Here is a 57671-nt window from a genome sequence, read left to right as displayed (position 1 = left end):
GGTCCTCGCCCTCTGGGTTGATCCATACGCCTGGCGCCGGGTTGACGCCAGGATTCCCCTCGTAGGCGTTTTGCAGTTGTTTGCGTGCTTCTACGATCGCCGCCGCTTCAGCCCGGGGAGTGCCACGAGCTACAAGCAGGGCTTGTTCCATGGCGTCGCTTTGCCGTTGTTTCAGTTCATACGCTTCGTGGTCATCTTTGTAGGACATACGGTCATTCCTGTTGCATTGCTTGTTCAGTGATGGGGTTTACCGGGGCGCTTGGTGGCTGACCTCGGATGCCCGGTACGTTAATCGGCGGCCGGGCTCCGGTTTGCGCAATTCAACCAGGGGATGACGGGAAAATGTTGTAGCGCCGCGAACAACCTCTCAGGATGGGCGCAGAACAACGGAGGGTGGGTGCGGTTTGATTAACAGGGTTCCCAAGTTTCATGAAGTCATCGAGCTGTTTTACGAACGTGGTTTGTTCAAAAGGTCGAAGGACCCGTTGCCACAGCGGGGTCAGAGCCTGGAGCAGCGCGAGAAGCGTCAACAGGCAATGCTCGAAACAGTGACCAGGCGGATGGTGGGCGGGGCCGATGATCCACTGCTGACCCCGGTACTGGGCAATTTGCGCGAGATTCACAAGCACCTGGGGTTTGTGGCCTTGTTTCCTGACAAGGACGTATGCGCTACGCATATGTACTTCTGGATGATCGTCTGGCCGCAGCTTGAGCTGATGTTCGAGGACGCGCTGGAGAACGAGCAGGGTTCGATCCCTTTGCGTTATCTGGCGCGTTGCCACCAGCGCGATGGAGACCGGCTGTTCGGTGACCCGGTGGCGACCAGGGAGGCCATTCTGGGGAGCCTGGAGGCGTCTTTGATGCAGGTTATGGAGGAGTCGGGGATCAGGCAGGAAACGGCGCATGCGGCTGGCTCGCAGTTCCTGCGCCAGTTGGGGCGCCTGATTCGTCATGATTCGTTTCCCGGCAGAACTTCGGTCGACGGGCCCTTGAAGGAACTGGAGCTGACATTGGGCCGATCGCTGGAGAAAGCCAAGGCCGTCATCCAGCACCTGGAGCAGTTGCTCGAAGGTGCCAAGGTGCTGCACGCCGCAGGGCGGTGGTCGCAGCCTGAGCCCAGGCCGGTCTTGCCGGATGAATTGCAGGAAATACACCGCAACCTTTATCAGCAGGCCAGGGGCGCTGCTGCGTTTGGTGCACGCTCGTCGAGCCCGCTGTTCGACAGGCTGGAGAGCATTTTCAAAGAGCAGATCAGGCATGTGGAGCCCGGTGATTTTCTATCGCAGAAAGCACAGCAAGTGGGGCGCTCGGAGGCGACTCGCCATCTGATCAGGCATAACGTTCGGCAGTTCCATGCCTATGTTTTGCTGGAGCAGATCAAGTGCGACCTGGATGTCGGGCGCCGGATGTCGCGTGTTAATACCAGTGTCCTGGAGTTGGTTGCGAAGTCTGATTTGGACCGGGAGCATTGGCTGGCGTTCTTTCAGGACATGCCGTTGTCATTGTTCCTGCTCAACGCGATCTTTTCCTCTTCCTTGACCCTGGTTCGGCAGCAGTTCGGCGAAAAAAAATTCCTGGAGGCGGCATCGACGCTTGAACGTTTGGTCGAGGCAGCAGTCACCGAAGGGCAGCAGCGTGAACAGCGGCTTGCCGATGCCGCTCGTGAGCAGATCAATGTGCTCCAGGCATTGTTGAATACCTATCACGCCCAGCATCACCTGGGGTGGCTGGCGACGGAGCTCCTCACCTTTGTCTATGCCTTTAAATACAAGTACGACCCAGGGGGGCAGCCCCATGCCACGGATAAGCTGGAAGCGATTCTCGATGACTGTGTCGATAAGCGGGGTATTCGTCACCTAGTGGACTATGAAACCCTTTTCGGTCATTACCAGCGCGAACTCATGCTGGAGGGTACGGGTGTGGCGCTCATCATGATCCACCAATACAACCGCTACGTAGTCGCCCACTGTGAGTACCCGCTTGAGTACTTGTGCAATCCGCTGCAACGCTTGAGTGAGATTCTGCAACGGGCCTTGAGTGCCGCTAGCGCTGAAGGGGAGATCACGTCAGCGACCCTCAAGCGCTGCATCAATGCTGAGTTCGGGACCGGCAAAGACAAGTCGATCATGCGTATCGGCGGCCTGCGTCCCTACGAGTGTCTGCGTGATGTGGGCTTTTATCTGTCGGCACTGCACCTGGAGAGGCAACGAGCCTTGAACCCGGGGCTGTTCCTCTACCTGGCATTGCCTGATGCCTTGCAGCATCAGGTGCTACAGCTGCTTTCACCTGCACGCTACGCCGAGGATCTGCGGCGCCAGCACAGTCAGTCGCCCGAGCTGTAGGGCAATGGTTTCTGAGGCCTGTGCCGCTCTGCGCTTGAGTGCCTCGCCAGCGTCGCACTCATGCCCTTACACTCGATGGCCATTTCCACTTCAAGGAAGACCGGCCATGCCTAACGCCAATCCCACTATCGTTATCGAGCGTTGCACCGAAGCCCATATCGAGGGTCTGACGGCGCTGTACAGCGAACCCAGCGTGGCGGCCCAGACCCTGCAACTGCCTTACCAGTCCCGCGAGTTGTGGCGTAAGCGCGTGGGGCTGGGGCAGGACAATGAAGGGCTGGTGGCCCTGGTGGCCCTGCACCAGGGCGCGGTGATCGGCAGTTGCAGCCTGCAGCAGGTGGCGCGGGTGCGCCGCGCCCATTGCGCGGACGTGGCCATGGGGGTGTCCCCTGCCTGGCAGCGCCAGGGCGTCGGCAGCCGTCTGCTGGCGGCGGTGCTGGAGGTGGCGGATAACTGGATGAACCTGCGCCGGGTCGAACTCACGGTGTATGCCGACAACCAGGCGGCCATCGGCCTGTACCAGAAGTTCGGCTTTGAAACCGAAGGCCAGCTGCGGGACTACGCCATCCGTGGCGGGCAATACGTCGACGTGCTGAGCATGGCCCGTCTGCGTCGTTGAGGCCGGGTTTGTGTAGCCGCTGCCGCAGGCTGCGAACGGCTTGGGCGGCATTCCGACGCAGGAGACGCAGGGATCTTGAGTCCGCTCCAGGTTTGGCAGGCGATCGCCAAGCAAGGCCCTGCGGGCCTTTTCGCAGCCTCGCCAGGGCTCGGCAGCGGCTACAGGTCAGTGCCGAGCCATTTTGTAGCCGCTGCCGCAGGCTGCGAACGGCTTGGGCGGCATTCCGACGCAGGAGACGCAGGGATCTTGAGTCCGCCCGAGGCTCGGCAGGTGATCGCCAAGCAAGGCCCTGCGGGCCTTTTCGCAGCCTCGCCAGGGCTCGGCAGCGGCTACAGGCCAGTGCCGAACCATTTTGTAGCCGCTGCCGCAGGCTGCGATCGGCTCCGCAGGAGACGCAAAGATCTTGAGTCCGCCCCAGGTTCGGCAGGCGATCGCCAAGCAAGGCCCAGCGGGCCTTGAGGTTCACTCCAGCAAAGCAAAATCCACCGCCGCCCGGGCATGTAATTCGGTGGTGTCGAGCAGGGGCAGGGGGCTGTGCTCTGGCTTGAGCAGCAGGCCGATTTCCGTGCAGCCGAGGATGATGGCCTGGGCGCCGCGGGCCCTGAGTGATTCGATCACCTGCTGGTACACCCGGCGCGACGCGTCGCTGATGACCCCCACGCACAATTCCTCATAGATGATCCGGTGCACCGCCTGGCGCTCCTGCGCATCGGGCACCAGCACATTCAGTCCTTGTTGGCTCAGGCGGCTCTTGAGGAACTCCTGCTCCATGGTGAAGGCGGTGCCCAGCAGCCCGACGTTCAGGGTGCCGGCCGCGAGAGCGGCCTGGGCCGTGGGGTCGGCGATATGCAGGAAGGGCACGGCAGTGGCCGCCTGAATCTGCTCGGCCACTTTGTGCATGGTGTTGGTACAGAGCACCAGGCACTCGGCGCCGCCGTCCTGCAATCGCTGGGCGGCGTCTATCAGAATCCGCGCCGCTTCATCCCAGCGCCCGGCGTGCTGGGCCTGTTCGACAGGCCCGAAGTCGACGCTGTACATTAGCAACCGCGCCGAGCGCAGCGGCCCCAATTGATCGCGAACCTGCTGATTGATCAGGCGGTAGTATTCAGCGCTGGACTCCCAGCTCATGCCGCCGATCAGGCCGATGGTGCGCATGGGCAACTCCTCTGTGGTGTGGGTGAGTGAGCTTCAGTTTCGTCTCGCCCGAGCTGGCGATCTATCAGGAAATTTCACATGCCCGAGGTCCTCGAACACCGTCTGCTGGGCGGTCGGCTGCTTCTGCAACTGTTGCCCGCAGCCGCCTACAGCGCGCGCGATCCGGCGCAGTGGCAGACCCTGGGTGTGACCCTGGAACGCCAGCGCGGGGTGCATGCCATCGACTCCGATCGGCGCGAGGATTTCGACACCTGGCCCGGCACCCTGGCCTTGACGCCCAAGGGCGTTGAGGTGTTCTCCGAATCTGCCCGTGGCGGCGAATACCTGCTGGCGCGCTGGCAGGAGCAGACGCCGCTGATCCCCGGCGAGCGCCGCCTGCAGCGTCCGGGGCATGCCGAGGCCCTGGCCCTGGGGCGTGAGGCCCGGCGCCTGCTGTTGGCGCCTGTCATCGATGAGTTGGCCCTGGAGCACTGTGCCCTGGCCTTTGTCGGCCTGTCCCAGTCCCGCCAGCGCCCCACCGCAGCGTTACCACGCCTGAGCCAGGTGCTGGAGCAGATGGCCGACCAGTACGCCCAGCCCTTGTCCCTGGCGCAATTGGCACTCACTTACGGTCACAACGAACTGCGCCTGCTGCGGGACTTTCGCCGCGCCGTCGGCCTGACGCCCCATGCCTGGATCACCGAGGTGCGGCTGCAGGCAGCCCGGCGCTTGCTGGAGCGCACGGACCTGCCGCTGGCGGCGATTGCCCACGACAGCGGCTTTGCCCACCAATCGCACCTGGGCAGCGCCTTGCGCAAAAGCCTCGGCCTGACCCCGCGCCAGTACCGGCTGCGTTTTCACTCCTGTCTCCCTGTACCTGTCCGGTATCCCAGCCGCGAGCAGTAAACGGCCCGCAGCGACATGCCGGGGCAAGGCCGGTGCCAGCGGCTAGAGGAATGGGCTGGCCCTGGGGTAAACACCCCAACGCCCGGGACCGGCATCTGCCATGATCAATACCGGCGACCTGCAGTTCCCAAAGGTCGATGCCAGGGACACACCGCAATGGACGATATCCAGCAACTGGGCGAGATGCTCCGCCACTACGCCGCCAGCGAAGCCCACAAGAAGCAGCTGTTCGACAGCCAGTCGGTGGTTTGGGCCCGGCGTATTCATGAGCTGTTCGGGCAGATTGAACAGTGGCTGGCACCGGTGCTGCTGCCGGATCTGCTGGAGCTGCACCGCGAGCCTTATGTGGCCTTCAGTCCGGCATTGCCGTTAGAAAGCTCCAGCTTCTACAGCGAGAAGCTGACCATCGTCATCGCTGGCAAACCAGTGGAGTTCGTCCCGGATGTGATGGGGCCCAATGGGCAGATTTCCCTGGCGGTGATCGGCCTGACGGCGGCGCGCCTGGGCAGTGTTTCGCTGGTGGGCGAGGCCAGCGGCGCCTGGCAATGGCGCAAGACCAACGGCCTCAAGGACCCCGACACCTTCGTTTTCGACGGCAACTTCCTGGCGGCCCAATTGCAGAGCCTGATCCCCCGCGAGCGCGCCTGATGCAGGCGCTGGCTCGCCGGCGAAAGCGAGCGCCGGCCATGTGCAGGTCTTGCGGGCCCCTTCGCCGGCAAGCCGGCTCCTACGGGGCAACACGCAGCACTGGCAACTGTAGGCGCTGGCTTGCCAGCGAAAGCGGCCTCCGGCCATGTACAAGTCTTGCGGGCCTCTTTGCCGGCAAGCCGGCTCCTACGGAGTGCGTTACATGTCCAGGTTGATCCATCCCGGCTTGGGCTCTTCCGGCGCCACGGCGTTGATCTTCTTGCCAGTGGCCAATTCCACGCGATGCGCCACGTCGGGGTCGTCGGCAAAGGGAATCAGGCTGGCGTCATCCAGGCTCTTGGCGCTCTGGTGGCGCAGGCAGTACTCGATGCTGAGGTAGAGAAACGCCACCCCCAGCAGATTGAACAGAATATCCATCGCTCATCCGGCTCCCTAAAAAAGCCGCCGGTCACTGGGACCGGCGGGCAATGCCTGGCTCAGGCGATCTGCGCGTCGCCCAGGGCCAGATCTTCATCGGCCACGCGTACGGTGCGCCAGGTGTTGTAGGCCATCAGCAGCATGCCGCTGAGGAAGAACACACCCCCGGCAAAACGCACCACGAACCCCGGATGGCTGGCCACCAGGGCCTCGACGAAGGAGTAGGTGAGGGTGCCGTCTTCGTTGACCGCACGCCACATCAGGCCCTGGGTGATGCCGTTGACCCACATTGAAGCGATGTAGAGCACGGTGCCGATGGTGGCCAGCCAGAAGTGCAGGTTGATCAGCGGCACGCTGTACATCTGCTCGCGGCCGAAGACCTTGGGCACCATGTGGTAGATCGCACCGAAGGTGATCATTGCCACCCAGCCCAGGGCCCCGGCGTGCACATGGCCGATGGTCCAGTCGGTGTAGTGGGACAGGGCGTTGACGGTCTTGATCGCCATCATCGGGCCTTCGAAGGTCGACATGCCGTAGAACGCCAGGGACAGCACCAGAAAGCGCAGGATCGGGTCGGTGCGCAACTTATGCCAGGCGCCCGAGAGGGTCATCATGCCGTTGATCATGCCGCCCCAGCTCGGGGCCAGGAGGATCAGCGACATGGCCATGCCCAGGGACTGGGCCCAGTCCGGCAGGGCGGTGTAGTGCAAGTGGTGCGGGCCGGCCCAGATGTACAGGGTGATCAGCGCCCAGAAGTGCACGATGGACAGGCGATAGGAATACACCGGGCGTCCCACTTGCTTGGGCACGAAGTAGTACATCATCCCGAGAAAGCCGGTGGTCAGGAAGAAGCCCACGGCGTTGTGCCCGTACCACCACTGGACCATGGCGTCGGTGGCGCCGGAATACACCGGGTAGGACTTGAACCAGTCCACCGGGATCGACAGGTGGTTGACCACATGAAGCATGGCGATCACCAGGATGAAGGCGCCGAAGAACCAGTTGCCGACATAGATGTGCTGGCTCTTGCGCCTTACCACGGTGGTGAAGAAGACGATGGCATAGGCCACCCAGACCACCGCCATCCACACCGCGCCGGCGAATTCGATCTCGGCGTATTCCTTGGTGGTGGTGTAGCCCAGGGGCAGGGTGATCAGCATGATCACGATCACCGACTGCCAGCCCCAGAAAGTGAAGGCGGCCAGGGTGTCGGAGTACAGCCGTACCTGGCAGGTACGCTGTACGGCGTAGTAGCTGGCGGCGAACTGGGCGCTGCCGGCAAAGCCGAAGATCACCAGGCTGGTGTGCAGCGGCCGCAGGCGGCCGAAGGTGCTCCAGGGCAGATCGAGGTTCATCTCCGGCCACACCAGTTGCGAGGCGATCCACACCCCCATGGCCATGCCGATCACGCCCCATACCACGGTTGCGACGACGAATTGGCGAACCACCTTGTAGTTGTAAGCCTGTCCGATTGTTGCTGAGTTCATGGTCAATGCTTCCACGTTTGCAAAGTCTTGCCAGGCCACCCGGTCTGGCACGGGGTGCACTGTAGGAATCAGCGGGGAAACAAAACAGGCTCAGAAAAACTGCATTAATACGGATCAGATTTATCTCATGTCCACGGCGCTGTGGTGGCCGCTGATATGGTTTTTTAGTTTTTACCTGAATCTGTAACGTTCTGCGCCGTACGCGCATAGTCGCCCCCTCACAATACGCGCCGTTTCGAGCACGACCAGCACCGATGAGGATGAGGTAGGCACATGTATCAGTACGACGACTATGACCGGGCCCTGGTCTTTGAGCGGGTGGCGCAGTTTCGTGATCAGGTCGAGCGCTTCATGGGCGGCCAACTGAGTGAGGAGGAGTTCCTGCCCCTGCGCCTGCAGAACGGCCTGTATATGCAGAAGCATGCCTACATGCTGCGGGTGGCGATTCCCTACGGCACCCTGAGTGCCCGGCAGATGCGTACCCTGGCCAGCATCGCCCGGGATTTCGACCGCGGCTACGGTCACTTCACCACCCGGCAGAACCTGCAGTTCAACTGGATCGAGCTGGCCCAGGTGCCGGACATCCTGCAGCGCCTGGCCGAGGTGGAGATGCACGCCATCCAGACCTCCGGCAACTGCGTGCGCAACATCACCACCGAGGCCTTTGCCGGGGTCGCCGCCGATGAGTACCTGGACCCGCGCCCCCTGGCGGAGATCCTGCGCCAGTGGTCCACCATCAACCCGGAATTCCTGTTCCTGCCGCGCAAGTTCAAGATCGCCATCTGCTCGGCCAGGCAGGACCGCGCGGCGATCATGATGCATGACATCGGCCTGTATCTTTATCGTGCCCGCAGCGGCGAAATGCTTTTGCGCGTGATCGTCGGCGGGGGCCTGGGGCGCACGCCGATCCTTGGCCTGCAGATTCGCGACGGGCTGCCCTGGCAGCACCTGCTGTCCTACGTCGAGGCGGTGCTGCGGGTCTACAACCGCTATGGCCGGCGTGACAACAAGTACAAGGCGCGGATCAAGATCCTGGTCAAGGCCCTGGGCATCGAGGCCTTCGCCAAGGAAGTGGAGGAGGAGTGGCAGCACCTCAAGGATGGTCCGGCGCAGCTCACCGACGAAGAGTACCAGCGGGTCGCCAGCGCCTTCGTGCCGCCGATCTACGAGCGCCTGGCGGACACCGATCTGGATTACGGCAGCCACCTGGCCGAGTCGCCGGCCTTCGCCCGCTGGGTGGCGCGCAATGTGCACCCGCACAAGGTGCCGGGTTACACCTGCGTGGTGCTGTCCACCAAACCGGGGCCAAGCTCGCCGCCGGGGGACGTCACCGGTCAGCAGATGGAGGCGGTGGCCGACTGGTCCGAGCGTTTCGGCTTCGGCGAGATCCGTATTGCCCATGAACAGAACATCGTCTTGCCGGATGTGCCCAAGTCGCAGCTGTTCGAGCTTTGGCAGTGTGCCTCTGAGCATGGCCTGGGCACCGCCAACGCGGGCTTGCTGACCGATATCATCGCCTGCCCGGGCGGCGACTTCTGCGCCCTGGCCAACGCCCGGTCGCTGCCGATTACCCTGGCCATCCAGCAGCGCTTCGAGGACCTGGACTACCTCCATGACCTGGGGGACATCAGCCTGAACATCTCCGGCTGCATGAACGCCTGCGGCCACCACCACATCGGCAATATCGGCATCCTCGGGGTCGACAAGAACGGCAGCGAGTGGTTCCAGGTCACCCTGGGCGGCGCCAAGGGCCGTGACAGCGCCCTGGGCAAGGTGATCGGGCCGTCCTTCAGCGCCGAGGAAATCCCCGAAGTGATCGAGCGCATCATCGCCACCTTCGTGCGCTACCGCGAAAGCGACGAACCCTTCGTCGAGACCCTGCAGCGCATCGGCCTGGAGCCGTTCAAGGAGCGGGTCTATCCCAAGGCCCTGGAGGCGCTGGCATGAACAATCTGCTGCGGCTGTGCGAGGGCGAAGCCCAATTGGTCGAGGACGATGCCTGGAGCCTGGTGCGCGGGGTTGACGATACGCTGCCCGACGGGCCGCTGATCCTGCCCCTGGCCCTGTGGCTGATGCGTCGCATCGAGCATCACCCGGCCCGGGACGGCGTATGGATCGGCCCGGATGACGAAGTGGAAAGCCTCAAGCCCTGGCTCAAGCTGATCCCGCTGATTGCCGTGGACTTCCCGAGCTTTCGTGATGGCCGGGGCTACAGCCAGGCCTACCTGCTGCGTACCCGCCTGGGCTGGATGGGCGAGTTGCGGGCCATTGGCGACGTGCTGCGCGATCAACTGAGCCATATGCGTCAGTGCGGCTTCGACAGCTTTGCCGTGCGCGAAGACAAATGCGCCCTGGACGCCCTCAAGGGACTGGTGGGCATGAGCGTGCTCTATGGCCGCTCAGTGATCGAACCCCGGCCGCTGTTCCGCCGTCGGTAACCGCCGGCACCTTTCCCGTAGGAGCCGGTTTGCCGGCGAAGGGGCCCCGAAGATGGCTTTCGCCGGGGCCCCTGGGGCCTTTCCATCCTAAAAACACCCTGCCCAGCGACAAACTTTTGGCTATACCTGTAACTCCCCTGGCCAGTTTCTGGCTGTTTCACCTACAGGAGTTACCCATGAAACTTGCATTGATGATCGGCACGGCGTGCCTTGCCTCTTTGGCCATGGTCGGCTGCTCCAGCAACGTGACCCAGCCCGACGAATACTCCGGGTTTCTCCAGGATTACAGCCGACTCAAGGAGGCCAAGTCGCCCTCCGGGGTGGAGGTGATGCGCTGGATCGATCCCAAGCTGGATACCGACCGGTACCGGGCGATCTACATCGAACCCACCCAGTTCTACCCGCAGCCACAAGCCACGGCGAAGATTCCTCAGAGCACCCTCGACGGCATCAATCAGTATTACGACCAGGCCCTCAGGCGTGAGGCGGCGCGCAGCCTGCCCCTGGCTCAAGGCCCCGGGCCAGGGGTGCTAGTGGTGCGGGCGGCAATCACGGCGGTCAGCAGTAAAACCGAAGGCCTGAAGCCTTATGAAATCATTCCTGTGGCCCTGGTGGCCGCGGCGGTCAGCACCGCCAGCGGAATTCGCGACCAGCAAACCACGCTGGGCACCGAGGCAGTGTTTCTCGATGGCAGCAGCGGCAAGGTCATTGCCCAGGTGGTGCGCAAGGGCACTGGCAAGCCCCTGGAAAACGACACGCAAGTGATGAAGGCCGATGACGTGAAGAACGTCATCGACGGTTGGGCGGCGGACTTCCACCAGTCTTTCGCCAAGTTCAAGGGGCGTTAGGGCCTGGCTGTCCGGCGGCGGCCAACAGGGCCGCTGCCGCTTCAATAGTCCACCTGGGCCTGCTTGTTGTAGTAGCTGAGCAGCGAGTCGTAGGCCCGCATGATGGCGTGATAGTCCTCGCTCAGATGCTGTGGCTCAGCCTGTTTCTGCCAGTCCTGCTGCAGGGCGAGCAAGGCTTGCTGATAGCGCTGCGCCGGCCGCGTGATCTGGCTCCACAGGTAATGGGCCGGTTGCGTGCGGCTGCTCTGTGGTCGGTTGCGCAAGGGCTGCCCGGCATCCCAGGTCCGTTGCAGGTCCTGGCTGGCCTGTGCCAGTTGCGCCGGGGTCAAGGTTTTCTCGCGCATGCCCTGGCTGATCTGCTCCACCGTGAGTCGCGCCTGGATCATGTAGTCCAGCAGGTGCCAGTGGATGTCCTGCCCCAGGCGTTGCTCAAGCAGCCGCTGTTGCTCGCGTCGGGCGCCGATGTCTGCGCTCGCCAGGGCAGCGCGCAGGTCGGCGGAGGCTTGCAGGTAGTGGTCGAACTTGGGCTTGAGCAAGGCAACAGTGGCTGTGTCTTCCTCGGCCGGCATGTAAGCACCGGGTACGGCGCTGGAATGAGCGCGACGGGCCAGGTTGGCCTGGTGCAGTGCGTCGATGTAGCGCTCGGCCAGGCCGATCAGCGGGGCGTCGGGTTGCAGGTGGCGCAGCCGATAGAGCATGCGCGGTTCGCAGTCGCGGGCGGGCAGGGTATCCATGTCGGTCTTCGCGCCGTCTGCGAAGTCCTTGGCATTGTTCAGCAGGTCGGTGAACGCCGCGCGCCAGGCCGCTTGAGTGCCGTAGGTGTAGTAGCCCAGGCGCCAAGGCACATCGTATTGGTTGACGCAGTCGATCAGCGGCGCCCTGGCCGCGGCCTGGGCGCTGGCGGAGCTGTCCAGGCTGGCCAGCCACAGTTCGAAGCGGGCGATCGGGGCTCCGGCAGCCAGGAGCGCAAACAAGCCGAAAATCAGCGTGCAACCGAAAAGCAACAAGGGGCGTTGGCTCATGGCCGCTCCTCCTTGGGGTACCACTGCTCCTGGGTGGCCGGTGCTGCGCACTCGGGGGTATCGGCCGGCATGCGCGCGCACAGCCGTTCGGTCCAGGGCTGCAGGCCTTGATAACGCCCGGCGGTGTAGCGCTCGTCGAACCACTTGAGGGTGGCGATTACGGCCACCAGCAGCACCAGTCCTGTGCCCAGCAGCAGGCGACGCGGCCAGGGGTTGATGCGTTGCCAGGCGTTCAGCGGGTCGATCTGGCGCTGGCGGGCCAGGGCCACCAGCAGCAGGACCCCGAGATAAGTGATAGTGGCTACTGGGTGGATCACCACACCCAGCAGTGCGCCCAGCAGCGCCGCGGGCAGCAGGTCGCGGATCAGCTGCACGTCGTGATAGGGCGTCTGGTGCCGAGGCAGGTGTTGGCTGAGGCGCTCGTCCCACTGGAACAGGCGTTGGCTCAGGGGGCGCCAAAGTCGCTGCAGTCCTTCGCCCGCGGCGCAGAAGCACAGAGCCCAGACCAGCGTGACGCCGACAATCTCCCAGGGGCTGGCGTCTTGCCCGCTGTACTGGCTCACGGCGCCGGTCAGGCATGCCAGGACCACGCCCAGGAGCATCGGCCAGCTGTTGATCGCGTGTTCCCAGTCTCGCCAGAAGTAGGGGTTGCTGGCGGGCATGCCGGCGGCGACTTGCGGGTAGTCTGCCGCCAGGCTTGCGGCCAGCTTGTGGCAGGCCTGCCAGTCCAGGTTGCCCAGGTGTCGGGCCCAGGCGCGGCGCTGACTGAAGCTCAGGGGCGCGAGTAACAAGCGTGCCGCACGGTGTTCCGGGGTACTCGGCGGTTCGCTCGCCAGTTGTTGCTGGTGGGCCAGGTACAGCGGTGCCTGATGGCGTTTCAACAGCCGCGGCCAGAGCTGTTCCGGGCAGTTGTCTGCACTGTTGGTGTGCCAGCCTTGGCCGGCACAGACCGCCTGGAACACCGCCACCGACCAATAAGGACTGTTGGCCAGTGTTTGTGCCAGCCATTGGTTGAACCATTGTCGGTGTTGCAGGTGCAGCAGCCAGGCATGGGCTGAACGCTGGGCGTAGGCCTTCAGGAACGCCGCTTCATCCTTGGCCTCCAGGGCTGCGGCCAGTGGCTCTTGTACTCGCTGATAGAGCTGCTGCTGCAACTCCTGCACCAGATACTCCGGCAGATCCAGGCGTTGCCAGGCACTCATCCAGCGCAGACGCTCGAACCCCCAGTGCAACACCGCGTCGGCTTGCGCCGGGTGTTCAACGCAATAGCGCAGCAGGGCCAGTTCGAACTCATAGGCGCACGCCTGCTCCTGGGCCTGCTGATAGCGCTGGTCGAGCTGATCGACAGGCAGCTCCTTGAGCAACATGGCCACCCGCTGCACCGGTGACAGCGCCAAGGTTGCCGGCGCGTTGTCTGCCCAGGTCTCGAGCGTCTCCAGGGGCTCGTTCTGTTGCTCCCAATCCTTATGGGCCAGTGCCTCTTCATAGGCGTCGCGCAAGCGTTGGAAACCTTGCGGGTCTTCATCCGGACGGGTCTGCTTGAGCAGCCTGGCGTAGTGGCGCTTGATGGTCCGGGTATCTGCGGTGGCGGGCAGGCCGAGTAGGGTCCAGCAACTCATTGGGCGGTAAAACTCCGTGCAACCGGCAGCAACATCCAGTAATGGATGGAGGAAATTGCGCACCCTACCGGTTTCCCGGATAAAAGTCCCCGACTCGAATCTGTCTATTGAAAAGCAGGAAGGCCAGGACGGTTCAGCGTTGGCCGTAGGGGGCGGCAGGGATCGGGTCTGCGCTGATTTGCCATGCGCGGAAGCTGTGCTCCGAGCTGTATGGGGCTGCTCGAAGGGAATGGACAACCTCAAGTGATTTATGACTATTACCTTGTTATTTATAAGGTTAAGTTAATGTTGTTTATAGAATAATAAAACCAATAAAAACAACTAGTTATAGGATTATCCTAATCCGTTATGTGATGTGTATTCTGGTTGAGGAAGGAGCTTTCAGGTATGCCCGTAGTTGAACGCACGACTTTTCTGGCAGGTTGCAGCCCGGCTCAGGTCCTGGATTTCTGTCTTGAGGGGGTCAACTTTCCGAAGATCTTTCCCGAGCCCGTCACGCCCTTGGGGGGCATCGATCTGCATGATCTGCGGATCAGCGCCGGGCGCCAGTTCAGCTTCAGGCACTGGATGTGGGGTGTCATTCCGGCGACATGGACGGTGGTTATACGTGAGGTGGGCGAGCGGCATTTTGTCGATGAAATGCTCAAGGGGCCGTTGCGAGCCTTTCGCCATGAGCATCGGGTGGAGGCCGCCGAAGGGGGGACCCTGTACACCGACCGGGTGACCTATCGGGCCATCGGCGGTGCACCTTTGGAACGGTTGGTGGTCAATGCCTACATGGCGCGGATTTTCGATGCCCGGCACCGCAACATGGTGCGCTTGCTGAGCGTCGAGCCGTCTTCGTGATTCTCTGTGTGGATAGCCAAGGAGCATGCCGTGAGCAAGAAAATTCTGGTGGTCCTGACCAGCGTGGCCAAGTACCCGACCTTGAACCGTGCCACCGGCCTGTGGCTGGGTGAGGCGGTGCACTTTGTGAAAAAGGTCGAGGCGGCAGGGTTCGAGGTGGATTACGTCAGCCCCAAGGGCGGCTATGTGCCCATCGATCCCCACAGCCTGGCCATGGCGGACGACACCGACTGGCAGTGGTACCAGGACAGCGCTTTCATGAGCCGCCTGGGCGCGACCCTGAAGCCGGAGCAGGTCCGCTCCGAGGATTACGTGGCTATCTATTACGCCGGCGGGCATGGCGTGGTTTGGGATTTCCCCGACAACCCAGAGTTGCAGGCCCTGAGCCGTGAGATCTACGAGCAGGGTGGTTATGTCAGTTCGGTCTGCCATGGTGCGGTGGGCTTGCTGAACATCAGGCTCAGCGATGGCTCGTTGCTGATCGCTGGCAAGCAGGTCACCGGGTTCTCCAATGAGGAGGAAAAGCTGGCCGAGCTGGACCAATACGTGCCGTACCTGACGGAAACCGAACTGGTCAAGCGCGGTGCCCTGTACCAGAAGGCCGCCGCGCCCTGGGCACCATTTGTCGTGCAGGACCAGCGGGTGATCACCGGGCAGAACCCGGCCTCCGGCGGCCCGGTAGCGGACCTGCTGCTGGCGCACCTGTAGGAGCCGGCTTGCCGGCGAAAGGGCCCTTGAGCCTTGCGGTGCTCTTGCGGACGTCTTCGCTGGCAAGCCAGCTCCTTCGATTACCGATTACCGATTACCGATTACCGATCCATGATCGGCGATCATTGCGCGGCTCGCCGGGGCGTTGCTGAAGCGGTTTGTTGGACAATTTATCCGCCCGGCAATAGGTGCCCGCGCCGTTTCATGCTTAACTTCGGCCTCTCAAGAATTTCTCATTGCTGTTCCATCATCACTGTTCAATAAAGGACTCCGTTCATGGCTCAAGTCACTCTCAAAGGCAACCCGGTTCAGGTCAACGGCCAACTGCCGCAAGTGGGTTCCAAAGCCCCTGCGTTCTCCCTGGTAGGCGCCGGTCTGGCCGATGTTTCCCTGAGCAGCCTCGCCGGCAAGCGCAAGGTGCTGAACATCTTCCCAAGCGTCGACACCCCGACCTGCGCGACCTCAGTACGCAAGTTCAACGCCCAGGCCAACGAGTTGGCCAACACTGTGGTGCTGTGCATCTCCGCTGACCTGCCGTTCGCCCAGGCCCGTTTCTGCGGCGCCGAAGGCCTGGAAAACGTGCAGAACCTGTCGACCCTGCGCGGTCGCGAGTTCATCGAAAACTACGGCGTAGCCATCGCCGACGGCCCGCTGGCCGGCCTGACCGCCCGCGCCGTGGTGGTGCTGGATGAAAACGACACCGTGCTGCACAGCGAGCTGGTCAAGGAAATCGCCGAAGAGCCGAACTACGACGCGGCCCTGGCCGTGCTCAAGTAACAGGTTTTACAATTATTCACGGCCTGGCTCTGTCCAGGCCGTTTTTATTTGTGCTTCAGTGGCTTAGCGCCGCACCTTGAAACGTCAGTCAAAGGTAAATTGCCGGTAAAGGCGCTTTGCTAAAACCGCTCTAGTGCTTATCTTTCAGCCTTCCCCAAAGAAGACTCCCACGCGCCCAATGGTTGATCACTCCATGCAATCCTCTGCTCCCCGCAACTCTCGTCGCTGGCTGTTCGGCCTGTTTGTCCTGCTGCTGGTGATCGGCCTGTGCTGGAAATTCTGGCCCGCCGGCAGCGCCCCCAAAGAGGGTGCACAGGCGAAGGCCGCGGCCGGGCATACCGGACGCAGCGGCAGCCTGCGCCCTGGCTTCGGCGGTGCCAGCGGGCCGATCCCGGTGCGGGTGGCGCCGGTGACTCAGGGTGACTTCCCGCTGTACTACAAGGCCCTGGGCACGGTGACGGCACTCAACACCATCAATGTGCGTAGCCGGGTAGCGGGGGAGCTGGTCAAGGTCAACTTCGAGGAAGGGCAGATGGTTAAGGCCGGCGACTTGCTGGCGCAGATCGATCCGCGCCCGTACCAGAACGCCTTGCTCCAGGCCGAAGGCACCTTGCTGCAGAACCAGGCCCAGCTGAAGAACGCCCAGGTCGACCTTGAGCGTTATCGCGGCCTGTACGCCCAGGACAGCATCGCCAAACAGACCCTGGACACCGCTGCGGCGCTGGTGGGCCAGTACCAGGGCACGGTCAAGACCAATCAGGCGGCGGTCAACGACGCCAAGCTCAACCTCGAATTCACCAATATCCGTGCGCCCATCGCCGGACGCGTGGGCCTGCGTCAGCTGGACGTGGGCAACCTGGTGTCGGCCAACGACACCACGGCACTGGTGATCATCACCCAGACCCAGCCCATCAGCGTGGCCTTCACCCTGCCGGAGAACAGCCTGGACACCGTGCTCAAGCGCTACCACAGCGGCGCCAAGCTGCCGGTAGAAGCCTGGGACCGGGGCGATGTGAAATTGCAGGCCAGCGGCATGCTGCAAAGCCTGGACAACCAGATCGACACCACCACCGGCACCCTGAAGTTCAAGGCGCGCTTCGATAACCGCGACCAGGGCCTGTTTCCCAATCAGTTCGTCAATGTGCGGCTGCTGGCCGACACCCTGAAGAACGTGGTGCTGGCACCTTCGGCAGCGATCCAGTTCGGCACCAACGGCACCTTCGTCTACGCCCTGGATGGTGATAACAAGGTGAAGATCCGCCAACTGCAGGTGAGCGACAGCAACGGCGACCTGACGGTGATCAAGGACGGCCTCAAGGCCGGTGACCGGGTGGTGATGGAAGGCACCGACCGCCTCAAGGACGGCAGCGAGGTGGAAGTGGTCAACGACAGCAGTGAAGTGCCCACCAGCCCCACCGAACACCTGCAGGGCAAGCCCGCCGCTGCACCGGCCGCGGATGGCAAGCCGGCTGATGGCAAGGCGCAAAAGGTCGGCGCATGAATTTCTCGCGACTGTTCATCCTGCGTCCGGTAGCCACCACCCTGAGCATGCTGGCCATTGTCCTGGCCGGCCTGATCGCCTATCGCCTGTTGCCGGTCTCGGCCTTGCCCCAGGTGGACTACCCGACTATCCGGGTCATGACCCTGTACCCCGGGGCCAGCCCGGACGTGATGACCAGCGCGGTCACCGCGCCCCTGGAGCGCCAGTTCGGGCAGATGCCCGGCCTCACCCAAATGGCCTCCACCAGCTCCGGTGGCGCCTCGGTGCTGACCCTGCGTTTCAGCCTCGACATCAATATGGACGTGGCCGAGCAACAGGTGCAGGCGGCCATCAACGCCGCCACCAACTTGTTGCCCAAGGACCTGCCGGCGCCGCCGGTGTACAACAAGGTCAACCCGGCGGACACCCCGGTGCTGACTCTGGCCATCACCTCCAAGACCATGCTGCTGCCCAAGCTCAATGACTTGGTCGACACCCGCATGGCACAGAAGATCGCCCAGATCAGCGGCGTCGGCATGGTCAGCATCGCCGGGGGCCAGCGCCAGGCGGTGCGGATCAAGGTCAACCCCGAGGCTTTGGCGGCCAACGGCCTGAACCTGGCGGACGTGCGCACCCTGATTGCCGCGTCCAACGTCAACCAGCCCAAGGGCAACTTCGACGGCCCGACCCGGGTCTCGATGCTCGATGCCAACGACCAGCTGACCTCGCCCAAGGATTACGCCGAGCTGATCCTGGCCTACAAGAATGGCGCACCGCTGCGCCTGAAGGATGTTGCCGAGATCGTCGACGGCGCCGAGAACGAGCGGCTGGCGGCCTGGGCCAACGAAAACCAGGCCGTGCTGCTCAATATCCAGCGCCAGCCCGGGGCCAACGTGATCGAGGTGGTGGACCGGATCAAGGCGCTGCTGCCGAGCATCACCGACAACCTGCCGGCGGGCCTGGACGTCACGGTGCTCACCGACCGCACCCAGACCATCCGCGCCTCGGTCAAGGATGTGCAGCACGAGCTGTTCATCGCCATCGCCCTGGTGGTGATGGTGACCTTCCTCTTTCTGCGTCGGGCCAGCGCCACCCTCATTCCGTCGATTGCCGTGCCGCTGTCGCTGATCGGCACCTTCGGGGTGATGTACCTGGCCGGTTTTTCGGTGAACAACCTGACCCTGATGGCCCTGACCATCGCCACCGGTTTCGTGGTGGACGATGCCATCGTCATGCTGGAGAACATCTCGCGCTTTATCGAGGAGGGCGACAGCCCGATGCAGGCGGCGCTCAAGGGCGCCAAGCAGATCGGCTTCACCCTGATCTCCCTGACCCTGTCGCTGATCGCGGTGCTGATCCCGCTGCTGTTCATGGCGGATGTGGTGGGCCGGCTGTTCCGCGAATTCGCCATCACCCTGGCGGTGGCGATCCTGATTTCCCTGGTGGTGTCCCTGACCCTGACGCCGATGATGTGCGCGCGGTTGCTCAAGCGTGAGCCTAAGCCTGAAGAGCAGGGGCGCTTCTACCGCGCCAGCGGCGCCTGGATCGACTGGTTGATCGAAAGCTACGGGCGCAAGTTGCAATGGGTGCTCAAGCACCAGTTCCTGACGCTGATGGTGGCCGTCGGCACCCTGGGCCTGACCGTGTTCCTGTACCTGGTGGTGCCCAAGGGCTTCTTCCCGGTGCAGGACACCGGGGTCATCCAGGGCATTTCCGAGGCGCCGCAGTCGGTGTCCTTCGCCGCCATGAGTCAACGCCAGCAAGACCTGGCGAAGATCATCCTGCAGGACCCGGCCGTGGAAAGCCTGTCGTCCTACATCGGCGTCGACGGCGACAACGCGACCCTCAACAGTGGCCGTCTGCTGATCAACCTCAAGCCCCACAACCAGCGTGACCTGAGCGCGGCCCAGCTGATTGCACGGATTCAGCCTGAGGTGGACAAACTGCTGGGCATCCGCCTGTTCATGCAGCCGGTGCAGGATCTGACCATCGAGGACCGGGTCAGTCGCACCCAGTACCAGTTCAGCCTGTCTTCGCCGGACGCCGAGCTGCTGGCCCTGTGGAGCGGGCGCCTGAGCGAAGCCCTGGCCCAGCGCCCGGAACTCACCGACGTGGCCAGCGACCTGCAGGACAAGGGCCTGCAGGTGTACCTGGTGATCGACCGCGATGCGGCGTCCCGGGTCGGGGTTTCGGTGGCCAACATCACCGACGCCCTGTATGACGCCTTCGGCCAGCGGCAGATTTCCACCATCTACACCCAGGCCAGCCAGTACCGGGTGGTGCTCCAGGCCCAGGCTGGCGAGCGCATCGGACCCCAGGCCCTGGAGCAGATCCACGTCAAGACCACCGACGGCGGGCAAGTGCGGCTGTCGAGCCTGGCCCATGTCGAGGAGCGCCAGGCGCAACTGGCCATCGCCCATATCGGCCAGTTCCCGGCGGTGATGATGTCCTTCAACCTGGCGCCCGGTGTGGCCCTGGGGGAGGCGGTGAACGTCATCGAACAGGTGCAGCAGGACATTGGCATGCCAGTGGGGGTGCAGACCCGCTTCCAGGGCGCCGCCGAGGCCTTCCAGGCCTCGCTGTCGAGCACCTTGCTGCTGATCCTGGCGGCGGTGGTGACCATGTACATCGTCCTGGGGGTGCTCTACGAGAGCTACATCCACCCGATCACCATTCTCTCCACCCTGCCTTCGGCGGCGGTGGGGGCCTTGCTGGCGCTGATCCTCAGCGGCAATGACCTGGGCATGATCGCGATCATCGGCATCATCCTGCTGATCGGCATCGTCAAGAAGAACGCGATCATGATGATCGACTTCGCCCTCGACGCCGAACGCCACCAGGGCATGGCCCCGGAACAGGCGATCTACCAGGCGGCGCTGCTGCGGTTCCGGCCGATCCTGATGACCACCCTGGCGGCGCTGTTCGGCGCCGTGCCGCTGATGCTGGCCACGGGTTCGGGTGCCGAGCTGCGCCAGCCCCTGGGCCTGGTGATGGTCGGCGGCCTGCTGGTGAGCCAGGTGCTGACCCTGTTCACCACGCCGGTGATCTACCTGTACTTCGACCGCCTGGGCCGGCGCTTCGGCAAAGGTGAAGACGCCCAAGAGGTGGAGGCATGAAGGGCCGCAGCCAGCCTCCAGCCCGGGGCGTTCAGCCATGAACCTGTCCGGACCTTTCATCAAACGCCCGGTGGCGACCATGCTGCTGTCGTTGGCGATCATGCTGCTGGGCGGGGTCAGCTTCGGCCTGCTGCCGGTGTCGCCGCTGCCGCAGATGGATTTCCCGGTGATCGTGGTCCAGGCCAGCCTGCCCGGGGCCAGCCCCGAGGTCATGGCGTCCACCGTGGCCACGCCGCTTGAGCGCTCGTTCGGCGCGATTGCCGGGGTCAACACCATGAGCAGCCGCTCCAGCCAGGGCTCGACCCGGGTGATCCTGCAGTTCGACCTGGACCGCGACATCAATGGCGCAGCCCGGGAAGTGCAGGCGGCCATCAACGCCTCGCGCAACCTGCTGCCCAGCGGCATGCGCAGCATGCCCACCTACAAGAAGGTCAACCCGTCCCAGGCGCCGATCATGGTGCTGTCGCTGACCTCCGATGTGCTGGAGAAGGGCCAGCTCTACGACCTGGCCTCGACCATCCTGTCCCAGAGCCTGTCCCAGGTGCAGGGCGTGGGCGAAGTGCAGATCGGCGGCAGCTCCTTGCCGGCGGTGCGCATCGAGCTGGAGCCGCAGTTGCTCAACCAGTACGGCGTGGCCCTGGACGACGTGCGCAACGCCATTGCCAACGCCAACCAGCGTCGGCCCAAGGGGTCGGTGGAGGACGAGCAGCGGCTGTGGCAGATCCAGGCCAACGATCAGCTGGAAAAGGCCCGCGACTACGAGCCGCTGATCATCCACTACAAGGACGGTGCGGCCCTGCGTCTGAAAGACGTGGCCAAGGTCAGCGACGGCGTGGAAGACCGCTATAACAGCGGTTTCTTCAACGACGATGCGGCGGTGCTGCTGGTGATCAACCGTCAGGCCGGGGCCAACATCATCGAGACGGTGAACGAGATCAAGGCCCAGTTGCCGGCGTTGCAGGCGGTGCTGCCGGCCAGCGTCAAGCTCAACCTGGCCATGGACCGCTCGCCGGTGATCAAGGCCACCCTGCACGAGGCGGAGATGACCCTGTTGATCGCCGTGGCCCTGGTGATCCTGGTGGTGTTCCTGTTCCTTGGCAATTTCCGCGCGTCGGTGATCCCGACCCTGGCGGTGCCGGTGTCCCTGGTGGGCACGTTCGCCATCATGTACCTGTACGGGTTCTCCCTGAACAACCTGTCGCTGATGGCGCTGATCCTCGCCACCGGGCTGGTGGTGGACGACGCCATCGTGGTCCTGGAGAACATTTCCCGGCACATCGACGAAGGTGTCGCGCCGATGAAGGCGGCGTACCTGGGGGCCAAGGAGGTGGGCTTCACCCTGCTGTCGATGAACGTATCGCTGGTGGCGGTGTTCCTGTCGATCCTGTTCATGGGCGGGATCATCGAGAGCCTATTTCGTGAGTTCTCCATCACCCTGGCAGCGGCCATCGTGGTGTCCCTGGTGGTGTCCCTGACCCTGACCCCGATGCTCTGCGCCCGTTGGCTCAAGCCCCACACCCCGGGCCAGGAAAACGCCTTGCAACGCTGGAGCCGGCGCAGCAACGAGTGGATGGTGGGCAAGTACGCCACCAGCCTGGACTGGGTGCTGCGGCACAAGCGCCTGACCCTGCTCAGCCTGCTGGTCACCATCGGCGTCAACGTGGCCCTGTACGTGGTGGTGCCCAAGACCTTCATGCCGCAGCAGGACACCGGCCAGTTGATCGGCTTCGTGCGCGGCGACGACGGCCTGTCCTTCAGCGTGATGCAGCCGAAGATGGAGATCTTCCGCCGCGCGGTGCTCAAGGACGCCGCGGTGGAAAGCGTGGCCGGCTTTATCGGCGGCAGCAACGGCACCAACAACGCCTTCATGCTGGTGCGCCTCAAGCCGATCAAGGAGCGCGACATCTCGGCGCAGAAGGTCATCGAGCGTTTGCGCAAGGAAATGCCCAAGGTGCCCGGCGCGCAACTGATGCTGATGGCCGACCAGGACCTGCAGTTCGGCGGCGGCCGCGAGCAGACCACCTCGCAGTACTCCTACATCCTGCAAAGCGGCGACCTGGGCGAGCTGCGCCAGTGGTACCCGAAAGTGGTGACCGCGCTGCGCGCCTTGCCTGAGCTGACCGCCATCGACGCCCGCGAAGGCCACGGCGCCCAGCAAGTGACTCTGATCGTCGACCGTGACCAGGCCAAGCGCCTGGGGGTGGACATGGACATGGTCACCGCCGTGCTCAACAACGCCTACAGCCAGCGGCAGATCTCCACCATCTACGACAGCCTCAACCAGTATCAGGTGGTGATGGAGGTCAACCCGAAATACGCCCGGGACCCGATTACCCTGAATCAGGTGCAGGTGATCACCAGCGAGGGCGCGCGGATTCCCTTGTCGACCATCGCCCACTATGAAAACAGCCTGGAAGACGACCGGGTCAGCCACGAAGGGCAGTTCGCCTCGGAAAGCATTTCCTTCGACATGGCCGAAGGCGTGACGGTGGAGCAGGGCACCGCGGCCATCGAGCGGGCGATTGCCAAGCTGGGCATGCCCGAGGACGTGATCGTCAAGATGGCCGGCACCGCCGACGCCTTCGCCGCCACCCAGAAGAGCCAGCCGTTCATGATTCTCGGGGCATTGCTGGCGGTGTACCTGGTGCTTGGGGTGCTCTATGAAAGCTACATTCACCCGCTGACCATCCTCTCCACCCTGCCGTCGGCCGGGGTCGGCGCCTTGCTCTCGATCTACGTGCTGGGCGGCGAGTTCAGCCTGATCTCGCTGCTGGGGCTGTTCCTGCTGATCGGGGTGGTGAAGAAGAACGCGATCCTGATGATCGACCTGGCGCTGCAACTGGAGCGCCACCAGGGCCTGGACCCGCTGCAATCGATCCGCAGTGCCTGCCTGCAACGCCTGCGGCCGATCCTGATGACCACCCTGGCGGCGATCCTGGGTGCCTTGCCCTTGTTGCTGGGCAACGCCGAAGGCTCGGAAATGCGCCAGCCCCTGGGCCTGACCATCATTGGCGGCCTGGTCTTCAGCCAGATCCTGACCCTTTACACCACCCCGGTGGTCTACCTCTACCTCGATCGCCTGCGCCACAAGTTCAACCACTGGCGTGGGGTCCGTACCGATGCCGCTCTGGAAACGCCGCTATGACCGACCAATCGTCCCGTCCTGTTTCTCCGCTGTCCGCCCAGCGCCTGGCCATGGCCCGGGGTTCTCGGGCCTTGAGCCTGGGCCTGTGCGTGGCGCTGCTCAGTGCCTGCGCCATCGGTCCCGACTATCAGCGGCCCCAGGTGGCCGAACCGGTGCAGTACAAGGAGGCCCAGGGCTGGCGTCAGGCCAACCCCAGCGATGCCCTGGCCCGTGGCGCCTGGTGGGAGCTGTACGGCGACACCCAGCTCAATGGCCTGATCGAGAAGCTCAACAACTCCAACCAGAGCGTCGCCCAATCGGAAGCGCAATACCGTCAGGCCCAGGCCCTGGTGCGCAGCTCCCGGGGGGCGTTCTTTCCCAGTGTCGACTTGAGCGCCGGCAAGACCCGGGCCAGCCAGGGCACCGGCAGCAGCAACTCGGGGCTGAGCAGTTCCAGCAGCGGCATTCGTGACACCTACAACACCCAATTGGGGGTGAGCTGGGAGGCGGACATCTGGGGCAAGCTGCGCCGCGGCCTGGAGGCCAACCAAGCCAGTGCCGAGGCGAGCTTCGCCGATCTGGCGGCCATGCGCCTGAGCCAGCAGTCGGAGCTGGTGCAGAACTACCTGCAACTGCGGGTGATCGATGAGCAGAAGCGCTTGCTTGAAGCCACGGTGGCGGCTTACCAGCGCTCCCTGACCATGACCCAGAACCAGTATCAGGCCGGGGTGTCCGGCAAGGATGCGGTGGCCCAGGCCCAGACCCAGCTCAAAAGCACCCAGGCCGACCTGATCGACCTGATCTGGCAGCGGGCGCAGTTCGAGAACGCCATCGCGGTGTTGATCGGCGTGCCGCCAGCACAGTTCAACCTGGCAGAAACCTCGCAGATTCCGGCGCTGCCCCAGGTGCCCCTGGCGCTGCCCTCGCAGTTGCTGGAGCGGCGTCCGGACATCGCCTCGGCGGAGCGTTCGGTGATCGCGGCCAACGCCAATATCGGCGTGGCCAAGGCCGCCTATTACCCGGACCTGACCCTGAGCCTGGCCGGAGGCTACAGCAGCAGTACCTACGCCGACTGGATCAGCGTGCCGAACCGGTTCTGGTCAGTGGGGCCGAAACTGGCCATGACCCTGTTCGATGGTGGCCAGCGCTCGGCGGAAGTGGATCGCACTGAAGCCGCCTACGACCAGACCGTGGCCAAGTACCGACAGACTGTGCTCGACGGTTTCCGCGAGGTGGAGAACTACATGATCCAGCTCAAGGTTCTGGAAGACGAAGCCCAGGTGCGCCAGCAGGCCCTGGATTCGGCGCGTGAGGCCCTGCGCCTGACCGAGAACCAGTACAAGGCCGGATTGATCGCTTACCTGGACGTGGTCACCAGCCAGGCCACTGCCCTGAGCAACGAACGCAGCGTCCTCAGCCTGCTGCAGAGCCGGCTGATTGCCAGCGTGCAATTGATCGCCGCGCTGGGGGGTGGCTGGGATGGTCAGGTGCAGGGCGAAGAGCAGAAATAGGCCCGGGGGAAGCTAGCGAACCCGCTTCCCGCCACCCTTGCAAGGCAAGGCCCTGCGACGAGCTGCAATGGGTTTCAAATGAGTGAATCGATATCCAGATCGTAGGGCGCTCCCGCTACATGGCCGCCCAGCAACTCGGCTATCGCTTGTTCAGAGTCGTCGACTGGCGGCGCCATCATCGCCAATTGCTCCTGCACGGTGTTTTCCGGGTGATCCAGCCAACGCGGCAGGCCTTCGGCCAGCAATTGCGTTTGACCGGCGAAAGCACCGTACACATCGCTTTCGTCGATCCTGGTAACGCTCAACTCACGCAGGCGTTGGCGAGTCATGCTCAGTGCATTGATTTCAGTGCGCAGCCGGTCGACAGCGAGCACGCTTTGTTGAGAACGCAGGTAGGCATCGGGCCGTCCCCACAGGCTGCGGTCCAGATCACGCAATTGCTGGGTGATACTGGCCAATGCCCCGTCGACCCGACTGAGCTCCCGCTCGGTCACCAAGGGGCGTTGGAACACCTGTGACTCCTGCCAACGGCGCAGGGTGGCCCAGCAGTGAGGGATATAGCTGACGACCATCTTGTGATCGGCGTTATCCAGCAGTTGCCGCAGGAGCGAGCCACGCACCGGCAGGCCATCGATTTCCTGCAAGACCCTGGCACAGCCCTGATCGAGAATGGTGCTACAACCCGGCGCCCAGAGAATCGCTGACTTGCGCCCTGCGCCAAAATCCACCGGCAGGAAGTGGCGCAACGTGCCGTGGTGGGCGTAGGGCTCGCCGGTAAAATTGATCAACCCGGTAATGAACAACGTCAAGCCCACCGGAGCATTGAATACCGTCACCGCCCCACGCGCCGCCAGCACCTTGGGCTTGGAAGTGCTCATCCAGGTGGCGGGGACACTTGGTACCGGATCGTTATGATTGACGAAGCGGTGGTGCACCAGGGCTTCGGCGCCGCTGACAAATCGGGTATCGCCGACCCTTGGGCTGCCATAGGTGTAGAGCAGAATATTCGCTTCGTAGCGCTTACTCCGCCGCAGCATCTCGGAGAGTATCAGCGCCACGGCCCCGCCCAAGCTGTGCCCGGTGATCACTAGCTTTTGCCCGCTGTAGAACTTGTCCAGATAGCGGACAACAAACTCACGAAGCGCCTTGGCCGCGCCATAAAAGCCGTTATGCACCTTGCCTTCGCCCTCCTCGAAAGGCACTTGCTCGGCGTCCATATCACGCAACGCATCGGCCTTTTCCGCCGTGCCGCGCACAGCGATCAGAATCAGCTCTTCGTGATGGGTGATGTAGGCTTGGGTGTCCGTCCCCTCAGGCTTATTGGCATCATCAAAGAAATGGATGTTGGCCGGGTTTTCCTGGGCTTCGCCCAGACTCGGGTGATTGACCTCGGGGTACAACTGCGGGTCGAACGGGACAATTTCCAGGCGCCTGGAGTAAGGCACCTCTTCATACAGCGGGTAATAGGCTTTGCCGCCGGCCTGGTCGGCATCGACCTGCCACAACTCGGCAAAGGTCGGCAGCACGGCGCCAAACCAGTTACCGCTGCTGGGTTGCTCCGGAAAACTCACTCGCGGGCTATCCACCGGGTGAAAGCGCGGCTCTTGACCAAACCCGCTGTAACTCAAGGTCGCCAGCAGCGCCAGTTGGTAGAGGTTGAGCGCGCAAAACTGCGCGCCGGTCGACAGCATCGGCCGCAAGGCCCGCAGCGGGCGGACCTCCAGCACATGGTGGCGGTTGGGCAGCAAGGCGATGCCCTGCACCTTGGGCGCCGGCGGGGCAAACCCCAGGTCAGCCATTGCATTGTCGCTCGACCTGTCGCCCTGCGCGGCCCCGCCATCGAGGAAACCCGTGGCCTGGGGCGGCTGTCGAAACAGCGAGTACACATGCCGATTGGGGGGGAAGTGTCGCTCGACCATAGGTGGCAGGTGGGCGTCATGTTCCACCAGCTCACCCACTTCGACCTGATAAAAACTGCCAGCCTTGGCTTGTGCCGGGTTGCTGCGAGTACGAGCCCCATCCTTGTTGAAAAACCGGGTGCTCTCGGCACGGACTTGTAACTCGGTGATGGGGAGGGGGTAGTGAGGCCTATTTCTTAAATCCTTATATAGTTCATCCCCACCTTTATAAGGCTGGCTTAGTTTTAGCAGCACCGGGCCACAGTAATGATCCTCTACACGACCCACACCGTTGGCATCCAGTCTGCCGGTATAGGTGACATCTTCGTAATCGGTCACCTCATAGGCCAGCCCCGCATAAGGCTGACCGTCACCGAACTCATCCACCAACTGAAAACTGGTCGCCTGGCCGCGCAACGGGCAGGTGTACATACGTCCCTCCATGGAGGGGCCGTCACCGGGCGGTAAAGACTTGAAGCTCATGGGCTCACTTCCTTGTTTTCACTGCAGCCAGGGTAAATGCTGCAAATACGGCCATCGGGCATTCTGAAGGTGCTGAAGTCGGTGTAGTTGCCATTGCAGTAAGCACGCTGATCTTCAAAGTTTTTGCCCATGCAGCGTTTCCAGCCGCCGGGTACCTTGACCCACGTATCTCCCCAACCGGGTCTTTCCTCAGCCGCCAACTTGATCTTCAAACGCACGGTTTTACCCGGCAGTTGGTCCAGGGTGTAAGCCGCGAAGGGCTGCCCTCGGGTCACGTTGCCTTGGGCATCGGTGCTTTTGCAGGTGAGGATTTTCGTGATGTAGCGCTTAGGGCCAATCGTCCGAAACAACCACTGGCACTGACCCAGGATTTCACTTTCACCGGCAGCGTTGAAGGTGCCCTTATCAGCACTGCTCAAGTTTTCACGCACTGCGATTGCCGCAGAATCACCACCGATGTCCCCCCAATCCTTGCCGTAAGTCGCGTTGATATCCAACTCGATGCGATACAGCAGCAATTCACAGCCTTTGCTGATTCGGCGTATGGCGATCTGCGCATCGGGTTTGTATTGAGTGCGCCACTCACGGTTGAACTGCGGGGTCATATTGTCCCCTTTACCCAAGGTGCAATTCTGGCCCCAGGCAGGGACATAGGTCACAGTCGCGACATAGGCAAAGTCGGCGGGCAAGTCGGCACTCAAGGTAAAACTGTCTGAGGAGCCCATGGCTGAGCAACCGCTGGCCAAAGCCAGACAAGCTCCAAGTAACAGCCGTTGGAGGGGCGTTTTCATAATGGCTGTTCTCCCTGCCAATACAACGCTTCCTGGTAGAGGCGTGCGAAATGCTGCGCCGGGGTTTCACTGGGCTTGGGGCGCCAGGATTCAGGCGGCGCATAATCCGCCGCGTACAAGCTCTGAGTCAGCAGAAAATAGATTGCTTCGGGCTCGCGCCAATCCCAGGTGCGGGCCAAATCGAGCTGAGTACGCAACCAGACGTCGATGTTCTGCTGCTCGGCCAGCGCCACCAAAGGCTCCGTGTACTCACGCATGAGATAGCGCCGGATGTTGTCGAACTGCACGGCGTTGTAGATAGCCTGTGGAGTGGCCAAGTTGAGCCACGCAGGCTCGGATGGCAGCGGGTGAACCCCAGGATCGGGGTTGTCGCTGACCTGCCATTGCTCGACCTGCCAGTAGCACAGGCTGGCGATAGGCCCAAGGTAACCGGGGAAATGTTCGGGCGGTAGACACGTCAGGGCTCGCCCCAGCACGCGATTGTCATGAAAACGGTAAAGGACTTGATTCGACGGCTCGCCCGTGACCAGTCGGTCGCGCCAATGCTGGGTCAGGGTCTCCAGGTCCGTGCCCGAACCACTGGCCAGCCAGCCCCAATCAGTTTCAGGCGCCTTGAGCAGGGCCATCAGTATTGGATGGTCTATCCGCTGAATGTGAAACAGGTAGGGCCCAGCGCTGGCCAGTGAATGCGCTGGGGTACCGAGATAAACCGCGCGGCAGCGGTCGTCGCCCCATTCAGCTACCAGGGCATTGCGCTCTGGCATCTGACCATCGGAGTCCAGCATCAGATAGAGACAACGGCCCAACCGGGCCTGCTCTTGCAACCATTGCTCGGGCGTATTCACGCCATCTCTCCTCTGGCGCAGAGCCCGTCGCTACAGGCTTCGCATAATGGGCAAAAATCCACGGCTTGTTGCTTGCTCGCGCGCACGATGGACAGCGGGTTATCGATAATTGCTTGGGGTGTTCCTGCCAAGGCTTGCAGTGCTTGCAGCGGTGCGATACCCGCCAACGGCGCCCCCCCAACCACAATCGGCACGCTGCTGAAGATCCCGCCCGAGCTGATGACAATATGCTGCCCACCCGCCTGAAGGGTCAGGCTCGTACCGGCATCGATCACTACGTTGGCGGCGTTGACCCGGGCCTGGGCGCCTGCCTGGATCACCAAAGTCCCCGCAGCAGTGGTGCTGGCGTTGCCGCTGATGGAGAGCAGCTCATCACCGACAATCGCGGTGTTGCGCGCGCCTTGGGTGGTGTGGGTTTCATCGCCCTGGATCAGGCTTGAGCTGTTGCCATCGACCTGCTCGGAACGGTCGTTGCCGATCAGGCTATGGCTGTCCTGGGTGATTTGCTCACGACGCGAGTGGCCAATGCGGGTGTCGCTGTCGTTGAGGATCAGTTGTTCGAGATCCCGTTGCGCCCGCAGGAAGATCTTCTCCTGTCCGGCCCGGTCCTCGATCATCAGTTCGTTGTAGCCGCCACTGTTGGGCGTGCTGTGGCTACGCAGCACGGTGCGGCTTTGGTTCGCCGGCAAGGGATAAGGCACCGCAGTCGCCTTGTTGACCACACAACCGGTGATCAAGGGCTGGTCGGGATCGCCTTCAAGGTAGGTCACCACCACCTCCATGCCGATCCGGGGAATGGTCACCGCACCAAAATGCTCCCCGGCCCAACTGGATGAAACCCGCAACCAGCAACTGCTTTTGTCGCTATTGAGTTCTGCTCGGTCCCAGGGCAGTTCGACGCGGACCCGACCATGGGCATCACAGAAAATTTCATGGCCCAAAGGCCCCGTAACCCGTGCGGTCTGGCTCACCAGCAGGGGTCTGCGGGCCGGCAATGGCGGGCGATAAGGCACGTCCCAGGGAATGGCGCTGAAATGATTGCGATAACCCTGGGTGAACTCCGCTTCAGAAGCGTCGCCGCTCATCACTTCTTCAAGTACCTGAGGCTGCTTGCCGGTGTGATGAACGCTGAGCAGCAGCCACAAATCGTTGCAGGCTTGGCGCGGGTGCCCGGCCAAGGTCAAGAAGTGGCCGCTGCGCAAGGTCGGCTGATCACTCTCGCCTTCGGCCAACTGGTAGTCGACGCGATGACTTTCCAGGGCGCGTTGGGTGAGATGCTTGCCACGTGCCTCGGTCGGCATCGACAACGGATAGCGATAGTCCTCCAGCAACGGGCCCTGTTGGCAGGCGTCCTGGCTTTCCAGCAAACGGCTTGGCCGCTCAAGGTCATAGTCACGGCGGGTGACCGCAGCGGTACGGGTGCTGAAACGCTGAGAAAAACGGCTGATTACCGGGTGATCGGCGACGCTGCCACTGCCGGGTTGATAGGGCGTGACGCCGAGCTTGGGGAACCAGGTCTGATCCTCGCTAAACACCAGCAGGTGATCATCGATCGAGTGCTGGTGGTGCCAGGCGATGCCCTCTTCGGCGCACAGGCGCTGGATGAACTCAAAATCGCTTTCAGCGTATTGGGTGCAGTATTCGCGCTGTGGGGCATTGCCGATATGAAAGGTAAACACATCCGGCAAAATGCCATGTTCCTGGAGCACTTGAGCCACGATCTGCGGCACCGTCAGGTGCTGGAAAATCCGCTGGTTGTGGCTGAACTGCAGATAATAAAGTGCTGGCACCAGGGTCAGGTGGTAATGGGTCAGGCGCCTGCCGGACTCGCCGACCCTGACCTCTTCGATGCGGCCATGCAGGCCCTCGCCGTTGAGGCCAAAGCGCAGAAACGCGGGCTGGCAAAGCAGGCTTTGCAGATCGAAATCGGGGTTTTCGCTGACCAGCTCAACGTGGATCGCATACAAGGCGCTGATGGCTTCAAGGCCATCAAAGGCCAGTACTTGGAAATCGTGGCGGACGGCGGGAATAAGCAGTTCGAAGCGCGCGAAATGGGCAGGTGCGAACATGAGCTTGTCCTTAAGCTGGAGGGGGTAAAAAAGCTTGGGAGAACGCTACCCGCAGATGCTAGAGAGAGGGGGGGGCGCTGACTATGGGATGATTCTTGAGGTTCAGGCGAAAGTGCTCTGGTTCCTGTAGTAAAAAGCGAAGCTGGAGCTAGGCCTGATCCAGACTCTGGCCGGAGGCACGGCTCAAAGCGCGCAAAGCCTTTGCCCACAAGGCCTGTAGGGGCATCAAGGGCCCGTGCCAGACGTTCTGTCTGGCTACTGGCTTTTTGCTCACTTTGTAGATGCGTTCTTCTACGCAATCAGTACAATCTGCGCTTTTTCCCGCCGAGCAAACTGTCGGCACAACGACCAAGAGATGCCCCATGCTCATCGGTAGTTACTCCCCCGCACTGGTCGTGATTTCCATTTTCGTGGCGATCCTCGCTTCCTATACCGCCCTTGATCTCACCGGTCGCATTGCCACCACCAAAGGCCGTGCAGCCTATCTATGGATGTGCGGCGGAGCCCTGGCCATGGGCGTTGGTGTGTGGTCGATGCACTTTATCGGCATGCTCGCCTTCGAACTGCCTGTGGCGCTGGGCTATGACATTGCGCTAACCGCCTTGTCCCTGCTGATCTCGATCCTGTCCTGCGGTTTTGCCCTGTGGCTGGTGAGCCAGCCGCGCCTGCCGCTGGGGCAATTGCTGTTCGGTGCCTTGATCATGGGCACCGGCATCAGCGGCATGCACTACACCGGCATGGCGGCCATGCGCATGCAGCCGGGTATCGACTACGACCCGAGCCTGTTCAGCGCCTCGTTGCTGATTGCCTTTGGTGCTTCGCTGGCGGCGCTGTGGATCGCCTTTCGCCTGCGCCAGAACACGCCCCATGTGCGTCTTGCCCGTACCGGCGCGGCGATTGTGATGGGCTTTGCCATTGTCGGTATGCACTACACCGGCATGGCCGCGGCGCGTTTCGCCGATGGCAGCTTCTGCGGTGCGCTGGGCAGTGGCTTGAGCGGCAACGGCCTGGACAATCTGGTGCTGATCACCACCCTGGCGGTGCTGATCATTGCCTTGCTGACCTCGGTGCTGGATGCGCGCCTGGAAGCCCGCACCGCAGTGCTGGCGCAGTCCTTGACCGAGGCCAACAAAGAACTGACCCAGCTGGCCCTGCACGACACCCTGACCGGGCTGCCCAATCGCATCCTGCTGGCGGACCGCATCGATCAGGCCATGCACCGGGTCACCGCCCATGGTGGCTGCTTTGCGCTGATGTTCATCGATCTGGACGGCTTCAAGCCGGTCAATGACGCCTTCGGTCACCACATGGGCGACCAGTTGCTGCGAGAAGTGGCCCAGCGCCTGCGCGAGGACCTGCGCACTGAGGACACCCTGGCGCGGATCGGTGGCGACGAGTTCGTGCTGCTGGTACAGCTCGGCGAGCCGGAAGATGCCCTGCGGCTGGCGGCACGCCAGGTGGGCCTGGTGTCCCGTTCGTTCCGCGTGGCCGACCACGATTTGCAGATCTCCGCCAGCATCGGCATCGCGGTGTATCCGGGCAATGGCCTGACCGCCCAGGAACTGTTGATGAATGCCGACGCGGCCATGTATCACGCCAAGGCCACCGGCAAGAACGGCTACAGCTTTTTCGACGCTTCGATGAACACCAACGCCCGGCGTCAACTGCAGTTGCTTCAGGACCTGCGCAATGCCCTGGAGCATCAGCAGTTCCGCCTGTATTACCAACCCAAGTTCGATGCCAGCAACGGTCGTCCGGTGGGGGCCGAGGCCCTGTTGCGCTGGGAACATCCGCAGCACGGCCTGCTGCTGCCGGACAAGTTCATCGAACTGGCGGAGAAGAGCGGGCTGATCATCGCCATCGGCGACTGGGTGCTGCAGGAAGCCTGCCGACAGATGCGCGAGTGGTATGTCCTGGGCTATACCCACTGGCGGATCGCGGTGAACCTCTCGGCCCTGCAGTTCTGTCACGTGGGGCTGGTCAAGAGCGTGCAGGAGGCCCTGCAGCGCTACCAGTTGCCGGCCAATAACCTGACCCTGGAGATCACCGAGACCACGGCGATGAACGACGCCGACGTCAGCATGATCGTCCTGCAGCAGTTGGCGGACATGGGGGTGGACCTGTCCATCGACGACTTCGGCACCGGCTATTCGAGCCTGATGTACCTCAAGCGCCTGCCGGCCAACGAGCTGAAGATCGACCGTGGCTTTGTCCGCGACCTGGAGCACGACAGCGACGACGCCGCCATCGTCTCGGCGATTGTCGCCCTGGGGCAGGCCCTGGGCCTGCGCATCGTCGCCGAGGGGGTGGAAACCGGGGTGCAGCAGACCTTCCTCACCCAACTGGGCTGCGATTCGTTGCAGGGCTATTACCTGGGCCAGCCATTGCCGCCCGAAGGCTTCATGCAGGGCATTCAGCTGGCTGAACACAAGTCCTGAGCAGGGCCCTGACCGTATCCCTGGCTGCAGTTCCTGCGACCTTTGGATAGGGGCTGATTGATGTCACTGCGGTTTTCATCGCTGCCGGTGCAGTGTTTAATGACGGGCGTTGAAACGATCAGTCAGGGAGTCGGCAGCATGGACAAAGTCATCGTCATCACCGGTGGCGGGCGGGGAATCGGCGCAGCCACGGCGTTGCTGGCTGCTCAGCAGGGTTTCAAGGTGTGCATCAACTATCAGGCCGACGAACAGTCGGCTCAGCAGGTTCTGGAGCAGGTCCGTGCCCTGGGCGCCCAGGCCATTGCGGTGCGGGCCGATGTCAGCATCGAGGACGAGGTCATTGGCCTGTTTCACCGCGTCGACAACGAACTGGGCCGGGTCACTGCCCTGGTCAACAACGCTGGCACCGTAGGGCACAAGTCCCGTCTCGACGAAATGTCCGAATTCCGTATCCAGAAGATCATGAAGACCAATGTCATGGGGCCGATCCTCTGCGCCAAGCACGCGGTGCTGCGCATGTCGCCGCGCCATGGCGGGCAGGGTGGCAGCATCGTCAACGTGTCGTCGGTTGCCGCGCGCCTGGGGGCTCCCGGCGAGTACGTCGACTACGCCGCCTCCAAGGGCGCGCTGGACACCTTTACCATCGGTCTGTCCAAGGAAGTGGCGGGCGAGGGCATCCGCGTCAATGCGGTGCGCCCGGGTTACATCTACACCGATTTTCATGCCCTGAGCGGCGATGCCGACCGGGTCAGCAAACTGGAGTCGGCGATTCCCATGGGGCGTGGCGGACGTCCCGACGAAGTGGCCGAAGCCATTCTCTGGCTGCTGTCCGACAAGGCTTCCTACGCCACCGGCACCTTCGTCGACCTGGGCGGCGGCCGCTGAGCCCCCGCAAGTCTGCGGCCTATCCCGTAGGAGCCGGCGTGCCGGCGAAGGGGCCCTCAAGCCTTGCGCCGACCTCGCAGGCGCCTTCGCTGGCAAGCCAGCTCCTACAGCCCCCTCCGAGTTTGTGATCTGCCGTGTAGGAGCCGGCTTGCCGGCGAAGAGGCCCTTGAGTCTTGCACCGCGCTTGCGGACGCCTTCGCTGGCAAGCCAGCTCCTACGGTTTTCTCAGCGGGCGCGGCGGCGGCCGGGGCCGATCAGCAGGGCCAGCAGCAGCCCCAGCACGCTGATGCCAAAGCTCATCAACTGTGGCATCAGGTAGCCCTGGGTTTCCCCCGGGCGGGTGCAGCTGTAGCCATATCCATTGCCTTGTTCATGGGCCCAGACGCCGGGTGTGCTGCTTACGTCCACAGGCGCCGAAGGTGTGGGTTGCTCATTGGAGAACCCCAGGTTCGAATGGCTCGCGCTGCGCCTTTCCAGCTGTTCGATGGCCTGCAGCTGAGCGTCGTTGCAGCGGTTATGCGCCCAATTGCCGACCACCACCAGGACGGACAGCAGAAGCAGCAGCGGCACCGGGTAGTAACGCCGGGTCCGCAGCAGGGGCGCCACCACCAGCCCGGCCAGGAAACCCGCCAGCAGCAGATTGACCCAGAACCACGGGCCGCCTTCCCAGCTCGGCGGTATCAGCTGCACCAGCAGCGGGGGCAGCACAACGCGGGCGAACAGCAGGCACAGGGCGGCCGCGAGCAGGGTGATCAGCAGGGTCTTGATCCAGGATTTCATGGGCAATGCATAACCTTTAAGCAGGGGCGGTAAACGCGGTCTATCAGTGCTGCGCCAGCTGTTGGGGAATCGGCGGCGGGGTAAAGCGCCGGGCGTAGTCGAGCATCTCCCGGGGGAAGATCATGTGCTTGACCGCGCTGTCGTCCAGGCCGTACAGGTAGGCCACTGCCGCGGCTTCAAAGGCCCAGTAGCCGAAGTAGGATTCACCGTCCAGGTGGGAGTCGTGCCATGGGGCCTGTTCGAACGCTTCATACCACTGGTCGCAGTACTCCACCAGCAGCTCCCGGGCCTCGTCCGCTTGATCGGCGTAGATGGCCCTGATCAGCGGCGTATAGACCGGGTGGTACCACTCATCGATGTCTGCGCGGCCCGGCAGGCAGGGCTTGAGCAGGTCCTCGACCAGGGTGTCCTCGGCGTGGAAGCCGGCGCGGTCCTGCAGCGCCACCATGCGCGGCAGCAGGTCGCGGCGTTGCAGCAGGATGCACAGGCTGATGACCTGCACGTACTCCTCGTACTGGTCGAGGTAGTCCTCGATGTTCAGCGGCGCGATATCGGGCACCTCGTTGCACAGGGCCAAGGTGCGCTGATGCTCCTCGTAGCTGGCGATCAGTGCGTCCAGCTCCTGGGCCAGCTCCGGCATGGCCTTGCCGCCCGTGTAGCCCAGGATCAGATGGTCCAGGCGTGCTCGCTTGACCTCATAGGCCTTGAGCGAGGCTTCCTGCCCGGGGTAGTCCTCTTCCATAGAATGTGTCTGCCAATGGGCTTCGGTACCCGCCAGGAACTCCAGAAGGATGTGGTACTGCTTCGGGTCGAGAAACACTTGCCTGCGTTGCATGTCAGTACCTGGTCTCAGTGGAAGGGCATCGGCGGCGGGGTAAAGCGCCGGGCGTAGTCGAGCATCTCCCGGGGGAAGACCATGTGCTTGACCGCGCTGTCGTCCAGGCCATACAGGTAGGCCACGGCAGCCGCTTCAAAGGCCCAGTAGCCGAAGTAGGAACCCTCGTCGCCGTCCAGGTGGCTGTCGTGCCATGGGGCCTGTTCGAACGCCTCGTACCACTGGTTGCAGTACTCCACCAGCAGCTCCCGAGGTTCATCCGGATCTTCGGTGTAGATGGCCCGGATCAGGGGCGTGGAGACGTCGTGGAACCACTGATCAACGTCTTCACGATCCGGCAGGTAGGCCTTGAGCAGGTCCTCGATCAGGGTGTCCTGGCCGCCAAAGCCGGCACGGTCCTGCAGCAGCACCAGACGCGGTAGCAGGTCGCTGCGTTGCAGCAGGATGCACAGGCTGATGACCTGGACATATTCCTCGTACTCGTCGGGGTAGTCCTGGATGTTCAGCGGCGCGATATCCGGCCGTTCTTCATAAACCCCCATCTTGCGCTGGTAGTCCTCGTAGCCTTCGATCACCCCATCCAGCTCCCGGGCCAGTTGCTCCATGGGTGCGCCGCCGGTGTAGCCCAGGATCAGGTGGTGCAGGCGCGCGCGGCACACATTGGAGGCCTTGAGGGAGGCTTCCTGCTCGGGGCTGTCGGACATCATCGAATGGGCCTGCCAATGGGCCTCTTCGCCGGCCAGGCTTTCGAGGAAGTCGTGGTACTGCTTGTGGCTGAGAAACACTTGTCTGCGGTTCATGTCGGTGCCTTGGCTCGGTAGACGCGAATCAGGGATAAGGGCGCCCGCGAGTGGGCTGGCCCGCAGGGTTGGATCGAGGATGGAATGGGGCACTCATCGCCGGCAGGAGGCGTGTTTCAGTCCTGCGCCGCCTGCTGGGGAATCGGCGGCGGGGTAAAGCGCCGGGCGTAGTCGAGCAGGTCCCGGGGGAAGACCATGTGCTTGACCGCACTGTCGTCCAGGCCATACAGGTAGGCCACTGCCGCGGCCTCGAAGGCCCAGTAGCCGAAGTAGTAACCACCCTCGTCCATGTCCAGGTGGCTGTCGTACCACGAGGCGTGCTCGAAGGACTGGTACCACTGGTTGCAGTACTCCACCAGCAGGTCCCGAGGTTCGTCCGGGTCTTCGCTGTAGATCGCCCAGATCAGGGGCGAGTAGAGGGTGTGGTACCACTCATCGAGGTCGGCGCGATCCGGCAGGTAGGGTTTGAGCAGATCCTCGATCAGGGTGTCCTCGGCATGGTAGCCGGCACGGTCCTGCAACAGCGCCACCCGGGGCAGCAGGTCGCCGCGTTGCAGCAGGATGCACAGGCTGATGACCTGTACATATTCTTCGTAATCGTGGGGGTAGTCGTCGATGTTCAGCGGCGCGATATTCGGCAGTTCTTCACAAAGCCCCAGCTTGCGCTGGTAGTCCTCGTAGCCCTCGATCAACCCGTCCAGTTCCTGGGCCAACGCCTCCATGGACGCACCGCCGGTGTAGTTCAGGATCAGATGATGCAGGCGCGCGTCCTTGACTTCCGCGGCCTTGAGGGCGGCTTCTTGCTCGGGGCTGTCGGCCGTCATCGAGTGCATCTGCCAGCGGGCTTCGGTGCCCGCCAGGCTTTCCAGGTAGCGGTGGTAATGGGCGTGGCTGAGAAACACTTGTCTGCGGTTCATCTTGGCGCCTTGTCTCAGTAGACGGGAATCAGGGTGAAGGGCGCCTTGCGCTGCGAGGTTTCCAGCAGCAGGGTCGCCAGGTCCACTTCGGCCGGCTCCAGGTCGAGCTGCTCCAGTTCCTCTTCCAGCTGCTGCGCATTGGCGGGAAGGGCCGAGATCGGTTGGCGCAGGTAGGGGCGCGGGTCTTCGCCGTAATACACCTTGGCCGGACCGGGAGGAATGCCCTCCAGGCGGGCGAAGCCCTCTTCGTCAAGGTTGCCTTCGGCTTGCGAGCCGTCGCTGAAGATCACTCGGTAGGCGGCGCCGGACACCGGTTCCAGGTTGGGGTAGTGCAGGTTCAGCTCCAGCCAGTGGTCTTCGCCGGTGAGCTGTTCCATACCCTGGTTGACGTCCCGGGTGATGCGCGCGGCATCGCGGGTTTCAGGCTGCGCAGCGCGGTTGATGGTTGGCGTGCCGGCTTCCAGGGAGGACTGTGGCTTGGGCTGCAGGGCCGGGCCGCGGCTGTGGGCGGCGGCCGAGTTGTTGCGCTGTTCGGCGATCCACGGGGCGATGCGCTCTTGCACCGTCACCATGAGGAAGTCGGTGTGTTCGCAGGCTTCGTTGAGGTTGTGCAGCACCAGGCGTTGCTGCTGGGGCGTGAGGCCGTTGAAGGTGGTGGAGGCGCTCACGCCGCGGATGATCTCGGGCAGCTCTTCGGCCAGGCGCACGGGGTCCAGGCACTTTTCCAGCAGCTGTTCGGGGCTGGTTTTCAGACGGCAGGCCAAGAGGGTGTGGCGGATCAGGTCGAAGAGCTTTTCGGCGTGGCGCTGGGGCGCGCGGTTGATCAGGCGCAGGAGGATCTTCAGGCCGTGCCCGGGGCCGGGAATCCAGCCGATCAGGGCCAGGGCCAGGTCGAAGAAGGCGTCTTCCTCGTCCTTGGGGTTGTTGATGGCGTCCAGTTCGAAGATCGCCTGGATGCAGTCGTAGGCGTTGAGTTCCTGGGTCAGCAGTGGCAGGCGGCCGCGTTCGATGGCCTTGATCAGTTCGGCCTTGGCCTCTGGGTAGTCGTCGTAATACAGGTCTTCGACCATGACGTGTTCCTTTCCCTGGAAAATTGGAGCGCGGATGCTGAATGAATTGAGGGGGTGGGGCAAGGTGCTTTGGCGGTTTTTTTATGTTGGGAGGTGTTCATTGTTGTGGTGAGGGGGGCGTTTGGTTTTGTGTGGGGGGGGAGGGGGATATCCGTTGCTGCGGGTGGGGCGGCTGGTGGTTTCGCTCTTACAGCGAGTCACTTTGGGGCCCCAAAGTAACCAAAGGGCTTTGCCCCTCCACTCGGTGCCTCGCCTAGGCTCGGCATGCCCGAACTCCGGCATTGATCCGTGGGCCGCCGCCACCGGCCATCCCTGGCCGGGTGGCGGCTAACCCGGCGTCCTGCCGGGTTACCCACGGCTCAATGCCTGCGTTCGGCCATCGTGGTTAACGGGGCGTTCAGATCAAGATCAAGAGCAAGACGGCGGCCTGGCGGCCGGCCTTGTTTCATTTGTCCTTTACAGGGCGGCGTTGCTCTTGGCAGGGGCGAAGACCTTTGCGCAGCTTCGCTGTGGCTCAGCAGCGGCTACAGGGCCAATGCCGAACGGGGTTGTGTAGCCGCTGCCGCAGGCTGCGAACGGCTCCGCAGGAGACGCGGGGATCTTAAGGCCGCTCAAGATCGGCAGGCGATCGCCAAGCAAGGTCCTGCGGACCTTTGCGCAGCTTCGCCGTGGCTCAGCAGCGGCTACAGGGCCAATGTCGATCGGGGATTTGTGTAGACGCTGCCGCAGGCTGCGAACGGCTTGGGCGGCATTCCGGCGCAGCAGACGCTAAACCTGCTACCCCCTGCGCCGCACCACTCAAAAGGAGCGGATGATCCGCCCCAGGGTTTCCATGGCCTGTTCCGCCGCTTCGTTCCAGGGGCTGCCGTAGTTCAGGCGGATGCAGTTGCGAAAGCGCTGGGTCGGGGAAAAGATCGGCCCGGGGGCGATGCTGATGCCCTGGGCCAGGGCCATCTGGAACAGTTTCAACGAGTCCATCTGCGGTGGCAGTTCCAGCCACAGGAAGTAGCCGCCCGCCGGCTGGCTGACCCGGGTCTGCGCCGGGAAGTAGCGGGCAATCGCCGCCAGCATGGCGCTCTGCTGTTCTTCCAGGGCGTAGCGCAGTTTGCGCAGGTGGCGGTCGTAGCCGCCGTGCTGCAGATAGTCGGCAATCGCCGCCTGGGCCGGCATCGAGGCGCACAGCGAGGTCATGAGTTTCAACCGTTCGATTTTCTGCGCGTAACGCCCGGCGGCCACCCAGCCGATGCGGTAGCCGGGGGCCAGGCTCTTGGCGAAGGAGCCGCAGTGCATCACCAGGCCTTCGGTGTCGAAGGCCTTGGCCGGTTTCGGCGCTTGCTGGCCGTAGTACAGCTCGGCGTAGACGTCGTCTTCGATCAGTGGCACTTGATGCTGGCGCAGCAGTTCCACCAGTTCCTGCTTCTTGGCCTCGGGCATGCTCGCGCCCATGGGGTTCTGGAAGTTGGTCATGCACCAGCAGGCCTTGATCGGGTGCCGCTCCAGGGTCTGGGCCAGGACCCCAAGGTCGATGCCGTCTCGCGGGTGCACGGGTATTTCCACCGCCTTGAGCTTGAGCCGTTCCAGCACTTGCAGGCTGGCATAGAAGGCCGGGGCCTCGATGGCCACCAGGTCGCCGGGCTCGGTCACGGCCTGCAGGCACAGGTTCAGGGCCTCCAGGGCGCCGTTGGTGATCAGCAGCTCCTCCATGGGCAGCATCAGCCCGGCCACCATGTAGCGCAGGGCGATCTGGCGGCGCAGTTGCGGGTTGCCCGGGGACATGTCGGTGACCACCACCCGCGGGTCCATCTCGCGGCTGGCGCTGGCCAGGGAGCGGGACAGGCGTTGCAAGGGGAACAGGGTCGGGCTGGGGAAGGCCGAGCCGAAGGGCACGGTGCTCGGGTCCTTGATCGAGTCGAGCACCGAGAACACCAGTTCGCTGACATCGACTTCGGTGGATTCATTGACTTCGCTGCTGATCACCGGCTCGGAGAACGGGCTCGGTGCGTGGGCATTGACGAAGTAGCCGGAGCGCGGGCGGGCACGGATCAGGCCGCGACGCTCCAGCAGGTAATAGGCCTGAAACACGGTTGACGGGCTGACCCCGTAGGTCTGGCTGGCGTAGCGCACCGAAGGCACGCGCTGGCCAGGGCCCAGGACCCCGGAGCGGATCAGTTCGGCGATGTCGTCGGCGAATTTTTCGTAGCGTTTCATCTGCGGTGCAAGATCCAGTCTGGTCATCGGGTCTAGGTGTTCAGATTCGCAAGGGAGGGCTCGACGGCCAGGGTGGGGCCCGTGGCGGCGTCGAGTACAGGGTTCCCGTGGCCGAGGGACGGCAGCAGGCTCCCTGGCCACGGCATTCTAGAGGCTCAGCGGTTCATCGGCGCAACAAAACGGCTTTTGGCGATGGCGTAGACGCTTGGCTCATCGCTGTCGGCGACCTTGAAGCTGATGGCCTGGGAGCTGCTTTGTGGGCGGTCCTGGGTCATCGCCACCGAGACCGGCAGGTCGGTGATTTCGCCCGGGGCCAGGCTCAGTTCGGTCTTGCCCTGCAGTTCGAAACCATCGCCATCCACCAGGGCCAGGCGGTAGTTCTGGCGCTCCTGGGTCTTGTTGATGATCTTCAGGCTGTAGATGTTCTCGATCTGCCCCAAGGCGTTTTCGCGGAACAGGCCACGGTCCTTGCTCACGTCCAGGGACACCATCGGCCGTTGTACCAGGGCCAGGGCCAGGGCGCCGATCATCACCAGCAGCACCGCGCTGTAGCCCACCAGGCGCGGCCGCAGCAGGTGAGTCTTGCCCCCTTGCAGTTGGTGTTCCGAGGTGTAGGCGATCAGGCCCCGGGCGTAGCCCATCTTGTCCATGATCGAGTCGCAGGCGTCGATGCAGGCGGCGCAGCCGATGCATTCCATCTGCAGGCCGTCGCGAATGTCGATGCCGGTAGGGCAGACCTGCACGCACACCTGGCAGTCGATGCAGTCGCCCAGGCCGACGTCGGCGGGCTTGACGTCACGCTTGCGCGGGCCGCGGCTTTCACCGCGCACCGGGTTGTAGGAGATGGTCAAGGTGTCCTTGTCGAACATCACGCTCTGGAAGCGCGCATAAGGGCACATGTGCATGCACACCGCCTCGCGCAGCCAGCCGGCGTTGATGTAGGTGGCCGCAGCGAAGAACAGCACCCAGAACAGACTCAGGCCACCGATCTGCAGGGTCAGCAGTTCCTGGGCCAGAGGGCGGATCGGGGTGAAGTAGCCAACGAAGGTCAGACCGGTGAGCAGGCTGATGCCCAGCCACAAGGTGTGCTTCATGGCCCGGCGGGCCAGCTTGTTCAGGCCCCAGGGCGCAGCTTGCAGCTTGATCCGCTGGTTGCGTTCACCTTCAGTGACCTTCTCGCACCACATGAACAGCCAGGTCCATGAACTTTGCGGGCAGGTGTAGCCGCACCAGACCCGGCCGGCGAACACCGTGATGGCGAACAGGCCGAAGGCGCAGATGATCAGCAGCGCCGAGAGGAGGATGAAGTCCTGAGGCCAGAAGGTTGCGCCGAAGATGTGGAACTTGCTTTCGGCCAGGTCCCAGAGCACCGCCTGGCGGCCGCCCCAGTTCAACCAGACCGTGCCGAAGAACAGCAGGAACAGGAAACCTGCGCCGGTCATGCGCAGGGTACGGAACAAACCGGTGAAGCTGCGGGTGTAAACGTGTTTGTCGGTGGTCTTCGACTTCATCTGTTTAGGGGGTGAAGGTTCGAAGGTCTCTACTAATCGGACGGGGATTCTTTCGCTCATGGTCGTTCGCTCATCAGCCTCCATCAGGCCGCGCAACTATGACCACGGATCTGTTTGCATAACAGACTCAGGTATTTGATAAAAAACCGTATCAGATGAGCCTTTACGGTGCCCCTGCGACAACTTGCTGCACCCCCTCAAGAGCCACCAGGGAGGGCCGCAGGGGCCTCTGGCACAGGCCTTCGCGGCGAGCCCTGATCCAGATCAGTCAAATCACCGAATCACCGTCGGTGGCCTTCAGATGGCGCCGACCGTCGGTGGCGCCTGCTACGGTCAAAGCATCGGCTTCTGCTTCGGTGATGTAGATGCGTTCTCCCGCCAGCTCCACCGCCGACATGGATTTGGCAGCGTCGGTGATGACGGTCAGGGCGTTGGCGGGAAGGCGTTGGTGGAGGGTGTCGGTGTCGATGTAGCAGGTCTGGTTTTCGATGCGCAGGCTCATGATGCGTACCTCTTGGCAATGGGCGTACAGATTAGGCTGCAGGGCCTGGCCAGGGTTCGGCAGCGGCGATCAACGGTGGTCGTTGCAGGCCGGCGGGTGCAGGAGCCGGCTGCCGGCGAACAGGCCCGTGAAGAGGGCGGGTGTTTTGGCCGGCAAGCTGGCTGCTGTGGTGTCAGCGGGTCGACGCTCCATGCGTGACCACCACCGGCGGCATGGTATTGGGAGGATCGCCCTTGGGCGGTGGGGTGGTCTCTGGTGGTTCCTGCTCGGGAACCGGTTGCGGCTCGCTGGGGGGCAGGGTCGGTTGGTCGATGTTCGGATCGGGAGTTTCTGCCGGGATCGGGATATTCATCGCTGTGGCCTCCTTTGTGCTTGTCGATGCACGGGCTCTCTGGGTGGACCCTGGGAGCAGGGAATTGATTCCCGTCGATTTGGCCAGCGATCGCGGTGAACTTTCGCCGATGCCGGTGGCTCGGAAACAAGGTGCATTGATTCATCGGGGCGCTGGGCGCCCTGCGACCAGAGCGTCCATGGCGCGTTAAAGGGGTGATGCTCAATGACTGCAGAAAAACCGACTGAACAGCAATACCAGGCGCAGTTGCCCTTGTCTCAGGCCTTGTTGCTGCCGCGCATTGCCATCGAGAACACCCGCCCGGTCCTCGACGGTGGGCAGTTCGCGGTCAAGGCGGTGGCCGGCCAACAGGTCGAGGTGACGTGCAAGGTGTTCGCCGACGGCCACGACAAACTGGCCGTGCGGGTGCGCTGGCGCGAGGAGCAGCAGGACGCCTGGAGCAGCCAGGCCCTTGAGGACCAGGGCAACGACGGCTGGCTGGGGCGCTTTCCCGTGCCCACCGTGGGCCGCTATCGTTTTTGTATCGAAGCCTGGATCGATCAGTTCGCCAGCTTCTGTTACGAACTGGAGAAAAAACACCGGGCCGGGGTGCCGGTGAGCCTTGAGTTGCAAGAGGGGCGGACTTCGGTGCAGCAAGCCGCCGAGCGTAGCGAAGGGCCGTTGCGCGAGCGGTTGCTGGCGCTGCAACAACAGCTTGCCGGCTTGCTGGAGACCGAGCAGGTCGCCTTGTTTCTCAAGGATTCCAGTGCCCGGCTGATGGCCGAGGCCGACCACCGGCCCTACCTGAGCCTGAGCCCCGAGTACCCGCTGGATGTGGAGCGGGTACAGGCGCAGTTCGCCAGTTGGTACGAGCTGTTTCCGCGCTCGATCACCGAGCATCCGTCCCGCCATGGCACTTTCAACGACGTCCACTCGCGACTGTCGATGATCCATGACATGGGCTTCGACGTGCTGTATTTCCCGCCCATCCATCCCATTGGCCGCAGCCACCGCAAGGGGCGCAACAACGCGTTGACGGCGGCCCCGGACGACCCCGGCAGTCCCTACGCGATTGGCAGCGAGGAGGGCGGCCACGAGGCGATCCATCCGCAGTTGGGCGGCCTGGATGACTTCCGTCGTCTGGTAGCCGCCGCTGCCGACCACGGCCTGGAGATCGCCCTGGATTTCGCCATCCAGTGTTCCCAGGACCATCCCTGGCTCAAGCAGCACCCGGGCTGGTTCAACTGGCGCCCGGACGGCACCATCAAGTACGCCGAGAACCCACCGAAGAAGTATCAGGACATCGTCAACCTCGACTTCTATGCCGCTGACGCCATACCCAGCCTGTGGCTGGAACTGCGGGACATCGTCATCGGCTGGGTCGAGGAGGGGGTCAAGACCTTTCGCGTGGACAACCCCCACACCAAGCCGCTGCCGTTCTGGCAATGGCTGATCGGCGACGTGCGCCGCCAGTACCCGGAGGTGATCTTCCTCGCCGAGGCCTTTACCACCCCGGCGATGATGGCGCGCCTGGGCAAGGTCGGTTACACCCAGAGCTACACCTACTTCACCTGGCGCAACACCAAGAGCGAGCTGGCCAGCTACTTCAGCGAGCTCAATCAGTCGCCGTGGCGCGAGTGCTTCCGGCCGAACTTCTTCGTCAACACCCCGGACATCAATCCGGCGTTTCTGCATGACTCGGGGCGCCCGGGGTTTCTGATCCGCGCGGTGCTGGCCAGCATGGGCTCGGGACTGTGGGGCATGTACTCCGGGTTTGAACTCTGTGAATCGGCGCCGGTGCCGGGCAAGGAGGAGTACCTGGATTCGGAGAAGTACGAGATCCGGCCCCGGGATTTCAACGCCGCCGGCAACATCATTGCCGAGATCGCCCAGCTCAACCGCATCCGTCGGCAGAACCCGGCGCTGCACAGTCACCTGGGGCTCAAGCTGTACAACGCCTGGAACGATCAGATCCTGTATTTCGGCAAACGCAACGCCGAGGGCGACAACTTCGTCCTGGTGGCGGTCAGCCTCGATCCCTTCAATGCCCAAGAGGCCCATTTCGAACTGCCGCTGTGGGAGCTGGGGCTGGCTGACGATGCCGCCACCCAGGGGGAGGACCTGATGAACGGCCATCGCTGGACCTGGTACGGCAAGACCCAATTCATGCGCCTGGAGCCGGCGCAACCCTTCGGCATCTGGCGCATCAGTCCCCTGTAGGAGCCGGCTTGCCGGCGAAGAGGCCCGTGAGCCTTGCGCCGAGCTGGCTGACGCCTTCGCTGGCAAGCCAGCTCCTACGGTTGTCGTGGCGCATCGGTAGGTGCGTCGGCGCTCATTCATTTTTTCAGGAGTCCGACATGGCCAAGAAACCCCGCTCAGCGACCTTTATCAAGGACCCGCTCTGGTACAAGGACGCGGTGATCTATCAGGTGCATGTGAAGTCCTATTTCGATTCCAATAACGACGGAATCGGCGACTTTCCCGGGCTGATCGCCAAGCTCGACTACATCAAGGAGCTGGGGGTCAACACCCTCTGGCTGTTGCCGTTCTACCCCTCGCCACGCCGTGACGACGGCTATGACATCGCCGAGTACCGCGGGGTCAGCCCCGACTACGGCACCCTGGCCGACGTCCGGCGCTTTATCGCCGAGGCCCACAAGCGCGAGCTGCGGGTGATCACCGAGCTGGTGATCAATCACACCTCGGACCAGCACCCCTGGTTCCAGCGGGCGCGCAAGGCCAAACCGGGCTCGGCGGCGCGCAACTTTTACGTGTGGTCCGACGACGAGCAGAAATACGCCGGCACGCGGATCATCTTCCTGGATACCGAAACGTCCAACTGGACCTGGGACCCGGTGGCCGGCCAGTACTTCTGGCACCGCTTCTATTCCCACCAGCCGGACCTCAATTTCGACAATCCCCAGGTGATGAAGGCGGTGCTCTCGGTGATGCGCTACTGGCTGGACATGGGCATCGACGGCCTGCGCCTGGACGCCATTCCCTACCTGATCGAGCGCGATGGCACCCACAACGAGAACCTGCCCGAGACCCACGACGTGCTCAAGCAGATCCGCGCCGAGATCGACGCCCACTACCCGGATCGCATGCTCCTGGCCGAGGCCAACCAGTGGCCGGAGGACACCCAGCTGTACTTTGGCCAATCAACCAATGGCGACGACGGCGACGAATGCCACATGGCTTTCCACTTTCCACTCATGCCGCGCATGTACATGGCCCTGGCCCAGGAAGACCGCTTCCCCATTACCGATATCCTGCGCCAGACCCCGGAGATTCCGGCCCACTGCCAGTGGGCGATCTTTCTGCGCAACCACGATGAGCTGACCCTGGAAATGGTCACCGACAAGGAGCGTGACTACCTGTGGAACTACTACGCCGCCGACCGCCGGGCGCGGATCAACCTGGGGATTCGCCGGCGCCTGGCGCCGCTGATGGAGCGCGACCGGCGGCGCATCGAACTGCTTAACAGTCTGCTGCTGTCGATGCCTGGCACCCCGACCCTGTATTACGGCGACGAGATCGGCATGGGCGACAACATCTACCTGGGGGACCGCGACGGCGTGCGCACGCCGATGCAGTGGTCCATTGACCGCAATGGCGGCTTTTCCCGCGCCGACCCGGCGAGCCTGGTGCTGCCGCCGATCATGGACCCGCTGTATGGCTATCAGTCGGTCAACGTCGAGACCCAGTCCGGCGATCCCCACTCGTTGCTCAACTGGACCCGGCGCATGCTGGCGGTGCGCAAGCAGTCCAAGGCTTTTGGCCGGGGCACGCTGAAGATGCTGTCGCCGAGCAACCGGCGGATTCTGGCCTATACCCGGGAATACACGGGGCCTGACGGCAAGCAGGAAATCATCCTCTGCGTGGCCAACGTCTCGCGCAGTGCCCAGGCGGCGGAACTGGACCTGTCGGCCTTCGCCGGCATGGTGCCGGTGGAGATGCTCGGCGGAAATGCCTTTCCTCCCATCGGCCAGTTGAGTTTCCTCCTGACCCTGGCGCCCTACGGCTTCTACTGGTTCGTTCTGGCGGCAGAAAACCAGATGCCCAGCTGGCATGTGGAGCCGGCCCAGAGCCTGCCGGACTTCACCACCCTGGTGCTGAAAAAACGCCTCGAAGAATTGCTCGAAGCGCCATCGCGCACCACGCTGGAGCACAGCGTCTTGCCCCACTGGCTGCCCAAGCGCCGCTGGTTCGCTGGCAAGGACAGTGCCATCGAGCAGGTACAGATCGCCTACGGCGTAGGTTTTGGCGATCCCCAGCATCCGGTGCTGCTCAGCGAGATCGAGGTCACCAGCGATGGGCAGCGCCAGCGCTATCAACTGCCCTTCGGCCTGCTCGCGGAAGAGCCGCTCGGCAGTGCCTTGCCTCAGCAACTGGCCATGGCCCGGGTGCGGCGCGGGCGCCAGGTCGGGCTGATCACCGACGCCTTCGCCCTCGACAGTTTCGTGCGCAGCGTGCTGCAGGCCCTGCAGGCGCAGACCCGGCTGGACAGTGCTGCCGGGCAGATCCGTTTCGACGGCACCGAGCTGTTGGCCGAGTTAGGGCTGACCGGCGACTCCGAGGTGCGCTACCTCTCGGCGCAACAGTCCAACAGCTCGGTGGTGGTGGGGGGCAGCCTGGTGCTCAAGCTGATTCGCAGGGTGGAAGGAGGCACTCACCCGGAACTGGAAATGGGCGCCTTCCTCACTGCCGCCGGATTCCGCCATATCTCGCCCTTGCTGGGCTCGGTGGTGCGCCGCGATGAGCAGGGCGAGGATCATCTGCTGATGATCGCCCAGGGCTACCTGAGCAATCAGGGGGATGCCTGGGAATGGACCCAGAACAACCTGGAGCGGGCCATCCGCGATGAGTGGGCGCAGGCCATGTCCGAGCATGAGCAGCACTACAACGCCCTCGGGGAGCTTGAGGATTTCGCCGGCCTGCTGGGGCAGCGCCTGGGAGAAATGCACCTGTTGCTGGCGGCCCCCGACAGCCCACCGGACTTTGCACCGCAAGTGAGCACCCTCAAGGACACCCAGGCCTGGAATCGTCAGGTGGCGGCACAAGTGGAACGGGGGTTGCAGTTGCTCCAGCAGCATCAGGGCGAGCTGAGTCCTGGCGACCAGAAACGGGTGAGCCGATTGTTGCAGCACAAGACGAAAATCCTCGGTCACATCCAGCAACTGGCCAGGCAGTTGGTGGGTGGGCTGCGGATCCGGGTGCATGGTGACCTGCATCTGGGGCAGGTGCTGGTGGTCAAAGGCGATGCCTACCTGATCGACTTCGAGGGTGAGCCGGCGCGGCCTCTGGCAGAGCGTCGGGGCAAGCACAGCCCATACAAGGATGTCAGCGGGGTGTTGCGCTCCTTCGACTACGCTGCCGCCATGGCCCTGGAGACGCCAGCGGTGGAGGGCGCGCAGGTGGCCGAGCAGGCCCGGCAACGGGTGGTTCGTCGTTATCTGCAGGAGGCGCGGCAAGCCTTTGTCCAGGCGTATCGGCTGGCGACGGCTAGTCTTGCCCATGAGTGGCAGGACCCGGCGGCTGCGGATGCCGCACTGGCCCTGTTCAGTCTGGAGAAGGCCGCCTATGAGCTGGCCTATGAAGCGGAAAACCGGCCCACCTGGCTGCCTGTGCCCTTGCACGGCCTGGTGGGGCTGTTGCGTGAACTGGAACCCTTTTCCGATCTTGAGCGTGATGGAGAGCAGTCATGAGTGTCTCGAACAAGGAACAGGGAAAGAACCAACCGGCATTGCTCCCTTCAGCCGAGGTCATCGATGCCTTGGTGCGGGCCGAGCATCCTGATCCGTTCGCTGTGCTCGGGCCCCACGGAGACGGTGCCGGCGGGCAATTCATCCGGGCCTATCTGCCCGGCGCCCTGAGCGTGCAGGTGCTGGACCGGGAGCAGCAGCAAGTGCTCGGCAGCCTCCACGCCGCCGAAGTGCCCGGGCTGTTTGCCGGGCATTTCAGCCAGAGCCGGTCCTATCTGCTGCGGGTGCAGTGGGCCGGTGGCGAGCAGGTCAGTGAAGACCCCTACAGCTTCGGCCCGTTGCTGGGGGAGATGGATCTGTATCTGTTCGCCGAAGGCAATCATCGGGACCTCGGCTCCTGCCTGGGGGCGCAACCGACCACCGTGGACGGCGTCCAGGGCGTGCGCTTTGCAGTCTGGGCGCCCAACGCCCGGCGGGTCTCGGTGGTGGGGGACTTCAATATCTGGGACGGGCGGCGCCACCCCATGCGCCTGCGGCATCCCTCCGGGGTCTGGGAGCTGTTCGTTCCGCGCCTGCAACCTGGAGAGGCCTACAAGTACGAGATTCTCGGGCCCCAGGGCATCCTGCCGCTCAAGGCCGACCCCATGGCCCTGGCCACCCAGTTGCCGCCGGACACCGCGTCCAGGGTCGCCGAGCCCTTGCAATTCCACTGGCAGGACCAGGCATGGATGCAGGCCAGGGGCGAACATCAGCGAACCGATGCGCCCTTGTCCATCTACGAGTTGCACGCCGGCTCCTGGCAGTGCGAAGTGGATGACCTTGGGGAGGTGGCCCGCCAGTACAGTTGGGCCGAGCTGGCCGAACGCCTGATCCCCTACGTCAAGGACCTGGGCTTCACCCATATCGAGCTGATGCCAATCATGGAACACCCTTTCGGCGGTTCCTGGGGGTATCAACCGCTGTCACAGTTCGCCCCCAGTGCCCGCTATGGCTCGCCCCAGGATTTCGCCGCCTTTGTCGATGCCTGCCATCAGGCGGATATCGGCGTGATCCTCGACTGGGTGCCGGCGCACTTTCCCACCGATACCCATGGCCTGGCCCAGTTCGACGGCACCGCGCTCTATGAGTACGGCAACCCCCTGGAGGGCTTTCACCAGGACTGGGACACCCTGATCTACAACCTCGGGCGCACGGAAGTGCACGGTTTCATGCTGGCCTCGGCGCTGCACTGGCTCAAACATTTCCATGTCGACGGTCTGCGGGTGGATGCGGTGGCCTCGATGCTCTATCGCGACTATTCGCGCAAGGCCGGTGAATGGGTGCCGAACCGCCACGGTGGCCGCGAGAATCTGGAAGCCATCGACTTTCTGCGCCACCTCAACGATGTGGTGGCCCTGGAAGCGCCGGGCGCCCTGGTGATTGCCGAGGAATCCACCGCCTGGCCCGGGGTCAGCCAGCGCACCGACCAGGGCGGCCTGGGCTTTGCCTACAAATGGAACATGGGCTGGATGCATGACTCCCTGCATTACATCCAGCAGGACCCGGTGTACCGCGCCCATCACCACAACGAACTGAGCTTCGGCCTGGTGTACGCCTGGTCCGAGCGTTTCATCCTGCCGATCTCCCATGATGAGGTGGTGCACGGCAAGCATTCGCTGATCGACAAGATGCCAGGCGATCGCTGGCAGAAGTTCGCCAACCTGCGGGCTTACCTGAGCTTCATGTGGGCCCATCCGGGCAAGAAACTGCTGTTCATGGGCTGCGAGTTCGGCCAGTGGCGCGAGTGGAACCACGACCAGCAACTGGACTGGTACCTGCTGCAGTACCCCGAGCACCGGGGCGTGCAGCAATTGGTGGGCGACCTCAACCGGCTGTATCGCCAGTACCCGGCGTTGCATGACCAGGACGACGTGCCCCAGGGTTTCCAGTGGCTGATCGGCGACGATGCGATCAACAGCGTCTATGCCTGGTTGCGCTGGAGCAAAACCGGTGAGCCCTTGCTGGTGGTGGCCAACTTCACCCCGGTGCCGCGCCAGGCCTACCGCGTCGGCGTGCCGCTGGCGGGACGCTGGAGCGAGCTGCTCAACAGCGATTCGCAACTCTATGCCGGTTCCAACTATGGCAATGGCGGCGAAGCCTTCAGTGAAGAACAGGGCAGCCATGGCCAGGCCCTGTCCCTGGTGCTCAACCTGCCGCCCCTGGCGGTGTTGATCCTGCGCCCCGACAGCCTTTAGCCGCGGGTGGCCGGTAATGGTCAACATCAGGCCATTACCGGCACCGTCCTGGGTGCATCACCAACGCATGCGCACGCCCAGGCTGCCGATCAGGCCGTTGAGGTCGTTGTCATCCACATCGCTGCTGTAGTCGGCACTGACGTACAGGCTCACGGCGGGGGTGACCCTGGCCACCAGCCCCAGGCCAACCTCTACGGTGGAGGATTTGCGGCTGCTGCTGATCTTGTCCACCTGGTCCAGGCTCAGGGTCTCGCCGCTGTAGACCGTATGCCAGAGGTTGGTGCGCACATAGGGTTCCAGGGGCAGGCCGTGGACGTCATAGCGCCCTTGCAGGCGTGCGCCGACCCGGCCGCTCCAGGCGTTGAGGTCGTTACTGCTATTGCCACCGTCCAGGCGAATGCGTTGGTTGATCACCTGGGCCTGGGGTTCGATCACCCAGTTGTCACTCAGGCCTATGGCCACGCCGCCCTGCACGGAAAAGGTCATGGCGTTGCCTTCGGTGGTCATGCCCCGGCCCTGCTCATTGCGACTGAAACCGCTGACCCGGCCGCCGCTGGCGGACATGTCCAGGTGCCAGCCCTCGGCACCCTGCAGCCTCCAGAAGGCGCCCAGGCCTTGTCCCTGGACGCTGAGCCCGGCATTGCGTGGGTCGTTGACGGTGCTCGGGGCGCTGCCTTGGGTGAGGGTGTAGGTGTTGGGGGTACTCAGCAGGCCGATCTGTTGGGTGGTGCCGTTGTTCTGGATGCTGTAGAGCAGGGGGCCTTTGCGCGGTTCGCCGCCAGCGCCGGGCAGCGCCAGGTAGCCGACTTCAAGGTGGGTCGGCAGTCCGGGCCGGTCCAGGACCGCGAAGTCGCTCGGTCGCGGGCTGCCCAGGGGTGGGGCGCTGATCGGCAGGCTGCTCAGGGTTGAGGGGTACCCGGTGTTGTCGGTGTCCTCCCCCGGGGACGCCGCGACCTCCATGGAGCACAACAGCAAGGATGTGTACAGGCTGCACAAGGCGAACGGCAGAGGGCTTGAGGTGAGTGAGGTATTCATGGAGGCCTACCTTGCAAATGCATGCTTTATCTCGTTGGGGGCGCCTCTCCCACCCCCGTTCGAGAGGCAGCCGGATTCAATCGGGTAAAGTCCGCCGACCCGCTCTGCAGCAGGTTTTTTCGGCCTTTTCCCGGTTACTTTTTCCAGGGGTGGTCATTGGTAGCTAAGGAGAGAGCAGGGGGCTCGTCAAGAAAATGACTGACAAACGGAAGGGTTATTTTTGGGCGGCCAAATCACTGAAAAATGGCACTTTGTCCGAATGCCAGGGATGTGAGGTGGGCAGGGGGATCAGGGGCGACTCCAGCCCGTGGATTTGCTCGTCGCCAGGGTTCAGCAGGTCGACCAGACCTGCTGCCACTGGGCGGCACCGCCCCGGAATCCGTGAGCCGGGACGATCGCGGTTTTAGCGTTCATCGCTCGATGTCCGCGGTGCGGCCACGGGCGGCAGTTGCACCTCCACCGCCAGGGGCAGGTGATCGGAGAGGTGGGTCCAGGGCTTGTTGCCGAGGATCTGTGGCCGGTGGCTGCTGGCATTGCGCAGGTAGACCCGGTCCAGGCGCAGCAAGGGCCAGCGCGCGGGGTAGGTCTTGGCCGGGCGGCCGTGATGGCGTTCGAAGGCTTCGTGCAGGTCGTCGCGCCGGCCCAGGGCGACATTGCCGTGCATCTGCCAGTCGTTGAAGTCGCCGGCAATGATCACCGGCGCGTCCTCGGGCAGGGATTCGAGCAGCTGGCAGAGCAGCGCCAGTTGCAGTTGCCGGTGGCTTTCCAACAGGCCGAGGTGCACGCAGATGGCGTGCACCTCGGCGTATCCGGGTACATCCAGGACACAGTGCAGCAAGCCGCGGCGCTCGGGGCCGGTGATGGAAACATCCAGGTTGCGGTACTGGCGGATCGGGTACTTGGACAACAGGGCGTTGCCGTGATGACCGTCGGGGTACACCGCATTGCGTCCGTAGGCGTAATCGCTCCACATGCTGTCGGCGAGAAACTCGTACTGCGACTGCTGCGGCCAGTTGTCCAGGCGCGACGCATGGCGTTCATGCTCGCCCAGCACTTCCTGGAGAAACACCAGGTCGGCCTGGGTGCTGCGTACCGCTTCGCGCAGCTCCGGGAGAATGAAACGTCGGTTGAGGGCGGTGAAACCCTTGTGGGTGTTGACGGTCAGGATCTGCAGACGCTGGATGCTTCCCGGCTGGGGCTGGCGGGTGGACTCGCTGCTCACGCTCACTCCTGTGAATCAGTGACGGTTTCTCATGGGACTGATGGCCGGCACTCGCGTTCAGGTTATTTTCCGCCCGGGCCCGGCCTACATCAGGATGATTTCGTAGGGCAGGCGCAGGCGCTCCAGCAGAATCGGCGACAGCGACGGTTCCAGGCCGATTTCCGGTTCGCCCTGCAGCTGGCTGGCGTAGGCGTGGGCCGCGTGGCGCTTGCGGGCCACGGTCCAGGTGTCCAGGCGCAGCTTGCGTGCCCGCTGCCAGGGAATCTGGTGCTCCTCGCGCGAGGACCAGTGCCAGGCCCAGATCGGAATCTCGTAGAAGCGCGCGCCTACCTGGCCGGCAGCCTTGGCCGCGGCCCGGCCCACGGCTTCGTGATCGAGGTTGCCGTCGCCGCGCCAGGTGCTGAACACCACATCGCTGTCGCGCAGGTAACGGCTGATGAATGGTGCCAATTGCTGTTCGCGCTCGCTCAGGGCACTGTCGGCAAAGCCACCACGAATCCACTTCAGGCTGTGCAGGGGCAGCCCCAGGCGGCGCAGGGCCTCGGCGCTTTCCTGGGGCCGGAACACGCTGAGGCGGCGCTTGGGCCACAGCTCGGAGCCTGGGTGACTGGCGCTGCCGTCGCTGATGGAGATCAGTTGCAGGGGGTGGCCATGGTGGGCCAGCACTTGCAGCAGGCCGCCGCTGGCTACCACTTCATCGCCGGGGTGGGGGGCGATGATCACGGCCCGGGAGCCGGGTGGAACCAGATTGCCAAGGTTGATGGGGGGAACGTCGGCCAGGTGGCGGGCACCGTTCCAGATCTGGCTGGGCCAGCTGTTGTCTATTGCGGTTATGGCTTTCATGAGGTGTCACATCCCTGTTTTCCGGGTCACGGCAATGAGGCCTGAACATCCGTTCAGTGGCGACCCTGGGTTTGCACGTACGCTGATTCCATGGCATCTGCCTCAGCGTCATGTACCGGTGCTCCATACCTTTGGGGCACCCTGATCCGAGCGCAATCATACTCAGCCCGTGGCTGCCTACACAGAGGGTTGAGTTGAATTTGTCGATTGCGACCCGTTTCTCAGGGTAGTCGCATTTTGTTGCCAGGCCCGAACTCCTGACGAATGCCTGGAATTTGCCGACGCTTGGCTTGTCGGCCAAGGCGGCATCGAGGGCGCGCTGCAAGGCTGGCGCTCAGTCGTCCTGTTCATGCTCAAGCTCGAAGAACAGCAGCGATCGCCCGGTCACCGAGTACTCGTGGCCAAAGGCGAAGCGCTCCTGGCCGTGCACCGCCGGCTGGTGGGTGTCGAGCATGCAGGTCCAGAACTCACCGGCCGGCACTTGCGGCAGGCGGAAGTTGACGATGTCGTGGTGGGCGTTGACCACCAGCAACACCGTGGCGTCGGACCCGGGGCGGCGGATGCCGGTTTCCTGGGCGCGGCCGTCCAGCAGCATGCCCAGGCAGCGGCCATGGGCATCCTGCCAGTGCTCGGTGGTCATTTCGTTGCCATCGGGAGCCAGCCAGGTGACGTCCTTGACGCCGATGTCCTCGTTGTAGTTGCCCACCAGGAAACGCCCGCGGCGCAGGATCGGGTAGCTCAGGCGCAGCTTGATCAGGCGCTTGACGAACTTGAGCAGCGACTTGCCGTCGGCATCCAGGTTCCAGTTGATCCAGCCGATCTCGCTGTCCTGGCAGTAGGCGTTGTTGTTGCCGTGCTGGGTGCGGGCGAATTCGTCGCCGGCCACCAGCATCGGCGTCCCCTGGGCCAGCAGCAGGGTGGCGAAGAAGTTGCGCATCTGGCGCAGGCGCAAGGCATTGATCTCGGGGTCGTCGCTGGGACCTTCGACGCCATGGTTCCAGGACAGGTTGTTGTTGCTGCCGTCCTGGTTGTTCTCGTCATTGGCCTGGTTGTGCTTGTCGTTGTAGGACACCAGGTCGTGCAGGGTGAAACCGTCGTGGGCGGTGACGAAGTTGAGCGAGGCATAGGGGCGGCGGCCGCGCTGGTTGAACATCTCCCCAGAGGCGGTCAGGCGTCCGGCAAAGTCCGCCAACTGGCCGTCGTCGCCTTTCCAGAAGGCCCGCACCGTGTCGCGGAAACGATCATTCCACTCCACCCAGCCCGGTGGGAAATTGCCCACCTGATAACCGCCGGGGCCACAGTCCCAGGGTTCGGCGATCATTTTCACCTGGCGCAGCACCGGGTCCTGGCGACAGGCCACGAGAAAGCTGTGGCGCTCGTCGAAACCATCGTGGTAGCGGCCGAGGATGGTCGCCAGGTCGAAGCGGAAGCCGTCCACGTGCATTTCCGTGGCCCAGTAGCGCAGGGAGTCGGTGACCATCTGCAGCACGCAGGGATGGCTCAGGTCCAGGGTGTTGCCGGTGCCGGAATCGTTGATGTAGAAGCGCTTGTCGTCGGGCATCAGGCGGTAGTAGGAGGCGTTGTCGATGCCGCGCATGGACAGGGTCGGGCCTTGCTCGTTGCCTTCGGCGGTGTGGTTGTAGACCACGTCCAGCAGCACCTCCAGCCCGGCCTCATGCAGGTGCGCGACCATTTCCTTGAACTCGGCGATCTTGCCGCTGGACAGGTAGCGCGGGTCCGGGGCGAAGAAGGCGATGCTGTTGTAGCCCCAGTAGTTGGTCATGCCCTTGTGCAGCAGGTGCTGGTCGTTGACGAAGGCATGGATCGGCAGCAGCTCCACCGACGAGACGCCAAGCTTGCGGATGTGCTCCAGCACGTCGTCCACCATCAGCCCGGCAAAGGTCCCCCGCAGGTGTTCCGGCACTGCGGGGTGGGTCATGGTGAAACCGCGCACGTGGGTCTCGTAGAGGATGGTCTTGTCCCAGGGCACGCTGACCCGATGGTCGTGGCCCCAGGTATGGGCCGGGTCGATGACTTTGCACTTGGGCACGAAGGGCGCGCTGTCCCGTTCATCAAAGCTGAGGTCGGCGTCAGGATGGCCGATGGTGTAGCCGAACAGCGCCTCGGACCATTTCAATTGGCCCACCAGCTGCTTGGCATAGGGGTCGATCAACAGTTTGTTGGGGTTGAAACGGTGACCGTTGGCCGGCTCATAGGGACCGTGCACTCGGTAGCCGTAGATCAGCCCGGGGTGAGCGTCGGGCAGGTAGCCGTGGAAGATTTCGTCGGTGTACTCGGGCAGTTCGATACGTTCGAGCTCCACTTCGCCGGCAGCGTCGAACAGGCACAGTTCGACCTTGGTGGCATTGGCCGAGAACAGTGCGAAGTTGACGCCCAGGCCATCCCAGGTGGCGCCCAGAGGGAAGGGCAGGCCTTCACGGATGCGCGAGGGTTCGTTCTCGGGAGTCGGCGGAGTCTGCTTGGATCTGCTCATGGTTGCTCCTGCAAAAAGGATCAGGGGGCCCGCCGTGGGTTTTCCAGGGCGAAGCCATCCAGGGTGGCGTGCGGGCGCGCCACCGGTTCAGGGCGATAGAGGGGCGGGAGTGTCGTCAGTGGGCTGGCGGCTTGCGCGGTGCCCGGGGTTTCTTCGGCGCCGCAGGCTTCTCTCCCGGCGGCACTACCACCGCGGCGGCCGACTTGGCCTTGGGTTTGCTAGCGCTCTTGCCGGGCGGACTGGCGGCGGCAGATTTGCTCTTGGCGCCCTTGGACGGCTGGCTCGGGGCCAGGGCCTCGGCCTCGGCGAGCTTGCGGGCCATTTCCCAGTGTCGGGCTTCGTGGCCCTCCGGTTTCCCTTCCGACTCCCAGATCTGATAGGCGAATTCACGTATGCGTTTGTCGTCGGTACTCATCGCAATGCTCCTGGACTGAACTCAATGTTGAATCAAAAGGTTGAGTGGAAAGTCTTGCAATACGGCGCTGATCAGCAATTCCTTGTGGGGTGTGACTGCTCCGGTTGAAAAAAGTCCATTCAGGTTGCGGCCCGAAGCGGTGAACGGTAGTTGCACCCGGGTATCGCCCCATCGCTGCGCATCCACCTTGGGGATTGCACTGTCATCCAGCAGGCCGGCGACCTGGATCGGCACTATCACCACGGCTCGTTGCTCCTGGTATTCACGCATGAACGCCAGCACCCGGCCGGCTTCCTGCCCCAGCACCGTCAGCGGCTG

General features: G+C 63.4%; 44 protein-coding genes (2 of these 44 cut by a window edge). 19 read left to right on the top strand and 25 right to left on the bottom strand.

The window, feature by feature from the left end; translation table 11 throughout:
- Nucleotides 1-208, bottom strand: partial view of a hypothetical protein gene (locus PFZ56_RS21840; protein WP_170005008.1) — the 5' portion only. It extends 188 nt beyond the left edge of the window; the window shows 208 of its 396 coding nt (coding positions 1-208); the start codon lies at nt 206-208; its stop codon lies beyond the left edge, outside the window.
- A 196-nt stretch (nt 209-404) separates the two neighbouring features.
- Here PFZ56_RS21840 and PFZ56_RS21835 point away from each other — a divergent pair, with 196 nt between their 5' ends.
- Together PFZ56_RS21835 and PFZ56_RS21830 are read left to right on the top strand one after the other, a co-directional pair.
- On the top strand, nt 405-2342 hold the full coding sequence (locus tag PFZ56_RS21835; protein WP_170005010.1) for a hypothetical protein: 1938 nt from the start codon (nt 405-407) through the stop codon (nt 2340-2342).
- 106 nt (nt 2343-2448) lie between these two features.
- The gene (locus PFZ56_RS21830; protein ID WP_102879167.1) at nt 2449-2961 is read left to right on the top strand and encodes a GNAT family N-acetyltransferase; all 513 of its coding nucleotides are present in this window, start codon (nt 2449-2451) and stop codon (nt 2959-2961) included.
- Nucleotides 2962-3423: 462 nt separating this feature from the next.
- Here PFZ56_RS21830 and PFZ56_RS21825 read toward each other — a convergent pair whose 3' ends face one another.
- On the bottom strand, nt 3424-4116 hold the full coding sequence (locus PFZ56_RS21825) for an aspartate/glutamate racemase family protein (protein ID WP_102879168.1): 693 nt from the start codon (nt 4114-4116) through the stop codon (nt 3424-3426).
- Between the two features lie 78 nt (nt 4117-4194).
- Between PFZ56_RS21825 and PFZ56_RS21820 the strand changes: the two genes are divergently transcribed.
- Nucleotides 4195-5001 carry a helix-turn-helix domain-containing protein gene (locus PFZ56_RS21820; protein ID WP_170004374.1) on the top strand — a complete coding sequence of 269 codons (807 nt, stop codon included), beginning with the start codon at nt 4195-4197 and terminating at the stop codon, nt 4999-5001.
- Between the two features lie 156 nt (nt 5002-5157).
- The gene (locus PFZ56_RS21815) at nt 5158-5649 is read left to right on the top strand and encodes a hypothetical protein (protein WP_102879170.1); all 492 of its coding nucleotides are present in this window, start codon (nt 5158-5160) and stop codon (nt 5647-5649) included.
- A 198-nt stretch (nt 5650-5847) separates the two neighbouring features.
- Here the strand turns inward: PFZ56_RS21815 and PFZ56_RS21810 are convergent, their stop codons facing one another.
- Both PFZ56_RS21810 and ccoN read right to left on the bottom strand, forming a co-directional pair.
- On the bottom strand, nt 5848-6066 hold the full coding sequence (locus PFZ56_RS21810) for a cbb3-type cytochrome c oxidase subunit 3 (protein ID WP_110596855.1): 219 nt from the start codon (nt 6064-6066) through the stop codon (nt 5848-5850).
- 59 nt (nt 6067-6125) lie between these two features.
- Nucleotides 6126-7553: a cytochrome-c oxidase, cbb3-type subunit I gene (ccoN, locus tag PFZ56_RS21805; protein WP_170004376.1), complete on the bottom strand. Its 1428-nt coding sequence runs from the start codon at nt 7551-7553 to the stop codon at nt 6126-6128.
- Nucleotides 7554-7826: 273 nt separating this feature from the next.
- Here ccoN and PFZ56_RS21800 point away from each other — a divergent pair, with 273 nt between their 5' ends.
- The 3 genes from PFZ56_RS21800 to PFZ56_RS21790 all read left to right on the top strand — a co-directional run bounded on the left by PFZ56_RS21800 (nt 7827) and on the right by PFZ56_RS21790 (nt 10839).
- Complete coding sequence (locus PFZ56_RS21800) at nt 7827-9500, top strand: nitrite/sulfite reductase (RefSeq protein ID WP_102863418.1); 1674 nt, start codon at nt 7827-7829, stop codon at nt 9498-9500.
- On the top strand, nt 9497-9991 hold the full coding sequence (locus PFZ56_RS21795) for a DUF934 domain-containing protein (protein ID WP_102879172.1): 495 nt from the start codon (nt 9497-9499) through the stop codon (nt 9989-9991). Before PFZ56_RS21800 ends, PFZ56_RS21795 begins: the two co-directional genes overlap by 4 nt.
- A 176-nt stretch (nt 9992-10167) precedes the next feature.
- Nucleotides 10168-10839: a DUF3313 domain-containing protein gene (locus PFZ56_RS21790; protein ID WP_102879173.1), complete on the top strand. Its 672-nt coding sequence runs from the start codon at nt 10168-10170 to the stop codon at nt 10837-10839.
- 41 nt (nt 10840-10880) lie between these two features.
- Here the strand turns inward: PFZ56_RS21790 and PFZ56_RS21785 are convergent, their stop codons facing one another.
- Entirely contained in the window at nt 10881-11861 is a 981-nt protein-coding gene (locus PFZ56_RS21785; RefSeq protein WP_170004378.1) for a DUF3829 domain-containing protein, read from the bottom strand.
- Nucleotides 11858-13480, bottom strand: a complete 1623-nt coding sequence (locus PFZ56_RS21780) for a J domain-containing protein (protein WP_394304447.1) — start codon at nt 13478-13480, stop codon at nt 11858-11860. Before PFZ56_RS21780 ends, PFZ56_RS21785 begins: the two co-directional genes overlap by 4 nt.
- A gap of 387 nt (nt 13481-13867) precedes the next feature.
- Here PFZ56_RS21780 and PFZ56_RS21775 point away from each other — a divergent pair, with 387 nt between their 5' ends.
- From PFZ56_RS21775 to PFZ56_RS21745, 7 genes are all read left to right on the top strand, one after another.
- The gene (locus PFZ56_RS21775) at nt 13868-14326 is read left to right on the top strand and encodes an SRPBCC family protein (RefSeq protein WP_170004382.1); all 459 of its coding nucleotides are present in this window, start codon (nt 13868-13870) and stop codon (nt 14324-14326) included.
- 30 nt (nt 14327-14356) lie between these two features.
- Nucleotides 14357-15034 (top strand): type 1 glutamine amidotransferase domain-containing protein, encoded by a 678-nt coding sequence (locus tag PFZ56_RS21770; RefSeq protein WP_170004384.1) that lies wholly within the window; start codon nt 14357-14359, stop codon nt 15032-15034.
- Between the two features lie 276 nt (nt 15035-15310).
- Nucleotides 15311-15811: a thiol peroxidase gene (gene tpx / locus PFZ56_RS21765; RefSeq protein ID WP_102863425.1), complete on the top strand. Its 501-nt coding sequence runs from the start codon at nt 15311-15313 to the stop codon at nt 15809-15811.
- 178 nt (nt 15812-15989) lie between these two features.
- Entirely contained in the window at nt 15990-17312 is a 1323-nt protein-coding gene (locus PFZ56_RS21760; protein ID WP_110653295.1) for an MdtA/MuxA family multidrug efflux RND transporter periplasmic adaptor subunit, read from the top strand.
- Nucleotides 17309-20407 carry an MdtB/MuxB family multidrug efflux RND transporter permease subunit gene (locus tag PFZ56_RS21755; protein ID WP_170004386.1) on the top strand — a complete coding sequence of 1033 codons (3099 nt, stop codon included), beginning with the start codon at nt 17309-17311 and terminating at the stop codon, nt 20405-20407. The genes PFZ56_RS21760 and PFZ56_RS21755 overlap by 4 nt, the downstream gene beginning before the upstream one ends.
- A gap of 37 nt (nt 20408-20444) precedes the next feature.
- Nucleotides 20445-23552: an efflux RND transporter permease subunit gene (locus PFZ56_RS21750; RefSeq protein WP_394304446.1), complete on the top strand. Its 3108-nt coding sequence runs from the start codon at nt 20445-20447 to the stop codon at nt 23550-23552.
- Nucleotides 23549-25042 (top strand): efflux transporter outer membrane subunit, encoded by a 1494-nt coding sequence (locus PFZ56_RS21745; RefSeq protein WP_102879181.1) that lies wholly within the window; start codon nt 23549-23551, stop codon nt 25040-25042. Before PFZ56_RS21750 ends, PFZ56_RS21745 begins: the two co-directional genes overlap by 4 nt.
- 74 nt (nt 25043-25116) lie before the next feature.
- Here the strand turns inward: PFZ56_RS21745 and PFZ56_RS21740 are convergent, their stop codons facing one another.
- The 4 genes from PFZ56_RS21740 to tssI are packed head-to-tail and all read right to left on the bottom strand — an operon-like array spanning nt 25117 to nt 31128.
- Nucleotides 25117-27423, bottom strand: coding sequence for a lipase family protein (locus PFZ56_RS21740; protein ID WP_170004390.1), 2307 nt, complete (start codon nt 27421-27423; stop codon nt 25117-25119).
- Entirely contained in the window at nt 27420-28214 is a 795-nt protein-coding gene (locus tag PFZ56_RS21735) for a hypothetical protein (RefSeq protein ID WP_170004392.1), read from the bottom strand. Before PFZ56_RS21735 ends, PFZ56_RS21740 begins: the two co-directional genes overlap by 4 nt.
- On the bottom strand, nt 28211-29059 hold the full coding sequence (locus PFZ56_RS21730) for a DUF4123 domain-containing protein (RefSeq protein WP_170004394.1): 849 nt from the start codon (nt 29057-29059) through the stop codon (nt 28211-28213). The genes PFZ56_RS21735 and PFZ56_RS21730 overlap by 4 nt, the downstream gene beginning before the upstream one ends.
- Nucleotides 29056-31128: a type VI secretion system tip protein VgrG gene (tssI, locus tag PFZ56_RS21725; protein ID WP_170004396.1), complete on the bottom strand. Its 2073-nt coding sequence runs from the start codon at nt 31126-31128 to the stop codon at nt 29056-29058. The genes PFZ56_RS21730 and tssI overlap by 4 nt, the downstream gene beginning before the upstream one ends.
- Nucleotides 31129-31490: 362 nt before the next feature.
- On the opposite strand from tssI, the gene PFZ56_RS21720 reads away from it, so the two are divergent.
- Together PFZ56_RS21720 and PFZ56_RS21715 are read left to right on the top strand one after the other, a co-directional pair.
- Nucleotides 31491-33566, top strand: a complete 2076-nt coding sequence (locus PFZ56_RS21720) for a bifunctional diguanylate cyclase/phosphodiesterase (protein WP_110596848.1) — start codon at nt 31491-31493, stop codon at nt 33564-33566.
- A 138-nt stretch (nt 33567-33704) separates the two neighbouring features.
- Nucleotides 33705-34451: an SDR family oxidoreductase gene (locus tag PFZ56_RS21715; protein WP_102879187.1), complete on the top strand. Its 747-nt coding sequence runs from the start codon at nt 33705-33707 to the stop codon at nt 34449-34451.
- 225 nt (nt 34452-34676) lie between these two features.
- Here the strand turns inward: PFZ56_RS21715 and PFZ56_RS21710 are convergent, their stop codons facing one another.
- The 9 genes from PFZ56_RS21710 to PFZ56_RS21670 all read right to left on the bottom strand — a co-directional run bounded on the left by PFZ56_RS21710 (nt 34677) and on the right by PFZ56_RS21670 (nt 43426).
- Entirely contained in the window at nt 34677-35231 is a 555-nt protein-coding gene (locus PFZ56_RS21710; protein WP_170004398.1) for a hypothetical protein, read from the bottom strand.
- 43 nt (nt 35232-35274) lie between these two features.
- Nucleotides 35275-36066 (bottom strand): PoNe immunity protein domain-containing protein, encoded by a 792-nt coding sequence (locus PFZ56_RS21705; RefSeq protein ID WP_170004400.1) that lies wholly within the window; start codon nt 36064-36066, stop codon nt 35275-35277.
- A gap of 14 nt (nt 36067-36080) precedes the next feature.
- Nucleotides 36081-36866, bottom strand: a complete 786-nt coding sequence (locus PFZ56_RS21700; protein ID WP_170004402.1) for a PoNe immunity protein domain-containing protein — start codon at nt 36864-36866, stop codon at nt 36081-36083.
- Nucleotides 36867-36982: 116 nt separating this feature from the next.
- A complete protein-coding gene (locus PFZ56_RS21695) occupies nt 36983-37783 on the bottom strand; it encodes a PoNe immunity protein domain-containing protein (RefSeq protein WP_170004404.1) in 801 nt (266 codons plus the stop codon).
- A gap of 14 nt (nt 37784-37797) precedes the next feature.
- A complete protein-coding gene (locus tag PFZ56_RS21690; protein WP_123390633.1) occupies nt 37798-38853 on the bottom strand; it encodes a hypothetical protein in 1056 nt (351 codons plus the stop codon).
- Nucleotides 38854-39651: 798 nt separating this feature from the next.
- Nucleotides 39652-41061: a GntR family transcriptional regulator MpaR gene (gene mapR, locus PFZ56_RS21685; RefSeq protein ID WP_053151441.1), complete on the bottom strand. Its 1410-nt coding sequence runs from the start codon at nt 41059-41061 to the stop codon at nt 39652-39654.
- Between the two features lie 155 nt (nt 41062-41216).
- Entirely contained in the window at nt 41217-42632 is a 1416-nt protein-coding gene (gene ccoG, locus PFZ56_RS21680; protein ID WP_102863435.1) for a cytochrome c oxidase accessory protein CcoG, read from the bottom strand.
- A gap of 208 nt (nt 42633-42840) precedes the next feature.
- On the bottom strand, nt 42841-43074 hold the full coding sequence (locus PFZ56_RS21675) for a DUF3203 family protein (protein WP_170005060.1): 234 nt from the start codon (nt 43072-43074) through the stop codon (nt 42841-42843).
- A gap of 172 nt (nt 43075-43246) precedes the next feature.
- Entirely contained in the window at nt 43247-43426 is a 180-nt protein-coding gene (locus PFZ56_RS21670) for a hypothetical protein (RefSeq protein WP_102863437.1), read from the bottom strand.
- 204 nt (nt 43427-43630) lie between these two features.
- On the opposite strand from PFZ56_RS21670, the gene PFZ56_RS21665 reads away from it, so the two are divergent.
- From PFZ56_RS21665 to glgB, 3 genes are all read left to right on the top strand, one after another.
- Entirely contained in the window at nt 43631-45625 is a 1995-nt protein-coding gene (locus PFZ56_RS21665) for an alpha-1,4-glucan--maltose-1-phosphate maltosyltransferase (RefSeq protein ID WP_170005062.1), read from the top strand.
- 137 nt (nt 45626-45762) lie between these two features.
- A complete protein-coding gene (gene treS, locus PFZ56_RS21660) occupies nt 45763-49113 on the top strand; it encodes a maltose alpha-D-glucosyltransferase (protein WP_394304445.1) in 3351 nt (1116 codons plus the stop codon).
- Nucleotides 49110-51344, top strand: a complete 2235-nt coding sequence (gene glgB, locus PFZ56_RS21655) for a 1,4-alpha-glucan branching protein GlgB (RefSeq protein ID WP_170004849.1) — start codon at nt 49110-49112, stop codon at nt 51342-51344. Before treS ends, glgB begins: the two co-directional genes overlap by 4 nt.
- Nucleotides 51345-51401: 57 nt before the next feature.
- On the opposite strand, the gene PFZ56_RS21650 is transcribed toward glgB, so the two are convergent.
- From PFZ56_RS21650 to PFZ56_RS21625, 6 genes are all read right to left on the bottom strand, one after another.
- Nucleotides 51402-52379, bottom strand: coding sequence for an autotransporter outer membrane beta-barrel domain-containing protein (locus tag PFZ56_RS21650; protein WP_110653231.1), 978 nt, complete (start codon nt 52377-52379; stop codon nt 51402-51404).
- Between the two features lie 403 nt (nt 52380-52782).
- The gene (locus tag PFZ56_RS21645; protein WP_102879200.1) at nt 52783-53601 is read right to left on the bottom strand and encodes an endonuclease/exonuclease/phosphatase family protein; all 819 of its coding nucleotides are present in this window, start codon (nt 53599-53601) and stop codon (nt 52783-52785) included.
- 84 nt (nt 53602-53685) lie between these two features.
- Nucleotides 53686-54444, bottom strand: coding sequence for a PIG-L deacetylase family protein (locus PFZ56_RS21640; protein ID WP_102863443.1), 759 nt, complete (start codon nt 54442-54444; stop codon nt 53686-53688).
- A gap of 334 nt (nt 54445-54778) precedes the next feature.
- Nucleotides 54779-56938 (bottom strand): glycogen debranching protein GlgX, encoded by a 2160-nt coding sequence (glgX, locus tag PFZ56_RS21635; RefSeq protein ID WP_170004851.1) that lies wholly within the window; start codon nt 56936-56938, stop codon nt 54779-54781.
- 115 nt (nt 56939-57053) lie between these two features.
- Nucleotides 57054-57353 carry a DUF2934 domain-containing protein gene (locus PFZ56_RS21630; protein WP_170004853.1) on the bottom strand — a complete coding sequence of 100 codons (300 nt, stop codon included), beginning with the start codon at nt 57351-57353 and terminating at the stop codon, nt 57054-57056.
- Nucleotides 57354-57374: 21 nt separating this feature from the next.
- Nucleotides 57375-57671, bottom strand: the end of a protein-coding gene (locus PFZ56_RS21625) for a malto-oligosyltrehalose synthase (RefSeq protein WP_170004855.1). 2490 nt of this gene lie beyond the right edge of the window; the window shows 297 of its 2787 coding nt (coding positions 2491-2787); its start codon lies off the right edge, out of view; it ends in the stop codon at nt 57375-57377.

It is taken from the genome of Pseudomonas danubii, assembly GCF_042980055.1.
Classification (GTDB): Bacteria; Pseudomonadota; Gammaproteobacteria; order Pseudomonadales; family Pseudomonadaceae; genus Aquipseudomonas; species Aquipseudomonas danubii.
The sequence above is the reverse complement of the archived record's forward strand: the minus strand, read 5'-3'. Positions and strand labels throughout refer to the sequence as shown.

What these genes read in the sequence shown, in the direction of transcription:
- ccoG (WP_102863435.1), bottom strand. Translation starts at nt 42,632, where the DNA reads ATGAGCGAAAGAATCCCCGTCCGATTAGTAGAGACCTTCGAACCTTCA.
- PFZ56_RS21815 (WP_102879170.1), top strand. Translation starts at nt 5,158, where the DNA reads ATGGACGATATCCAGCAACTGGGCGAGATGCTCCGCCACTACGCCGCC.
- PFZ56_RS21830 (WP_102879167.1), top strand. Translation starts at nt 2,449, where the DNA reads ATGCCTAACGCCAATCCCACTATCGTTATCGAGCGTTGCACCGAAGCC.
- PFZ56_RS21775 (WP_170004382.1), top strand. Translation starts at nt 13,868, where the DNA reads ATGCCCGTAGTTGAACGCACGACTTTTCTGGCAGGTTGCAGCCCGGCT.
- PFZ56_RS21745 (WP_102879181.1), top strand. Translation starts at nt 23,549, where the DNA reads ATGACCGACCAATCGTCCCGTCCTGTTTCTCCGCTGTCCGCCCAGCGC.
- PFZ56_RS21740 (WP_170004390.1), bottom strand. Translation starts at nt 27,423, where the DNA reads ATGAGCTTCAAGTCTTTACCGCCCGGTGACGGCCCCTCCATGGAGGGA.
- tpx (WP_102863425.1), top strand. Translation starts at nt 15,311, where the DNA reads ATGGCTCAAGTCACTCTCAAAGGCAACCCGGTTCAGGTCAACGGCCAA.
- PFZ56_RS21705 (WP_170004400.1), bottom strand. Translation starts at nt 36,066, where the DNA reads ATGCAACGCAGGCAAGTGTTTCTCGACCCGAAGCAGTACCACATCCTT.
- ccoN (WP_170004376.1), bottom strand. Translation starts at nt 7,553, where the DNA reads ATGAACTCAGCAACAATCGGACAGGCTTACAACTACAAGGTGGTTCGC.
- PFZ56_RS21650 (WP_110653231.1), bottom strand. Translation starts at nt 52,379, where the DNA reads ATGAATACCTCACTCACCTCAAGCCCTCTGCCGTTCGCCTTGTGCAGC.
- tssI (WP_170004396.1), bottom strand. Translation starts at nt 31,128, where the DNA reads ATGTTCGCACCTGCCCATTTCGCGCGCTTCGAACTGCTTATTCCCGCC.
- PFZ56_RS21630 (WP_170004853.1), bottom strand. Translation starts at nt 57,353, where the DNA reads ATGAGTACCGACGACAAACGCATACGTGAATTCGCCTATCAGATCTGG.
- PFZ56_RS21820 (WP_170004374.1), top strand. Translation starts at nt 4,195, where the DNA reads ATGCCCGAGGTCCTCGAACACCGTCTGCTGGGCGGTCGGCTGCTTCTG.
- PFZ56_RS21690 (WP_123390633.1), bottom strand. Translation starts at nt 38,853, where the DNA reads ATGGTCGAAGACCTGTATTACGACGACTACCCAGAGGCCAAGGCCGAA.
- PFZ56_RS21640 (WP_102863443.1), bottom strand. Translation starts at nt 54,444, where the DNA reads ATGAAAGCCATAACCGCAATAGACAACAGCTGGCCCAGCCAGATCTGG.
- PFZ56_RS21710 (WP_170004398.1), bottom strand. Translation starts at nt 35,231, where the DNA reads ATGAAATCCTGGATCAAGACCCTGCTGATCACCCTGCTCGCGGCCGCC.
- PFZ56_RS21695 (WP_170004404.1), bottom strand. Translation starts at nt 37,783, where the DNA reads ATGAACCGCAGACAAGTGTTTCTCAGCCACGCCCATTACCACCGCTAC.
- PFZ56_RS21715 (WP_102879187.1), top strand. Translation starts at nt 33,705, where the DNA reads ATGGACAAAGTCATCGTCATCACCGGTGGCGGGCGGGGAATCGGCGCA.
- PFZ56_RS21700 (WP_170004402.1), bottom strand. Translation starts at nt 36,866, where the DNA reads ATGAACCGCAGACAAGTGTTTCTCAGCCACAAGCAGTACCACGACTTC.
- PFZ56_RS21675 (WP_170005060.1), bottom strand. Translation starts at nt 43,074, where the DNA reads ATGAGCCTGCGCATCGAAAACCAGACCTGCTACATCGACACCGACACC.
- PFZ56_RS21670 (WP_102863437.1), bottom strand. Translation starts at nt 43,426, where the DNA reads ATGAATATCCCGATCCCGGCAGAAACTCCCGATCCGAACATCGACCAA.
- PFZ56_RS21720 (WP_110596848.1), top strand. Translation starts at nt 31,491, where the DNA reads ATGCTCATCGGTAGTTACTCCCCCGCACTGGTCGTGATTTCCATTTTC.
- treS (WP_394304445.1), top strand. Translation starts at nt 45,763, where the DNA reads ATGGCCAAGAAACCCCGCTCAGCGACCTTTATCAAGGACCCGCTCTGG.
- mapR (WP_053151441.1), bottom strand. Translation starts at nt 41,061, where the DNA reads ATGAAACGCTACGAAAAATTCGCCGACGACATCGCCGAACTGATCCGC.
- PFZ56_RS21825 (WP_102879168.1), bottom strand. Translation starts at nt 4,116, where the DNA reads ATGCGCACCATCGGCCTGATCGGCGGCATGAGCTGGGAGTCCAGCGCT.
- PFZ56_RS21810 (WP_110596855.1), bottom strand. Translation starts at nt 6,066, where the DNA reads ATGGATATTCTGTTCAATCTGCTGGGGGTGGCGTTTCTCTACCTCAGC.
- PFZ56_RS21760 (WP_110653295.1), top strand. Translation starts at nt 15,990, where the DNA reads ATGGTTGATCACTCCATGCAATCCTCTGCTCCCCGCAACTCTCGTCGC.
- PFZ56_RS21735 (WP_170004392.1), bottom strand. Translation starts at nt 28,214, where the DNA reads ATGAAAACGCCCCTCCAACGGCTGTTACTTGGAGCTTGTCTGGCTTTG.
- PFZ56_RS21665 (WP_170005062.1), top strand. Translation starts at nt 43,631, where the DNA reads ATGACTGCAGAAAAACCGACTGAACAGCAATACCAGGCGCAGTTGCCC.
- PFZ56_RS21800 (WP_102863418.1), top strand. Translation starts at nt 7,827, where the DNA reads ATGTATCAGTACGACGACTATGACCGGGCCCTGGTCTTTGAGCGGGTG.
- PFZ56_RS21780 (WP_394304447.1), bottom strand. Translation starts at nt 13,480, where the DNA reads ATGAGTTGCTGGACCCTACTCGGCCTGCCCGCCACCGCAGATACCCGG.
- glgX (WP_170004851.1), bottom strand. Translation starts at nt 56,938, where the DNA reads ATGAGCAGATCCAAGCAGACTCCGCCGACTCCCGAGAACGAACCCTCG.
- PFZ56_RS21755 (WP_170004386.1), top strand. Translation starts at nt 17,309, where the DNA reads ATGAATTTCTCGCGACTGTTCATCCTGCGTCCGGTAGCCACCACCCTG.
- glgB (WP_170004849.1), top strand. Translation starts at nt 49,110, where the DNA reads ATGAGTGTCTCGAACAAGGAACAGGGAAAGAACCAACCGGCATTGCTC.
- PFZ56_RS21790 (WP_102879173.1), top strand. Translation starts at nt 10,168, where the DNA reads ATGAAACTTGCATTGATGATCGGCACGGCGTGCCTTGCCTCTTTGGCC.
- PFZ56_RS21750 (WP_394304446.1), top strand. Translation starts at nt 20,445, where the DNA reads ATGAACCTGTCCGGACCTTTCATCAAACGCCCGGTGGCGACCATGCTG.
- PFZ56_RS21785 (WP_170004378.1), bottom strand. Translation starts at nt 11,861, where the DNA reads ATGAGCCAACGCCCCTTGTTGCTTTTCGGTTGCACGCTGATTTTCGGC.
- PFZ56_RS21795 (WP_102879172.1), top strand. Translation starts at nt 9,497, where the DNA reads ATGAACAATCTGCTGCGGCTGTGCGAGGGCGAAGCCCAATTGGTCGAG.